Here is a 57,671-nt window from a genome sequence, read left to right as displayed (position 1 = left end):
ATTAATTGGTTAAATAATTTAATAGAGTGAAGCACTAAGTAAGCTTAGGATGCATATTTTGATAATAAATATAGATTAATCTTACACTAATTAGTAATTGAGTTACTTGCTATGAATGTTATATATATAGGTTCAAATGGTTTTCCAAATGGTTTAGCTACTATACAAAGGCAGATTTTGATAGCTAAAGGTTTAATTCAAAATGGGGTAATGTGTAGGGTGATTACCAGATTTGGTATAAGAAATGATAAATCAATTCAAAGAAAAGGTGTTTATGATGGCTTGGTTCCATATATATGTGCAGCACCAATCCCTTACAGGCCAAAAAATGTTTTTAAACGTAATATTAACAAAATTTTAGGAAATGTTAATGAATTGATTTTAATTCGGAAATACAAAAAGAAAAATCAAGTTAATGTCTTACTTGGAATTCGTTCTTCAATAATCAGAACATTTTATTATCGAATGATTTCTATATTGTTTGGCTTTAAGTATATAATTGATGTAAATGAATTGCTAGGGATAGAAGGAGATGATCAGGGTAATATGAATCATTTATTGTTTAATAAATACAGTTCGAAACTTTGTGATGGTATGATATTAATTAGTGACTATCTTATTAGACACTATAAAAAGAAAAAAAATAACTTAAAGTATGTTAAAATACCAATAATTTGTGATGTGAAAGGTATTACTTCAATTAATCCTATTGTAAAAGACGATAACTTCTTGTTATATTGTAGTTCTATTTCATATAAGGAGTCTATAATGTTTGTGATTAATTCTTTTTTGAAAGTTGAAGGTTGTGTTAAATTAAAATTAATTATATCAGGATCTGAACATGAGATTCAGAAAGTTGAGCAATATATTAGTTTATGTTCTAAATCACATTTAGTTTCTATTGAGAGCGATATTCCATATAATAAATTGATTAGTTATTATAAGAAGGCCAAAGGATTACTTATACCGTTACCAGAAACTATTCAACATAAAGCAAGATTTCCTCATAAAATAGGAGAATACACGTCAAGTAAAAGTCCTATTATTTCAAATAAATGGGGAGAGTTGTCTAATTATTTCGATAATACAAGTGCCTATTTAGCAGAGAAGTATGATGAGGTGGAATTTGCAAGATTAATGGAAGAATGTACGAATTCTGATAATGCAGATATTATTAAAAATGCATATAAAATAGCATTAGATAATTTTGATTATAATATAGTATCTAAAGATATAGTACATTTAATAGAAGAGGTGTGATGAGATTAAATAAACAAATTAAAAAGCTTTATATGAGGTTTTTAAAATCTTCTAATGAAGTTAAGTGGGCTAGGAAATTAGGTGTTTCAGTAGGGGAGAATTGTAGATTATTAAATGTTTCCTTTAGTACAGAACCTTATTTAATAAAATTAGGAGATCATGTGTCGGCTACTCAGACTCGTTTTGAAACTCATGATGGTGGAATGTGGATTTTTAGGCATAAGCATCCTGAGTGGGATAAAATTAGTGGAATTACCGTTGGAGATAATGTATATATAGGATATGATTGTATAATAATGCCCGGAGTTGCGATAGGGAATAATGTGATAATTGGAGCAAGATCTGTGGTAACTAAAGATTTACCGGATAATGTTGTCGCTGTAGGTGTGCCGGCAAAAGTTATAAAATCAACGAATGAATATTACAAGAAAATTAAGAAGGAGGTAATTTATACCAAAGAAATGTCCCCTAAGGATAAAAAGGAATATCTTGTAAACTATTATAAAAAATAAATTAATTGATATTTCCAATAGAATTATTGTATTTATGAAAATACTTTTTTTATCAGATAATTTAGTAGGCGGTGGAAAGGAACGACGAATGATAGAACTTATAAAAGGCTTAGATGCTATAGAAAGCTACGAGTTATATTTAGTTTCTCTTGAAGAAGAAGTTTATTATAAAGAAATTTATAATACTAAATGTACTTTTAAAATAATTAAAAGGAATAGAGGGAAGGGATATGAATTCAATGTTCAAAAAGGATTATGGGATTATATTAAAAAAATAAAGCCCAACATAATTCACTTTTGGGGAGAGGTTAGTATGATTTATTTATTACCAATTTCTTTTTTTATAAAAACGCCAATTATTAGTAGCATAATTGCAGATACATTTCCAAAACAAGGATTCTTCAAAAATATTATTAGAAGATTGGGTTATCAAATAACCACTACAATTTTATCTAATACATATTTGGGTGTAGAAAGATACAATGCACCTAAAGCAAAAAGTAAAGTGATTTATAATGGTTTTGATTTTTCTCGAATCTCCAATTTAAAGGAAGAGCAGGAAATTAGGAGTAGATATAATATTGTTACAGAATTTGTTGTGATGATGGTTGGTTCCTATTCTATTAGAAAAGATTATTACACTTTTATTACTGCGTGTGAACAAATTTTAAAAAATAGGAAAGATGTTACCTTTGTTTCTATTGGAGGCGGGAATAATCAAAGTTTAAAAGAATTAATCAATCCTGAAAATTCTGAATATTATAGATTTTTACCTTTTCAAATTGATGTTGAATCAATAATGAAAATTACTACAATAGGAGTGCTATGTTCTAATAGCGACATACATGGAGAGGGAATTTCCAATGCCTTATTAGAATTTATGGCACTTAAAAAGCCCGTAATAGGTAATAACCATGATGGAAGTATGGAGTTGATCGAAGACGGAGTTTCAGGTTTTTTGATTCCACCAAAAAATTCAAAGTTTTTAGTAGCTAAAATAATTAAGCTGTTGGATGATAATAGCCTAAGGAATTTTATGGGAGAGGAATCATTTAATATTGTCAAAACTAAATTTTCTATTTCAAAAATGATTTACAACTTCTCTTGTTTATATCAAAAAATTGTAAAATGAAATTATTTGATTTAAATGATTTTCTTGAATTAAAAGATAAATTTGCAATATTGATTTCTCAAAAAGCCGACCTATGAAAGTTTTAACTATTACTAACATGTATCCTATACATGAACATAAGTATTATGGGATTTTTGTAAAAGAACAGGTGAATTCCTTAAAGCAGTATTATCCTGAGATTACTTCAAACTTAATTTTTATTAATGGTTTTAAAACTAAATTAAACTATTTAAAAAGTATATTCTCAATTAATTTTCATTTATTATTTAATAAATATGATATAATACACATACATTTTGGTTTATCGGGTTTATTCACTTTGTTTAATCCATTTATTAAAGCACCGATCGTAACGATGCTTCATAGTGCTGATATAGATATAAGAAAATCTAATATGTTGATAATTTTTATTACTAAGCTTGTAGTAAAAAGATCAAGCTTTATATTATACTTAAATGAAGATATGAAAAGAACAATAAGCAACTACAATTCTAATATATTGTATTTGCCTTGTGGAGTTGATTCTAATTTTTTTATTGATAAAAATTTTCATAAATCGGTCGATTCCTTTACAATTGGCTTTCCAGGTAATCCAAAGCGTCCTGAGAAAAATTTCAAATTATTTGAAGAAATTATGGAAGTCTTAAGAAAGGAAAAATTTAATTGTAAAGTTGTAATTTTTCATGGAATGACCAGAAGTGAGGTTGTTGATTCATTAAATAGTTGCGATGTGTTAGTGATGACATCAATTTCAGAAGGTTCACCTCAAATAATTAAAGAGGCATTGAGTTGTAATATTCCTATTGTTTCAAGTGAAGTTGGAGATGTTGAAGTGTTATTGAATAATGTAAAAAATTCATTTGTGATAAGCTCATTTGACCCGAATAATTTCGTCAAAAAGATCAAAATAATTCTTTCTGAGGATCCGGTTAGAAGAAAATCTACGGGTAGAAAAAAAATTAATGAGCTTAAGTTAGATCACAGGGATATATCTAAAAAGATCTACAATGTTTATATGAAATTGTTGAATAAATGATCTTACGTAAGATAACATATCTGTTTTATATTAGTGTATTTAGGTTTACCTCCGAAATATATAGGCCATATGCTATATTGACTCCAAAAATAAGGAGATTGTTAGTGAATATTTTTGTTGATAAATGTGGAGAGAAGTTAAGGGTAAAAAGAAATGCTGACATATCTATGTTTATTGAAATTGGTGATTACTCTGAGTTGGGGACAAACTGCATTATACAATCTAACACGTTTATTGGTAATTATGTAATTATGGGGCCAGGAGTAAAAATTTATACTAAAAATCATGGTTTTTCTAATTTAAATGTACCAATTGCATTGCAGCCTATAAAAAAAAAAGAAGTTTATATAGGGAATGATGTATGGCTTGGGGCAAATGTTATTATAACTCCAGGAGTTAAGATCGGTAATCATGTGGTAATCGCTGCTGGTTCTGTAGTAACAAAGGATGTTCCAGACTACTCTATATACGGTGGTGTTCCTGCAAGACTTATTAAGAATAGGAGGACTTAAATAATTTTTACAGATTAAAGATTGTTATAAGAAAATTTATTTCACTTGTTGTGATAGTATGATTTTAATTCAGTCTATGTTTTTGCGTCTGTAAGATTAAATATGTGGTTAATAATAGCTAAAATTTAAAGACGTGAAACGTATTTTAAGATTTATTATATTGAAATTGCAAAGTAGTAAATGGTTGCACTCCAAGAAAATGAGACCGCAATTATTGAGGTTGGCAGGAGTGAAAATAGGGAATTCCCATGTTGGAGAAGGTGTAATTTTTGATAGTTTATTTCCTAATAATATTGAGATTGGTGATAAAAGTACAATTGCTATGAGATGTATTGTTCTTACACATTTTGTTGTACCTCGTAAAGGGGGTAGAAGATATTTTATTGAAGGAAAGGTTAAAATAGGGGATCGTGTATTTATAGGCGCTAATTCAGTAATATGTAAGCCTTTAACTATAGGCGATTGTTCTATTGTTGCAGCAGGTTCTATTTTGACAAAGGATATCCCTCCTTATGAAATATGGGGAGGTGTTCCAGCAAAAATGATAAAAAAAATAGAAAGAGAAGAAGAATAATTGTGAAATATAGCTTTACGTTAATATGAATATTCATTAAATTCCATGATTTAGTACACGCCAAAAGCAATGAGTTTTTTGCCTAAATTTAGGTGAAAACTCATTGGTTATTAAAGCAGTTGACTAGGAGTAGGTTATTTCCATGAGATGCGGGGAGAGATCTGCATTAAGATATCAATGTTGGTATTGTTAGAAGAGCAGTAAAAGAGTTTATGAAACTAGGTATTTTATTGTTTTTGCAAGTTCTTTGACAGAGTTACTATATTAGTTTAAGGAAAAGTGGATACATAGGTCTATGGAATGTGATGTGGTCTATTGGAAGCCGGTTTTTAACATTCTGTAGTAAGATTTTGCAATCCTGCTCGTCAATGCCGAGCATGTAAAGAGCTTCCGGTTCATAATATGGGTAGGAAAGATACTGCCTAGCTGAATATACTCTTGCTTGGTTGCCTTTTAAAAACTAATTTGATTACTCCACGGGAGATTTGAACTTCGATACCTGATGGATAAGTTATAATAAGTAGGAAGTGCGGTTTATGGATTCTGAAACAACTGGCTTATAAAGTTGTTCAAGGATTTCAATATTAAACTTAATTTTTTGGTCAGTGTTATAAAAAGACTAGTATTCCTAAAATCATTAATAACATTATCGATATAAGGGTACTATTTCATCAATGATTACTCATCTCCATGCCGTGGAAGGATTCCATAGACAAGTACGTAAGGTAACCAAGACTAAAGGAGCCTTTAGCAATGATATGGCACTGCTCAAATTAGTTTACCTGGCTACTCAGAACATCCAAAAGAAATGGACCACTCCACTTCATAATTGGAGCTTGACAATACAGCAATTATATATTAGATTTGAAGACCGTATTAGGCTCGATTTGGCAACCACTCCTTCGGGGGTACCTCCGAAGGAGTGAAACAGAGGACAGAGTTTAAATTACACTCCCTAAAGAAGGAATTAGTAGTATCTTCTTTGAAAATTTTGGTTTCAGTAAGATATTTGTTTGTCAATACTGATGCAGGTTTTGGTTCAGAGAAACTCAAAATCTGTAACTAATTACGGGAATTATTGTTAACATAATCAATTTATTGGTAATATAATGAAACATTAATTTGATAAGAAATTCAGGAAAGAACCTTATACTTTTGAAAGAACACTTTATATGTCTTACTTAATAATAGGTCTGAAACTATTACAAACGCTTGAAGTTAATAACGTATTATTTACTACTGTTATCACACAAAAAAATAATAAAAAAGTTTAGATACCTTGTTTATAATATCCACTGAAACAAAAAATGACAAAACGATTTTTATTAAAACCAGCAAAAATGAAAAGATTAAAGCTTCAGGTATTTTTTATATTATTATATTGTTTCAATTGTGTGCACAGTATGGTTTTACCAATGTTTCTTAAAAGAATATTATATATGATAGTAAACTATCATGTTGGTGCTAATACGTCAATTCAAAATATTAAGTTTTTCCATTTTGGAAAGCTTAGAATTGGAAAAAATAGTATTGTGAATTCTGGGGTTTATTTAGATAATCGTCGGGGCATTACGATTGGAGATCATGTTGTGATAGCGCACAATAGTAAGATTTACACTTTAGGACATGATATTAATGATGATGTTTTTGTTACAAAAGGTAAACCTGTAGTATTAGAAGACTATGTAATTGTTTTCGCGAATGCTCTTATCATGCCAGGTGTAATACTTAAGAAAGGAGCTGTGGTTTTGCCTGGCGCCGTAGTTTCTAAGGATGTAGAAGAAATGTCTGTTGTAGGTGGTAACCCTGCTAAAGAAGTTAAGAAGCGTCAATATTTACATGTAAACAAACAAACAAAACATTACTGGTTTTCCTTGTAAAATCATTTGAATAAAAAAAAAACATAACGATGGATATAAGTATTTTCGGATTAGGTTACGTTGGCTGTGTAAGTATTGGTTGTTTAGCACAAAATGGGCACAATATAATAGGTGTTGATGTCAATCAAAATAAGATTGATTTAATCAATAGTGGGAAACCCACTATTATTGAAGCAGATATTGATACCATTATTGAGAAGCAACATGAACTAGGTAGAATTTCAGCTACTACAGATGCTAAAAAGGCGGTAATAGATTCAGAGGTGAGTATTATAGCTGTGGGGACACCCAGTTCAGAAAAGGGTCATTTAAATCTCCAGTACATTTTTGCAGTAGCCCAAAATATAGGTGAGGCGATTCGGGAAAAAGACACTTTTCATATTATTGCATTACGATCTACTGTAATGCCGGGAACCTGTGATAAAATTGCGGATATCATACAAAAAAGCTCAGGAAAACAAAGAAATAAAGCTTTTGCGGTAGTCGATAACCCTGAATTTCTAAGAGAGGGAACGGCTGTAAGAGATTATTATAATCCACCCCTAACCTTAATTGGTTCTGATAATAAAGAAGCCGCAGAAAAGCTCTCTTTGTTGTACAAAGATCTTCCTGGAGAGATAATTATTTCAGATTTAAAGGTAGCTGAAATCATGAAGTATGTTAATAATACGTATCATGCTTTAAAAATATCTTTTGCAAATGAGGTCGGGAATATATGTAGTGAATTAGATATAGATTCCCATGAGGTAATGGATATTTTTTGTAAGGATAAGCAGTTAAATATTTCACCATATTACTTTAAGCCAGGATTTGCATATGGAGGCTCGTGTTTGCCTAAGGATTTAAAGGGTCTTCAAACTTTGGCGCACGACTTATATGTAGAGTCCCCTGTAATAGATAGTATCGATAAAACTAATGAGAACCAAATTGCAAGGGCTACCAAATTGATTTATAAATACTGGAACAAGAAGTTGGGCTTTTTAGGCTTAAGTTTTAAAGAGGGAACAGACGATTTAAGGAATAGCCCCGCTGTGAGGGTTATTGAAGCTTTATTAGGAAAAGGAGCAGATGTTACTATTTATGATAAGAATGTAAATACAACTTTACTTACCGGTACAAATAAAGATTATGTGGATGCTAGAATTCCGCATTTATCTAAATTGTTAACTTCAGATTTGGAGCAGCTACTTCAAGATTCAGATGTGTTGATCGTTAATACTAAAGAAAAAGAATTTATTGAAAAATTAGAGAATATTGAGGGAAAGATTATTATCGATTTTGTACGACTCGGAGATCAATTCTTAGGTAAGAAAAACTATACCGGTATAAACTGGGCTATAAATTTAGAAACTGGAAAATACATATCAGCAGAAGATACTGTGATTTAAGGAAAAATACATGAGTCTACACGGAAAGCATATATTAATTATTGTTGAAAATTTGCCCGTTCCCTTCGATAGAAGGGTTTGGCAAGAAGCGACCACTCTTAAAGCTAATGGTGCTGATGTTTCTATAATTTGCCCGAGAATGAAGGGGTATACGGAAGCTTATGAAGTAATAGATGGCATAGAAGTTTATAGGCATCCATTGCCTTTAGAGGCCAGAGGGGCAATAGGCTATTTAATAGAATATGGAGGGGCGATTTATTGGGAAATGAAACTAGCCAGGGAAATTTATAAGAAAAAACCATTCCATGTGATTCACGGGTGTAATCCACCGGACTTAATTTATCTTACAGCGAAAAGTTTTAAGAGGAAAGGCGTTAAGTATGTTTTCGATCACCATGATATTAATCCTGAACTTTATATTGCTAAATACGATAAAAAAGACTTTTTTTATAAATTGATGTTATATTTTGAAAAGAAGACTTTTAAACATGCTGATGCGAGTATCGCAACAAATGAATCCTATAAAGAAATAGCTATTCGAAGAGGGGGCATGAGAGAAGATAAAGTACAGGTGGTAAGAAGCGGGCCTAAACTGGATAGACTTAAATTACAGCCGCCAAAACTAGAATTTAAGAAAGGTAGAAAATATCTTATCGGATATTTAGGGGTTATAGGTGAGCAAGAAGGGATTGATTTGTTGTTGGAAAGTGTTAAACAAATTGTAGGCAAAAGAAATGATGTACAAGTTGCTATTGTAGGTGGAGGGTCCGATCTTGATATCCTTAAAAATTTGGCTGTAGATATGGGGCTTAAGGATTATGTGGATTTTTACGGACGGGTATCCGATCAACTTTTAGTGGATATATTGAATACAGCAGATGTATGTGTGAATCCTGATAAGCCAACAGAGATGAATAACCTCTCTACCATGAATAAGATTATGGAATATATGGCTCTGAAAAAACCGATTGTTCAATTTAATTTAAAAGAAGGTCAATTTTCAGCTCAGGAGGCATCGTTATATGCTAAGGATGTTACAGATTTTGCAAACAAAATAGAATATTTACTTGATAATAAAGAAGTAAGAAACTATATGGGGGATTTCGGCTACAATAGGGTGGTTAAGGAATTATCCTGGGACTATGAGTCGGATAAATTGATTTCTTTCTATCAAAGGTTGCTTAATTGACCATTAAAAATGAAACGATCTGTTTTAATCATACCGGTTTCTATTCTGATTCATTTGGTCATTATTAATTTTACGTTATTTACGTTAAGTTTCGGTACATATAATGATTTTGTGGCAATTTTGTATTATAATCTTAGTTGGTTACTGATTACTTTTGCTATAGATTTTTATCCTACAAAAAGAAATGAACGTTTTTTTACTAATTTTCATAAAGTATTAGTTGTATTCTTGGTTTTTTCTTTGGCGTATTTTACCAACTTTAGTTTTCGTAATCTTTCCATATCTCCGGTATATCAGCTAAAAGTGTTGTTGGTTATTTTTTCCACCATCATGATCTATCGCTATATCTTTTATTATTTAAGGGATATTTATCGCGTAGAGGGAGGTAATTTTGTAAGTGTTGTAGTGATTGGCAGGGATAGAAAACTTAAAAAGATCCGCCAAATTTTTGATCTGCCGGAATTGGGGTACCGATATAGGGGGTATTTTGATAATCATCCCTCTAAAAGCATTACCTATTTAGGCAATATAGACCAGGTGTTTGATTTTATTAGGAATAATACAGTAGATGAAGTTTATTGTATGGTTTCGCGTTTGTCTTCAGATCAAATCAATGAGCTTATTACTTTTTGTGATAATAATCTGATAAAAATTAAAATGGTGCCGGATAATAAAGAGATTTATACAAGGGCAATGAATGTCGAATTGTTCGGGAACGTACCAATTCTTAATTTAAGGAAATTACCGTTGGATACTGATGTTGCTCGCTATACAAAGCGTAGTTTCGATATTGTTTTTTCGTCCTTGATTATTTTATTTATACTATCATGGCTAGTGCCTATTATTGGAATTTTAATAAAATTGGAGTCCCGTGGGCCTGTTTTTTTTAAGCAAAAGCGGCATGGGGTAAATAAACAATCCTTTTTTTGTTATAAGTTCCGATCGATGACGGTAAATAAAGAAGCAGATACAAAAATGATGACCAGGAATGATGTCCGTCTTACTAAAATCGGAAAATTTATCCGCAAAACCAGTATTGATGAACTACCTCAATTTATTAATGTATTATTAGGTGACATGAGCGTGGTTGGCCCTAGACCACATATGGAAGCCCATACCAGGGAATATGAGAATTCTGTTGATAAATATCTGGTTAGGCACTATGCGAAACCCGGGATTACCGGTCTGGCACAAATAAAAGGCTATCGTGGGGAGGTAGTTGTGAAATCTGATATTATTAACCGTACCCGTTTGGATATATTTTACGTAGAAAAGTGGTCTCTATTACTTGATGTTAAAATTATCATCAAAACCGTATTAAACGCAATTGGGGGAGAAGAAAAAGCCTATTGATACTATTTAAATTTTAAAATTTATTTTTTAGATATTTATAAAAAATTATTTTAGCCTAAAATCTATTTTGATGTTCAAATTCAAATTTATTCTTTGCCTGTTTTTTTTGGCTTTTTTATCGTCTTGTGTATCTCGGGAAGAGATGGTGTATTTTCAAAACCTAGATCAACTTAAGGTAGAAGATGGTTCTTCTTCTATCTATGAAAATTTAGAGATTAAACCTAATGACCAGCTCAGTATCACCGTATCCGCTGAAGAAATAGAAGCTGCAATGCCATTTAATTTACCTTACATCGGTAATGTAATGGGAAGTCAGATGGGGGAGGTTCGTATAAGCGGTACTCCGGCACTGCAAAGTTATCTGGTAAATGCAGATGGTGAAATTCAATTTCCGATTTTAGGAAGTGTTAAAGTAGCAGGGCTAAACAGGAAAGAACTTTCTCTTAAATTACAGAAAGAAATATCTGAATATATTCAAAACCCTATTGTGATTGTTCGCATTTCTAATTTTCAGGTTACAGTGCTTGGGGAAGTCAGGCAGCCGGGAACCTTTCCGGTTACCGATGAATACCTAAGTTTACCTAAAGCTCTGGGCCTGGCTGGCGATATGACTATTTATGGAAAAAGAAAAAATGTTCTTGTGGTTAGGGAAACTGAAAACGGGGACAAGAAACATGCCTATTTGGACTTGACCGATGCGGATATAGTAAACTCACCATTTTATTATTTACAGCAAAATGATGTGGTATATGTGGAGCCTAACGGTCCTCAGTTGCAATCTGCAAGTTACAATCGTAATGCATCTGTGTATATTTCCATAGCATCTGTATTGGTTTCTTTAGCTGTATTAATAACCCGATAATCTAATTATGAATAGCGAATATCAAAATTTCCAGGAAGAAGAGATAAACTTAAGGGAGGAAATACAGAAATATTTAAAGTACTGGCCCTGGTTTATAGTATCGGTATTTGTTGCGGTTGTTTTGGCTTTTATATATTTAAAATTATCTAAACCGGTCTATTTAACAAATGCCACGATTATCATTAAGGATGAGGATACCAAATCCCCCGCAACCTCGGGAATGTCCTCTTTTACGGATTTGGGAATATTGGAAGGGCTTAAAACAAGTAGTATAGAAAATGAGATTGGCTTGCTAAAGTCTAAGCGGATGATGACCAAAACGATCAGTTCTTTAGACCTTAATATTCAATATTTAACATACGATTTATTTGTTACACGTGAGGTATACAATAATGCTCCATTTAAATTAGACATATTAAAATTGGACTCTGACCAGTTGTCTCAATATGCTAAAGCTACTGAGAATGAGTTTGAAATTTCGTGGGAAGGAGAGGTCATCACTTTAATAAATAAGGAAACTGGAAGTAAGAAAAAGTCAAGATTTGGAGAACCTCTTAATATAGAATTTGCCGAAGTTGTAATAAGAAAGGTTGAAGGCTTTGAGCCTGATGAGGATTCCGAGTCTTTAGAATATGGCTTTAGGATTGTACCGGTCGAAGCTGTGGTTTCGTATTATCAAAATGGGCTGATAGCTGAATTGGTAGACGAAAATTCAACATTGATTCAACTTGGTTTAGAAGGTTCGGTACCTGAGAAGTCACAGGATGTATTGGATCAGTTAATAGTAGAATATAATAAAGAAGCAATTATAGATAAAAACCTGGTAGCTTCAAATACTGCAGAATTTATAAACGAACGTTTGAAAATTATAAATTTTGAGTTAGACTCCGTGGAAATTGATAAAGAGGCGTTTAAAGAGAGTCGGGAGCTTACGGATATTCAGGCGGAATCTGAAATTTTTCTAGAGAATGCCAGTGATTATAAAAAGAAACGCCAGGAAGTGACAACTCAGGTGCAATTGGCGTCTGCAATGTTGGATTATTTGGAAGAAGGAAATAATTCTGATCTTCTGCCGGCAAATTTAGGATTAGAAGGGGAAGGAGTAAATCAACAGGTTGCAGATTACAATCAATTGGTTTTAGAGCGTAATCGTATACTTGAAGCTTCTACGGTGAAGAACCCTGTGATCGTAAGCTTGGATCAGCAAATAGACCAAATGCGTTCTGTGGTTAAAAAGAGTTTACAGCGTTTAAGTGCGAATCTTGATATTTCCATAAAAGAACTGAATAATGAAGCGAAACTGATTCAGTCCAGAATTTCGTCGGTACCTTCCATAGAACGTCAATATCGTGGTATTGACCGTCAGCAACAGATCAAAGAGTCATTATATTTATTTTTATTGCAAAAAAGGGAAGAAAATTCTCTTTCTTTAGCGGTTACCGCGCCCAAAGCAAAAATTGTGGATAATGCCTATACTAATGTTGATCCCGTAGCCCCAAAATCTAAAGTGATTATGTTGGGAGGCTTTTTGCTTGGTTTAGTTATCCCATTTGGGATTATTTATGGAAAAAATATTCTAAATAATAAAGTAAAGAATAGGGGGGATTTGGAAAGAAAAGCCAAGCAAATCCCAATTGTTGCTGAAATCCCAAGAATTGATAAAAAGGAGAGTCATTTAATCACTGAAGCCGATCGTTCGGTCTTAGCCGAGTCGTTTAGGATTGCAATTACCAATATGCAGTATTTATTGATCAATAAAACTGATAAGCAAAAAGGAATTAAAATGCTGGTGACTTCCACGGTTAAGGGAGAGGGGAAAACCTTTACTTCGATAAACCTGGCTTTAACCCTGGCGAACATGGGTAAAAAAGTAATTGTAGTGGGAGCAGATTTGCGTAATCCGCAGTTACAGCGTTATGATGTTGGGTCTAGAAAGCATATAGGGGTTAGTGATTATCTAATCAATGAAGATTTAAAACTGAATAATCTTATTGAGCAAACGAAATTTAATAGGAATTTGGACTTTTTGACTTCAGGGAGTATTCCGCCAAACCCATCAGAGTTATTAAGACATAGGCGCCTTGGTGAGATGTTGGGCCTGTTGGAAGAACGCTATGATTATATAATCCTCGATACGGCACCATGTATGCTGGTAGCCGATACCTTCCTGATCAGTCAATATGCCGATCTTACTTTATATGTTGTGAGATCTTCATATACCGAAAAACAACTTTTACAATTTCCAATGGACTCAATGAAAAGCGGGAAGCTACACGATGTAAGTTTTGTATTGAATGATGTGGATTCTGCGAATTTTGGGTATTATGGTAATAAATATGGATATTCGTATGGGGCTGATAAGAAAAGTTTTTGGGAGAAATTTAAAGAACGCTTTTAAAATGCCTTAGTTAAGGTTTTTAATTGAAGTATTACTTTGTGTATTATGATTATAGATATTTAAATATGGGGAAGGGTTTAAAAATTTATAGAAAGTTTTTAATTGGGTGTTTTTACTTGATTCCCGTTATGGTATATTCCCAATCTGGATTTCAATTAAATGTAGAATCTGCTGCGTTTGTCAATGGCGATGATGCTCTGCCATTTTGGTTACGAAGTAACAATTACGGAAGAGTTGGTAGGCAAACAAATGCTTATGCGGTGGTTTCACCCTCTTACGATTTGTATCTTAATGAAAATTCAAAATTCACGTTTAAATCAGCATTTGCTTACCGCAATGAATTTAATGAAGTAGGTGAAGCCAAAGATATTTTTATTGACGAATTATATGCTGAATATAAATCAGGTCATATTGCAGCTTCATTTGGTGTGAAACACGCTGAGTTAAAGTATAATGGTTTAGCTTCCACAAATCAAAGTATTCTTTGGTCTTCTAATGCACGTTCCTTACCTGGTTTGGAAATTAAAACAATTAAACCAATCTATTTTTTGTTTAATAAACGGCTTGGATTCGAAGCTTTGTTTAGTGAATACCTTTTAAATGACGATAGGGCAACACAAGATGCTCATGTGCATCATAAGTATTTTGCCCTGGTTTATAATTTGAATAATTTTTCAACTTTAAAATTGGGTATAAGACATGTAGCACAATATGGGGGAAACCCTTCTGATCCTAGGTTTGAGAAACAAGACATTGGATTTGGGGATTATGTTCGGATGTTTTTTGGTCGTGCGGGAGGGGATAATGCTATAAAAGGTGATCAGATTAATGCAGTTGGCAATCATATTGGGAGTTATGAATTATCTTATAACAAAAAATATGATGATGCCGAATTTGAATTATTTTATAACAGTATTTTTGAAGATGGATCAGGGAGTGCAATGAAAAATTTCCCCGATGGTAGGTATGGGGTGTTTTATGATTCGGGGAATAGAGAAAACTTTATAAATTCCTTTGTGTATGAATTCATTTATACTAAAAACCAAAGCCAAACTGCTCCACATTTATGGGATAATTATTTTAATAATGGAGTTTATAGTAGTGGTTGGACCTATCAACAAAATGTAATTGGAGTTCCTTTTATTACCAGTACGTACTTGTCAGATTATGGTAGCGACTATATTACTGTTGGTAATAATAGGTTGATTGCGCATCATTTGGGTATTCAAGGTAAATTATATTTTCCATATGAGTTTAAATTGAGCTATAGGAGAAACTATGGGATTAATCGTAACAGAGGCACCGAAAATTACATTCATTATGATTCCGATGACCAGCGTTCTTTATTCAAGGTGCAGCCTGAAGTGGTGTCGACCTACCTGAAAATAGGTTTACTAAGAGGTGTTATGAACTTGGATGTAATGGGGGCTGTAGATATTTCAGATGAAAATTCAAATTTCGCCGCCGGCCTTTCCGTATCCAAATCCTTTTTCTAAACCTCTACTACGCTTACCCCATTTATCAACCTGTTTTTGCTATCCATTACGGCTGAGTTTACAAATAATGTAGGTGCTATGCTTTTCTTTCCGAAATCATCGTGAACATGGCCAAAAAGATGTAAGTCGGGTTTTATATCCACTATTTTTTTCAATAATTCTTCACAGCCAATATTTTTATAGGTTTTGCTTTCATCCAAAATCCCATACGGTGGCGTGTGCGTAATTAATATATCGGTGTTTTTCGGAATTAAACTCCATTTTTTTCTTATCGATCTTCCCCTTTCCCTGTTAAATGCCCAATTTCCATTTCCGGGGGTATAAGGGCTGCCCCAAATTTTGTAATTTTCTATTGTAATTCCGTTATCTTTTAGGTAGTGAATACTACTAGGGAAAATATCTTCTATCTTTGTTGAATATTTCTCTAAATAAAAATCATGATTTCCTGCAACCAAGATTTTATGTTTGTGGGGTTGTTTAGAAAACCATTGTACGAAATTTTCAATTTCTAGTTTTGTGCCTCCTTCAGTGAAGTCTCCACAATGAATAAGAATATCTCCATCAGGAATCTGTAAATCTTTGTGCTTGTTATGTGTGTCTGAAATTGAAATTAAGCGCATAGATTAGTTATTCCTCATCCATAACACCGTCCTCCTGCTCCCGGGAAATATAATCTTTATCTACCGGTAAGAATTTGTTGGTGATTTTGGTAAGCGCAAACGCAATTATTACAGCAGTAAAGGCAAAGAAAATAAACTTTACCAATAAGCTATCGCTCATGGCAAAACTGTAAAATGCCAGGAAAATCTCGGCAATAACAAACAGTATTTTTATAGACAGCTTAAGGATCATTTGGTTATTTGCTTATTGGCATAGCCAAAGAATTTAAGTCCCCGGCCTTGCTTGGAAAGGGATGCTAGGCTTCATAGCTTATGCTGCTCCCTACTTAGTATTCTTGATTTTTCACAAATATATATTCTAATTCCGGTTTTTTGATAACCGGCCATCAGCTTTGACGTAAATTTAACGCACCCATTTCACCTGGCTTAAACTTTTTAGTTAAATATTCTTAATCCCGATAGGTGCTTTGGTTAAAGGTTGTACATTTCAAAATAAACCCGTCTATTTTGAATAGAAAATCCAAAGTCCTTATCTCGATATTGGTTGTTTTAGCCTTACTTTTTGGTATTGGGATGTTCCTGAATCCTTTTGTAGAGAAGAAAGCAATAAGTTTACTTAATGAACAGCTGCCGGAACTGAAATTTGAGGACTTGGAGGTTCAGGTTTTTAAAAATACTGCAGAATTATCCAATATCCGCTTAAAGCGGGGGGAAGTAGCGATTCATTCAGAGAAACTGGAAGTAAGCGGACTTAATTACTGGAAGTTTATTTTTGATAAGAATATTGATCTGAATACCATCAGAATTAGTGATCCTGAAATCATCTATCAGACTGCAGCAAATAAGTCGAATGAGAAAGATGCTTCGGCAACAAAGAGCAATGCAAAGAAAAAAGGGCTGCAGAAGCAGATCGCAGTTGATAGGCTTGTCCTTAATCGGGGTAAATTCGCTTTATTGGATAGTGTTTCTGAAGATAAAATCAAGGTGAAAAAATTTGACTTTGAGTTGAATGAATTGCAGATCGATAGTAATAGCATCAAAAATAAAATTCCTTTTGAGTTTGGAGCGTTTCGCCTGCATGCAGATTCCATATTTTTAAAAGTGGATGAAAGACATCAAATGAAGGTGGCTAGTATTGGGATCGAGGAAAATAAAAGTAGGTTGCAAGGACTTTTGCTGACATCGGTATATTCCAAACAGGAATTTCAGAAACATACGCCTATAGAAAAAGATCGGTATCAGTTAAGTGCAGATAGTATTGCTATCGACCATCAGGATTTTGGCTTTAAAAATGACAGTCTGAAGTATGTGGCTTCACGCTTTTCTATTTATAATGCGGATTTTGAAATTTACAGGGACAAAACGCAACCTGATGATAATACTGTGAAGCCGATGTATAGCGAGATGCTTAGGAAATTACCATTTTTGCTTAAAATCGATACTTTAAATGTTGACAATGCCAGGATCGTTTATGAAGAGCGAATGAAGGCAGGGCGAGCGCCAGGTAAAGTAGTCTTTGCAAAAGTACAGGGGGAAATATCCAACCTTACTAATTTTAGCGATTCAACGGAGTTTCCTACCACCAGGATTATCGCCAAGGCCGATTTTATGAATCAGGCGGCTTTGCAGTTGAACTGGGCTTTTAAAGTAAATAATCCCAGCGATTGGTTTTCTGTTTCCGGTAATATGGGGACGCTTTCCGCGCAAAATATGAATACTTTTTTAACACCCGGAATGAATGTAAAGGCAGAAGGGGATATAACAAATATGAATTTTAATTTCTCCGGGAATAGAAATGTAGCTACCGGTGGTTTAAATATTGTTTATAAGGATTTTAAAATTGAAGTCTTAAAAAAGGACGGTACGCAAAAAAGTGGATTCTTAACCACTATCGCCAATATTTTTGTAAAACACAATGGCGAAAGTGGTGAAAATGTAAATGAGGGGCTTGAGATAGAGCGGGATAAAACCAAATCTTTTTGGAATTATCTTTGGTCCTGTATTAAAAAAGGTGCCCTTAAAACCTTTACTCGATAATCGAGATTTAAATGCTCCGATCCCGTCCCGATGGCTCCTATCGGGATCGGGATGCCCCCAAATAAAAAAATAACTTTCTAAAAAATACATTAAGGTCCTGGCCAGAGGTAGACTGTTAAATTTTAAAAGTAACCACCGGCCGTTTGGCGTGGTTAACCAGGTCTTCACTAATGCTCCCGTTAAAGAAATGAGCTAAACCTTTGCGGCCGTGAGTACTGATGCCAATCAGGTCTGCGTTGATTTTTTCGGCAAAATTCAAAATTCCCTTTTCGACACTGACATCATTATAAATATGTTTTTGTATATTTTTTAGATTCATTTCCTTAAGGAATTCATCTAAATCGGCATAAGCTTGTTTTGTTGTAGTGAAATTATTGGGCGTATTCACAAAAAGTAGGTGTAATTCGGCTTCAAAAAGATTGGAAAATTCCACAGCCTTTAAAAGCGTTTTTCTATTGTCAATTTCGGTATCGGTAGCCAAAATGAACTTTTCAATTTTAAAATCTTTCGCTTCCTCTTTGATGACCAAAACAGGGATTTCAGATTGGCGAACCACTTTTTCGGTATTCGATCCTGCAAACATTTCCTGGAAACCACTGCTGCCGTGAGACCCCATAATGATAAGATCGCAATTATTATTTTTAGCGAATTCAGTGATCCCTTTAAAAGCATGATTAAATTGAACAGCTTCTGTAACTGAGAGGTCTTTTAGGTAATCACTTTCTTTTATTTTGCTGAAATGCATATGTGCGAGCTTCATAAAATATAATGCTTCCGGTACATTCTGACTGTTTCCCTGTACGGGGTCAATAAGGTTTAAAGGCAGGTCTAGCATATGAAGTAAGTAAATTTCTGCATCGAATTTTTTAGCAATTATAGCGGCTGTTTTCAAAGCATTTTCGGCTTCTTTTGAAAAATCTGTTGGGACAAGAATCTTTTGCATTTCGGGAAAAATTAGTATTTTTTGTTTCTATATTAAATTTACGAATATTTTCCCTAAGGGCTTGCCCCGAGGTAGTTGATTTGATTTGATTACAGCCAAAAATGATGATTTTTGTTCCATATAAAGGCTTTTTTGAGCCGCACATCCATAGCTATGGGGTGATAAAAAGACAAATGTGGGTTAAAAGGGGCGTTTTTAGCCAATTGGAATTAGTTTAAGCAAGCTATAAATGCCTGGTTTTCTTTCTCGGGAATTATTATTATATTTGCAGCGTTGAAACTAAAAAAGTACAGCGAGGGGACATAAAGTCCCCTCTTTTTATAACCGGTATGAAGTTGAAGGAGAACGTAGAAAAGTTGCTACAACAAGCATTTGAAGAAAATAATTCCTTATTTTTGATTGATCTTATGGTAACATCAGATAATCAGATAAGAGTGGTTATCGATGGCGATAAAGGAGTTTCTGTCGAAGATTGTATGTATGTAAGCCGTAAGGTAGAGCATAATTTAGACAGGGAAGAAGAGGATTTTTCTTTAGAAGTGACATCGGCCGGAGTATCTGAGCCGCTACAAATTCCCAGACAGTATAAAAAAAATATTGGAAGAAAGTTGCAGGTTAAAACTGAAAATGAAAAATTTGAAGGAAATTTAATCGATGCTACCGAGTCTGATATTAAACTTCAGTGGAAAGCACGTGAACCTAAACCTGTAGGAAAAGGAAAGGTGACGGTAGAGAAAGAAGCTGTATTAGCATATTCAGCAATTGTTGAAGCAAAAGTTATGATAACATTTTAATTGTTTTAGTATGGAAAATCTCGCCTTAATAGATTCATTTTCAGAGTTTAAGGATGATAAGTTGATAGATCGTGTTACCTTGATGGCGATCTTGGAAGATGTGTTTAGAAATGCTTTAAAAAAGAAGTATGGTGAGGATGATAACTTTGATATCATTGTAAACCCTGATAAGGGAGATTTGGAGATCTGGAGAAACCGTGTGGTAGTGGCCGATGGTGAAGTTGAGGATCCAAATCAGGAAATTTCACTTGCAGAAGCACGTAAAATTGAACCGGATTTTGAAGTTGGTGAAGATGTTTCTGAGGAAGTTAAATTAAAGGATCTTGGGCGTAGAGCGATTTTAGCATTAAGGCAAAATCTTATTTCTAAGATTCATGAACATGATAACACAAATATCTACAAGCAGTTTAAAGATCTTGAAGGAGAGATTTATACAGCTGAAGTTCATCATATAAGACATCGTGCAATTATTCTTTTAGATGATGAAGGAAATGAAATCGTATTGCCAAAAGACCGGCAGATCCCTTCGGATTTCTTTAGAAAAGGAGAAAATGTACGTGGGGTTATTGAAAGTGTTGAATTAAAAGGGAATAAGCCTAGTATTATTTTATCCAGAACAGCACCAGGGTTTCTGGAGAAATTATTTGAGCAGGAAATTCCTGAAGTTTTTGATGGTTTAATTACCATCAAAAAAGTAGTTCGTGTCCCTGGCGAAAAAGCAAAAGTGGCAGTAGATTCGTATGATGATAGAATTGATCCTGTTGGCGCTTGTGTGGGTATGAAAGGATCTAGAATCCATAGTATTGTACGCGAACTTGGTAATGAGAATATCGATGTGATTAATTATACTAATAACGATCAGTTATTTATAACAAGGGCTTTGAGTCCGGCGAAAATTACATCGATAAAAATAGATGAAGAAAACAAAAGGGCTGAGGTAATGCTTAAGCCTGAGGAGGTTTCGAAAGCAATTGGTCGTGGAGGGCATAATATTAGACTTGCCGGCCAGCTAACGGGTTATGAAATAGATGTATTTAGAGAAGGAGTGGAAGAAGATGTGGAACTATCTGAATTCTCTGATGAAATCGAAGATTGGGTAATTAAGGAATTTGCAAAAATTGGTTTGGATACGGCAAAAAGTATTTTAGAGCAGGATGTAAATGACCTTATAAAGCGTACCGACCTGGAGGAAGAAACCGTTCGTGAAGTGCTGAAGGTACTTCGCGAAGAATTCGAAGAATAAGTTATTGTAGTAATAAACAAAAGAGGTTAATTTAGAGGGCAATTTATGGCTGAAGCAAAAACAATGCGATTAAACAAAGTATTACGTGAATTCAATATTTCGCTAGATCGGGCTGTAGAGTTTTTAAATTCTAAGGGGCATGATATTGAAGCACGTCCTACTGCTAAAATCTCTCAGGAGACGTATCAGGTTCTTTTTAATGAGTTCCAGACAGATAAAAGCAAAAAAGTAGCTTCTAAAGAAGTAGGGGAAGAGAGAAAGAAGGAGAAGGAAGAGCTGCGTTTAGCCCGCGAACGCGAGCAGGAAGAAAAAAGAAAAGAGCAGGAGAAAAAGGAACAGGAAAAGCTTAGAGAAGAGCAGGAGCGTAAAAAGCAGGAGCAGGAAACGCTAAGTGCCCGTACTAAACTTTCTGGTCCTAAGACTGTTGGTAAGATAGACTTGGATAAACCTCAGGTTGAGAAGAAAAAAGAGGAGCCTAAGAAAGAAGAAAAACCAGAGGAAGCCAAACAGGAAAAGCCAGCCCCAAAACCTGTGGAAGAAAAGCCTAAGCCAAAACCTGATGTTATTAAAGGTCAGGATAATGCCCCTAAAAAAGAACAACCTAAGGAAGAGCCCAAGAAAGATAAAGAGGAAACTCAGGGGAAACCTGAGGCTTCTGAGCAAGGTGAGGAGTCTAACCGTATAAAAACCAATTATACAAAATTAGACGGTCCTAACTTTACGGGAGAAAAAATCGATCTTTCCAAATTTAAAAAGCCTGTTAAAAAGAAAGACGATAAAAAAACTGCGGCATCCAATGATGATAAGAAAGGAAATCGCAAGAAACGTCGTAGAAGAATTAGTAAGGATGTAAAAGGCGGCCCTAATCAGGGTGGTGGAAATAACAATAATAACAACCGTAAAGGTCGTAATAATAAGCAACGTAGTAGGCCTATCACGAAAGAAGAGCCTAGCGAAGAAGAAGTACAAAAGCAGGTTAGGGAAACTCTTGAAAAACTTCAGGGGAAATCCAGTAAAGGTAAAGGTGCCAAATATCGAAGAGATAAGAGGGATCAACACCGCCAGCGATCAGAAGAAGATCTTGCAAAGCAAGAATCAGATTCTAAAGTGCTTAAAGTTACAGAGTTTGTTACCGTAAGTGAAGTTGCGACCATGATGGATGTTCCGGTAACCAAAGTGATTTCAGCCTGTATGTCTCTTGGTATGATGGTGACCATGAACCAGAGACTGGATGCCGAAACGCTTTCTATTGTTGCAGATGAGTTTGGTTATGAAGTGGATTTTGTAACAGCAGATGTAGAGGAAACAGTAGAAGTACAGGAGGATGCTCCCGAAGATTTACAGGAAAGAGCGCCAATCGTTACTGTTATGGGGCACGTAGATCATGGTAAAACATCACTTCTGGATTACATTCGTAAAGAGAATGTGATTGCAGGAGAAAGTGGTGGTATTACACAGCATATTGGTGCCTATGGAGTAGAATTAGATGGTGGTCAAAAAATTGCCTTCCTGGATACTCCGGGTCACGAAGCTTTTACCGCAATGCGTGCTCGTGGTGCACAGGTAACAGATATCGCTATTATTGTAATTGCTGCCGATGATGATGTGATGCCGCAAACTAAAGAAGCGATTTCACATGCTCAGGCCGCAGGAGTACCAATAATATTTGCGATTAATAAATCAGATTTACCTACTGCCAATCCAGAAAAGATCAAAGAGAAGTTAGCTTCTATGAATTTACTGGTTGAAGATTGGGGGGGTAAAGTGCAATCACATGATATTTCTGCTAAAACAGGGATGGGTGTGAAAGAATTGTTAGAGAAAGTACTTCTTGAAGCTGAGATCCTTGAATTAAAAGCGAATCCTAATAAAATTGCCAATGGTACGGTAGTAGAAGCCTTCCTTGACCGTGGTCGTGGATATGTAGCAACAATACTGGTACAGGCGGGTACGCTTAAAATTGGTGATTATGTACTGGCAGGTCGTCATAGTGGTAAGATTAAAGCTATGCACGATGAACGAGGTCACGAAATTAAGGAAGCCGGGCCATCAACTCCGGTTTCTATCTTAGGTCTTGATGGTGCGCCACAGGCCGGTGATAAGTTTAAAGTGATGCTAGATGAGCGTGAAGCTAAAGATATAGCTGCCAAGCGTACACAGTTACAACGAGAACAAAATGTTAGAACGCAGCGTCATATTACCTTGGATGAGATTGGACGCCGTATCGCATTAGGCGAATTTAAAGAGCTTAATATTATCCTGAAAGGGGACGTTGATGGTTCTGTAGAAGCATTAACAGATAGTTTCCAGAAACTTTCTACTGAGGAAATTCAGGTGAATATCATCCATAAGGGGGTTGGAGCTATTACTGAAAGTGATGTGCTCTTGGCTTCGGCATCAGATGCGATTATAATCGGCTTTAATGTTCGTCCTGCCGGTAATGCAAGACAGGTTGCTGATAAGGAAGAGATCGATATCAGAACCTACTCTATTATTTATGATGCGATAAATGATCTTAAAGATGCCATGGAGGGAATGCTTTCTCCAGAGGTTAAAGAAGAGATTACTGGTACTGCTGAAATCAGGGAAACGTTCAAAATCTCTAAGATCGGTACCATTGCCGGTTGTATGGTAACTTCTGGTAAGATTTACAGGACTGCTGGAGTGCGCTTAATTAGAGATGGTGTTGTGATCTACACAGGTGAATTAGCTTCGTTAAAACGCTTTAAAGATGATGTTAAAGAGGTATCCAAAGGTTATGACTGTGGTATGCAGGTTAAAAACTATAATGATATCAGGGAAGGAGATGTTATCGAAGCATTTAGAGAAGTAGAAGTGAAGAAAACACTTAAATAGATAGTGGTATAGCTATAGAAATGATAATACCAAAAAAGGCTGCAATTTGCAGCCTTTTTTTATGAACTTATTTTAAAAATCCCATCTAAAAATCAGCTGGGCATTGTATGTATTTGTTCCTTTTTTACCTTATCGTCGCAAGTCTTACTATGTAAGGGAACGGATAGTTTAGATTACTTTCTTTCTGGTTTTGGAATAAAGGCAGATGGGTAGGTCTCTTTGATAACCAAAAGCGCTCTGTCGGCTTCTAATCGATTTCTGAAATTGCCTATCCAAACTTTGTAATTTGGCGCTTCGTATTTAATTCGTGCCGGATATTCATATAGTGCCTCATAATCCTTTATTTTATTGCTGGCATCCCCATTAGGCCCGCTAAATAGTTGTATTACATAGCGATCCCCTATATTATGTGACTTTTGTAATTTTGTTTTGGTTAAGGATAATTCATTAATCATATCGCTCTGGGAAATGTTAATTTTTTGGGTCTCCTCTTGACCAAAAGCAACACAGGATAAGCAAAGAGAGGTGCCGAATAATAGGTTTTTAAAGCTTAAAATATTCATAGTTATGATTTTATAGACAAAAGTAAAATTAAATAACTCATATTCTATAGAAATTATTATTTAGAACTAATATAAATTACCCATTAACGCTTCTCTAACATAAACAAAATCCAACTTAAGTATTACTTTTGTGCCTGAATTTAATGGTGCGTTTCTAAAGTTTTTACGTACAGATTTTAATCTTAAAAAACCGTACCAAAGTTTAGACGTTAATTCAACTTATAATATGAAAAAGGTGAAATACCGCCACTCAACTTCGCGACTGCTCTTAATTGTAGCACTTTTTCTTTCGTTTACTGTAACGGGTTTTGCTCAGGATTCTACTGCTGTGGAAGCTGGGACTCCAGAGACCGCAGCTGATAAAGCAGATGCTTCGGCCTCTGCGGAATTAGGTGATCCCGCTGCCGGTAAAAGTTTGTTTAATTCCTTATGTGCGGCTTGTCATAAGCCGTATTCAGCTAGTATTGGTCCGGCTTTAAACGGGGTAACTTTAAGGCATGATAAAGAATGGCTTTATTCATGGATTAAAAACAATGCTGAGCTAAGAGCTTCAGGGGATGCAGATGCAGAAGCAATTTATCAGGAATATAATGGTACTGCGATGCCAGCTTTTCCTCAATTGTCTAATGAAGATATCGATAATATCCTTGCTTATGTAGAGCAACCTAAACCTGAGCCCACTGCCGCTGCAACAGCAGGAGCTGGTACAGATGGTCAAGGTGCATCTGGAGGGGGTGTATCTGTTAATATCATTCTTGGGATTCTTATTTTCGTGTTAGTAATGTTGCTGGTTGTTTTGTTTTTAGTAAACAAAACACTTAAAAACTTTGCAACGGCTAGTGGAGTAAAATTACCTGAGAAGCCTTCAAGAAAACCAATCTGGCAGGCGTTCGTTGAAAACCAGTTTTTAGTATTGGTGTTTTCTATAGTGGTGCTGCTTGGCGTAGGGTATTTTGCATATGGATTTTTGATGCAAGTAGGAGTAGACCAGGGATATCAGCCTATACAGCCAATTCATTACTCTCACAGAATTCATGCTGGGGATAATGGAATTGAGTGTAAGTACTGTCACTCTTCTGCAAGGGTATCTAAGACCTCTGGAATTCCATCTTTGAATGTATGTATGAACTGTCATAAAGCTATTTCAGAAGTAGCTCCGGAGACTGCGACTGCAGACCATTCAAAAGAATTTTACGATGGCGAGATTGCTAAACTATACGATGCGGTTGGTTGGGATCCTTCAACCAGAACCTATTCAGGAGATCAGAAGCCAGTAAAATGGGTTAGAATTCATAATCTTCCAGACTTTGTTTACTTTAATCACTCACAACACGTTTCTGTAGCAGGAGTTCAGTGTCAACATTGTCATGGTCCTATTCAGGAAATGGAAGTTGTGCATCAGGAAGCTCCGCTTACTATGGGATGGTGTATTAACTGTCACCGGGAAACTGGTGTTCAGATGGAAGGTAATGAGTATTACGAAAAGATTCACGAAGAACTTTCTAAGAAATACGGTGTAGAAGAACTTACCATTGCAGAAATGGGAGGTCTTGAATGTGGAAAATGCCACTATTAATATAATAACTGCGATTGCAGATATAAATTAAGAAGTTAATATCTAGATATATATGTCATCAAACAAAAAATACTGGACAAGTGTTGAAGAGCTAAAAGGTAGTTCTATTGTTGAGACGCTAAAACAAAAAGAGTTTGCTGAAGAAATTCCTGTGGATGAATTTCTTGGGGATAAAGAGTCCTTAAGTAATTCAAAAACGTCTAGAAGGGATTTTCTGAAGTATGTTGGATTTAGTACAGCGGCAGCTTCTTTAGCTGCTTGTGAGGGACCGGTTGTAAAATCTATACCTTATGTAGTACAGCCAGATAGAATCATTCCTGGTGTGGCTAACTATTACGCTTCTACTATTGCCAATGGTTTTGATTTTCAAAGTGTATTGGTTAAAACTCGTGAAGGGAGACCTATAAAGATTGAAAATAATGATCTTGCGAAGGTAAAAGCTGGTGGGGGTGCCCGTGTTCATGCTTCAGTGCTTTCTTTGTATGATAAAAAGAGGGTGAAGCGCCCGATGATCGATGGGAAAAATGTTTCCTGGGAAGAATTTGACCGTCAGGTGGGTTCAGCACTTAATGGTGTTTCGGGAGATATTGTGTTGTTAACACAAACATTTGCCAGCCCTAGTACGACTAAATTAATTCAGGATTTTAGCGCTAAATATCCAAATGTAAAGCATGTGGCTTATGATGCGGTTTCTGAAGATGCAGCGCTTTCAGCTTTTGAATCTAGATATGGAAGAAGAGCATTGCCAAATTATGATTTTACCGAAGCTGAAACTATAGTTTCTATAGGGGCAGATTTTCTTGGTGACTGGCAAGGCGGAGGATATGATATTAGTTATGCGCAAAGCCGTATCCCAAAAAATGGAAAAATGTCAAGGCACGTGCAGTTCGAATCAAACCTGTCTTTGGCAGGTGCGAAGGCCGATAAGCGCGTTCCTGTAAAACCATCTCAGCAAAAGGCAATTCTTGCTTCTTTGTATGGGTATATTGTAGGAGGAGGTTCTACAAGCGAACTTCCCTCTAAAATTGATGATGCTGTAGTGAAAGCAGCAAGTCAGTTAAGAAAAGCTGGCAGTAAAGGAGTTGTGGTTTCTGGTATTCCAGATGCAGATGCTCAATCACTGGTTCTGGCTATAAATGAAGCATTAGGTAGTTCAATTATGGATACCGATAATGCACGAATGACGCGCCAGGGTAATAGTGCTCAGGTAGCCGAGTTAGTTAAAGACATGAACGATGGTAGTGTAGGTGCACTTATGGTGGTTGGAGTGAATCCGGCTTATAGTTTGCCTAATGCATCGGAGTTTATTGAAGGATTGAAAAATGTAGAAGTGTCAGTTTCATTTACAATGAAAGAGGATGAAACTGCTAAACTTTGTAAATATATTGCGGCTACTCCTCATTATTTGGAAAGCTGGGGAGATGTTCAGTTTACTGATAACCAGTTTAGCCTAATGCAACCAACAATTAGACCATTATTTGATACTCGCCAATTTCAGGACTGTTTATTAAAGTGGTCAGGAAATAGCCAGTCTTATCATGATTATATCAAAGAAACATGGTCTGGTAATTTAACAGGTGGATGGAATCAGGCACTTCATGATGGAGTATTTGAGGGTACTAGTCCTGTAGGGACAACAGTGCTTGAAGGTTTTGCTTCCTCAGCGAATGATGCTTCTTCTTTAAGAAAGATGAATGCTTCTGCTCAGGAAGAAAGTGAGTTTGAACTTACACTTTATACCAAAGTTTCAATGGGTGATGGGAATCAGGCTAATAACCCTTGGTTACAAGAACTTCCAGACCCTATTACCAGAACAACTTGGGATAATTATCTAATGATTTCGCAAGCAGATGCTGATAAGCTGGAGCTTGAAAACGAAATTGTTTCCAATGGAGCTTTAAATGGTAGTTATGTGAATATTAGTGTTGGTGATACTACTTTAAAAAATGTTCCTGTTATTGTTCAGCCAGGTCAGGCTAAAGGTTCTGTAGCCTTAGCTTTGGGGTATGGTAAGAAAGAAGGAATGCAGAAGGAAATGCAAGTAGGTGTAAATGCTTACCCTTTGTATAAGAACTTTAGTGCATTTCAAAATGTTAGTATAGAAAAAGCTGCAGGTGTACATGAATTTGCAAGTGTGCAAATGCAAAGTACCTTAGCGGGACGTGATGATATTCTTAAAGAGACGACTCTTTCTGTTTTAACATCAAATAGCAAGCATGAATGGAACGCTGTTCCTGAGGTAGACTATAATCATCAGGAAATTCCTGTTAGTGATCAAAAAGCTGATATCTGGAGATCTTTTGACCGTAGTATTGGGCATCACTTTAATCTGTCTATCGATCTTAATGCGTGTACAGGTTGTGGAGCATGTGTTATTGCTTGTCATTCTGAAAATAACGTTCCAGTTGTTGGAAAGGATGAAGTTAGAAAGTTCAGGGATATGCACTGGTTACGAATCGACAGATATTATTCGGCCGGGGATACTTTTGTAGAAGAGCAGGAGAAACTGAATAATCTAGGAGCATTCGAGACTTATGATGTTATCGAAAATCCTTCGTATGATAATCCTCAGGTTGCTTTTCAGCCAGTAATGTGTCAACACTGTAACCACGCTCCTTGTGAAACAGTTTGTCCGGTTGCGGCAACGTCTCATGGTCGCCAGGGTCAAAATCAAATGATTTACAACAGATGTGTTGGTACAAGATATTGTGCAAATAACTGTCCTTATAAAGTAAGAAGGTTTAATTGGTTTAATTACGCTCAAAACGAAGAATTTGACTATCACATGAATAACGACTTAGGTCGTATGGTGTTAAACCCTGATGTTGTAGTTCGTTCACGTGGAGTTATGGAAAAATGTTCTATGTGTATTCAAATGACACAAAAAACGATTCTTGATGCCAAGCGTGAAGGTAGACCAGTGAAAGATGGAGAATTCCGTACAGCTTGTTCAGCGGCTTGTGATACCGGAGCAATTGTGTTTGGAGACATTAATGACGAAGAGTCTAAAGTTTCTAAATTACAAGAGGATGATAGAACTTACCGTATGATGGAAAGTTTAGGTACAAGGCCAAACGTAATGTATCAGGCTAAAATTACCAATACTGCTGAAGCATAATAATTAAGTAATAAGAATCAATTTTAAAGAAATATGTCGTCACATTACGAAGCACCTATAAGAGAACCTCTTGTTACCGGAGAGAAAACTTATCATGATATAAGTGTTGAAGTAGGAGCGCCTGTACTTGGGAGAGCAAATAAATCCTGGTACATTGTATTTACTATTGCCTTAATTGCATTTTTGTGGGGATTAGGTTGTATCATTTACACCGTTTCTACAGGAATCGGAGTTTGGGGATTGAACAAAACCATTGGATGGGCATGGGATATTACCAACTTCGTTTGGTGGGTAGGTATTGGTCACGCCGGAACATTGATATCTGCAGTATTATTGTTATTCCGCCAGAAATGGAGAATGGCAGTAAACCGTTCTGCAGAAGCCATGACAATTTTCGCTGTAGTTCAGGCTGGTTTGTTCCCTATTATTCACATGGGACGTCCCTGGTTAGCATATTGGGTTTTACCTATTCCTAACCAGTTTGGTTCTTTATGGGTAAACTTTAACTCACCGTTGTTATGGGACGTTTTTGCAATTTCAACGTATTTATCGGTGTCACTTGTTTTCTGGTGGACTGGTTTACTTCCTGATTTTGCAATGCTTCGTGATAGAACAACAAATGAATTTCAAAAGAAAATATACGGTATACTTAGTTTTGGATGGAGTGGACGTGTAAAAGACTGGCAACGTTTTGAAGAAGTATCTTTAGTGCTTGCTGGTTTAGCAACACCTTTGGTACTTTCGGTACACACGATTGTATCTTTTGACTTTGCTACATCAGTAGTTCCTGGTTGGCACAGTACGATTTTCCCTCCTTATTTCGTTGCCGGTGCGATTTTCTCAGGATTTGCAATGGTGCAAACCTTGCTTATTATTATGAGAAAAGTGGTTAATCTTCAGGATTATATTACGCTACTGCATATCGAATATATGAACAAGGTAATATTGTTGACCGGAGGAATCGTATCCGTAGCTTATATTACTGAATTCTTTATAGGATGGTATTCCGGTACCAGTTATGAGAATTATACTTATCTTTCTTTTGGAGCTGCAACAGGACCTTATGCATGGGCATTTTGGGCCTTAATAGTATGTAACTTTGTAGTGCCGTTAACATTGTGGGTTAAGAAATTGAGAAGAAATATTCTTTGGACTTTTATAGTGGCCCTTGTAATAAATATTGGGATGTGGTTTGAGCGTTTTGATATTATTGTGATCGACCTGAGTAAAGGCAGAACTCCTTCTTCTTGGGCAATGTTCTCTCCTACGTTTGTTGATATTGGTGTTTTTATCGGTACGATAGGTTTCTTTTTTGTATTGTTTCTTCTTTATGCAAGAACTTTCCCTGTGATCGCACAAGCCGAAGTAAAGACAATATTGAAATCTTCAGGTGAATATTATAAGAATTTAAGAGCTAAGCATGGTGATGATGTAGCGCACCATGTAGATAACGATCCAACAGCAAAAGAACCTTCTGCCAATATTGATGATAAAAAGGACTTTTTTGGTGATACGTCAACAGAAAAAGAACCTGGTTCAGGTCATGAATCTACTGTTAATGCGGATGCTCTGGGAGTTACTGAAGCTCAGAAAGATCGATTGGATGCTATGCTAGCCAGAATAGGTACATATAATCCTAAAGTAGAAAGTGCAGATGAGCTACAAAAGCTAAACGGTGTAGGTCCGCTTTTAGAGCAGCATTTACATCAGATAGGTATTTATAAATACGACCAGGTAGCTAATTTAACCAAGGATGATTACAAATTGCTTGATGAAGTTATTGAAAACTTCCCTATTATCGAGAACAGAGGTGATTGGAATGCTCAGGCAACTGAATTAAAAAATAAATAATCAAGATGGCATCAAAAACAATACACGCTATTTATAACGATGATGATCTGCTTTTACATGCGGTAAAGCAGGTGCGTGAAGCGCGCTATCATATTGGTGAGGTTTATACGCCTTTTCCCGTACACGGCCTTGATAAAGCAGTAGGAGAAGCACCAACACGATTAGCTATAACTTCATTTTTGTACGGTATAACTGGATTATCAGTTGCTGTTTTGATGATGAATTTTATGATGGTTCAGGATTGGCCTCAGGATATTGGTGGAAAGCCAAGTTTTTCATTCTTAACGAATATGCCTTCTTTTATTCCGATCATGTTTGAGCTTACCGTGTTTTTTGCAGCTCACTTAATGGTTATTACTTTTTATATGAGAAGTAGACTGGCGCCTTTTAAAAAAGCTGAAAATCCAGATCCTAGAACTACAGATGATATGTTCTTAATGGAGATAGACGCAACGAATCATAATGTAGAAGACCTGACGAAATTTTTATACGATACAGGTGCTGCAGAAATTAAATTAATTGACAATAAATAGACCAGATGAGAAGTTTATTTCATAAATCTTTAGTCTTTGTTATAATCGCAGGTTTCTTAAATTCTTGTGCGGGTGACAGGGATCGTAATTATCAATATTTCCCAGATATGTACCGTCCGGTACCTTACGAACCTTACGGCGCTTATGATATTTTTGCCAATCAACAGGAAGCTAAATTACCTGTTGATGGAACAATACCAAGAGGATGGATGCCTTATGATTATGAAGATACTCCTGAGGGAAGAGCTGATGCCAAAGCAAACCTTAAAAATCCACTTCCTTACACCGAAGAGAACTTAACAAAAGGTAAAGCTTTGTATACCGTTTATTGTGCGGTTTGTCATGGAGATAAAGGTGATGGCCAGGGTACTTTAGTAGAAAGAGAGAAAATTCTTGGTGTGCCTTCTTATGATGATCCAGGACGTAGTATTACAGAGGGTAGTGTTTATCATGCCATGTATTATGGTCTTAATAATATGGGGTCTTATGCGGTACAAACAAGTATTAAAGAACGTTGGCAGATCGATCATTATGTAATGAGTTTAAAAGATAAACTGGAAGGTAATCCCGAAAGATCTTTTCAAACAAATACTGTAACTCAGGAGAATTCAGATAATCTTAATCCTGCAGAACCTGCTGAAGATCTTAGTGAAAAAGACCAAACGCAATCTGAAGAATAATTAAATAGGAATATAGCTTTTAGATCTAGTAATATGTATACGCTTTCTAGTAAATTAAAATTAACTGCAATTATTCTAGTAATTGTTGGTGCCATAGGTTTGGTTTATGGATTTATTTCTACACCATCGAACGAAGAAGAATTGAAGGAATTATTGGCGGCAGATGCTCACGGAGAACATGGTGCTGAACACGATGAGGCTTCAGTAGCAACAGAGGAACATGGTATGGCCATGGATGAAGGTCATGCAAAAGCCTCTGAAGGACATGGGGAAAGTGCTCATGCAGAAGGAGAGCATGGTGACTCTCATATGGAGCACTTGTTACACCAGTTTCAAACAAAACCTTGGTCGGCAATGTTTGTTTCAGCTTTCTTTTTCTTTATGATTGCATTAGGAGCTCTAGTGTTTTACGCCATTCAGTACGTTGCCCAGGCAGGTTGGTCTCCGGTATTATTTCGAGTGATAGAAGGTGTTACAAATTACTTGTTGCCAGGATCTATTATCGTGGTATTAATCGTTATTTTTGCAGGAACTCATTTTTATCCCTGGCAGAATCACGAATTGGTTGAAGAAGATGTTATTCTTCAAGGAAAATCGGGATATCTTAATTTTCCATTCTTCGTGATAAGAGCGATTATATACTTAATCGGTTGGAATTTATATCGATTTGTAGCCAGAAGAAACTCTTTGGCGCAGGCTACTGCAACTACACTTACTCCTTATAAAAAGAATTTTAAAGCTTCAGTATTTTTCTTGTTGTTCTTTGTAATAACTGAAACTACAATGGCATGGGACTGGTTTATGAGTATGACGCCTCACTGGTACAGTACGCTTTTTGCTTGGTATGTTTTTGCAAGTATGTTTGTATCAGCAATTACTGTTATAGCTTTAGTTACCATGTTCCTTAAGAAAATTGGTCATCTTAAATTTGTAAATGATAGTCATTTACATGATTTGGCTAAATTTATGTTTGCCTTTAGTGTATTCTGGACGTACCTTTGGTTTGGTCAGTTCCTGCTGATATGGTATGCAAACATTCCGGAAGAAGTAACTTATTTTATTATCAGAATAGAAGAATACAATCTGCTTTTCTTTGGAATGTTGGTGCTGAACTTCATATTCCCAATCCTGATGTTAATCAACAGTGATTACAAACGTATTCCTTGGTTTGTGATTATGGCAGGAGTGGTAATTCTTGTGGGGCATTATATCGATATTTTCTTATTGATCATGCCTTCTACTGTTGGTCCTCATTGGTCTTTCGGTATCACTGAAATTGCTGGAATATTATTTTTCCTTGGATTGTTTATATTCTGTGTTGGGACAGGCCTGGCGAAAGAATCCTTATATCCAAAAGGTAATCCTTTCCTTAAGGAAAGTGAAAATTACCATTACTAATTAAAGATTGATTGTTTAAAGAAGACTTTATAAAATGACCGTATTTTTAGTAATCATAGTATTAGCACTTCTTGCTGTAACGGGATGGCAGATTTCAAAAATATTTGAATTGTCAAAATCGCCTGATGCAGATACCTCTCAGGTAGCTAACAACAAGGATAACGAGAACCAGGGTAAATTAATGATGGGGTTTGCCGTTTTCCTATATCTTTTAATGTTTTACTGTTTTTGGACTTTTACGAATGTAACTCTTCCGGATGCAGCTTCAGAGCATGGAGGCAAATATGACAATCTAATGTTGATCTCAATGTTATTGATCATGTTTGTTCAGATTGTTACTCAGGCTTTATTGCATTATTTTGCTTATAAGTATAGAGGCGCTAAAGGTAAAAGAGCATTGTTCTATGCAGATAATGATAAGTTGGAATTTATCTGGACCATTATTCCTGTAATTGTTTTAGCAGGTTTAATTATCTATGGTTTATTTACATGGAATGATATAATGAGTGTTAATGAAGATGAGGACCCATTGGTTATCGAGCTTTATGCACAGCAGTTTAGCTGGACGGCAAGATATGCCGGAGAGGATAATACATTGGGTAAAGCAAATGTTAGATTCATTGAAGGAATAAATGCTTTGGGTGTGGATAAAGAAGATTCTTATGCACAGGATGATAAGATTGTGAGAGAGTTACACTTACCGGTAAATAGACCAGTGTTGTTTAAATTAAGATCACAGGACGTTTTACACTCCGCTTATTTTCCACATTTTAGAGCGCAAATGAATGTGGTTCCTGGGATGATTACTCAGTTTGGATTTACACCAACGGTAACTACAGAAGAAATGAGGAATAGTGATGATATGGTTGATAAGGTAGAACGTATCAATGATATCAGAAAGGATAACGGAGATGATTCTTACGAGTTTGATTATTTCTTGCTATGTAACAAAATTTGTGGACAGGCGCACTACAATATGCAGATGAAGGTAATAGTAGAGTCTGAAGCCGATTATGAAGCATGGTTAGCCGAACAATCTACTTTTGGGGAATCAATGTCTGAGGAATAAAAATATTAAAGAATTTAAAGTATTATAATAAAGATATGTCAGCAGTAGTAAACGCACCAGCTCACGATCACCACGAGGATCACGGACATCATCATAAGCAAACGTTTATATCAAAGTATATTTTTAGCTTTGATCATAAAATGGTTGCTAAGCAGTTCCTTATTACAGGTTTATTGATGGGAATTGTAGGAATTGGAATGTCTATCTTGTTTAGAATTCAATTAGCTTGGCCAGAGCAGTCTTTCGCTATATTTGAAGCTTTACTGGGTAAATGGGCGCCAGACGGTGTGATGACACCCAATATTTATCTAGCATTGGTAACTATTCATGGTACCATCATGGTATTCTTTGTGCTTACTGCAGGATTAAGTGGTACGTTTAGTAACCTCCTTATTCCACTGCAAATCGGTGCGCGCGATATGGCTTCAGGATTTATGAACATGTTATCCTACTGGTTGTTTTTCATAGCTTGTGTGATAATGCTTTGTTCACTATTTGTAGAAGCAGGACCGGCCTCTTCAGGTTGGACTATTTATCCACCATTAAGTGCCCTTCCACAAGCCATTGGAGGTTCTGGAATGGGGATGACGCTTTGGCTAGTTTCTATGGCACTGTTTATCGCTTCTCAGTTACTGGGTGGTATTAATTATATAGTTACTGTTATTAACCTTAGGACTAAAGGAATGTCTATGACCAGACTGCCATTAACTATTTGGGCGTTCTTTGTAACTGCTATCTTAGGTTTGGTTTCGTTCCCTGTATTATTATCTGCGGCCTTATTACTTATTATGGATAGAAGTTTTGGTACTTCGTTCTTTTTAAGTGATATTTTCTTAGATGGGGAAGTGCTTAGTCACCACGGTGGTTCACCAGTTCTTTTTGAGCATTTATTCTGGTTCCTGGGTCACCCAGAGGTATACATTGTAATCCTTCCAGCACTTGGTATTACTTCAGAGGTTGTGGCTACCAACTCTCGTAAACCAATCTTTGGATACCGTGCAATGATCGCTTCGATATTGGCGATTGGTTTCCTTTCAACCATTGTATGGGGACACCATATGTTCGTGTCTGGTATGAACCCATTCTTAGGATCAGTATTTACATTTACTACATTATTGATTGCCATCCCTTCTGCGGTAAAAGCTTTCAACTATATCACAACGTTATGGAAGGGTAACCTCCAAATGAACCCTGGTATGCTATTCTCTATAGGATTAGTATCAACATTTATTACTGGTGGTTTAACCGGTATTATTCTTGGGGATTCAACATTAGATATTAACGTTCATGATACGTACTTTGTGGTGGCTCACTTCCACTTGGTAATGGGTATATCTGCATTGTATGGTCTTTTTGCCGGTGTTTATCACTGGTTCCCAAAGATGTTTGGTCGTATGATGAATAAAAATCTTGGGTATATCCACTTTTGGGTGACAGCGGTAGGAGCTTACGGAGTTTTCTTCCCTATGCATTTCCTTGGTATGGCCGGTCTTCCAAGACGTTATTATACAAATACCTATTTCCCATATTTTGATGATCTTGCAGATATCAACGTGATCGTAACAGTATGTGCTATCGTAACTGCACTGGTGCAAATAGTGTTTATTTATAATTTCTTTAGTTCCATGTTCTACGGTAAGAAAGCTACAATGAACCCTTGGAAATCGAATACACTGGAATGGACAACTCCGGTAGAGCATATCCATGGTAACTGGCCAGGAGAACTTCCTGTGGTTTATCGTTGGGCTTACGATTACAGTAAGACGAATGCGGATGGAGAGTACGTGATAAAAGGGCAGGATTACGTGCCACAAACGGTGCCGATGCAGGAAAATGAAGAAGATTTACATCATTAATAAAAAGAATATTAAAATACACCAAAGCCTTTTCTTAATTGAAGAGGCTTTTTTATTTTATCTTTGTTTTGCCTATACTTAGGCGAAAATTAATTGATCTGTTATGAATGAAAACCTGGATGCCACTGGTGAAAATTTTAGAAATCATACTTGTTTTGAGTATGAAGAAATTTCATTCAATAATTATTTTAGATTTTAATTTGTCAAAAATGAAACTTAAAAATAATTTTTTTGAAACTGTAATTCTGCAATTACCAATTATTTCTCCATTAAAATTAATCTTTTTATTTTTGCTAGTAATTAGTTTAGAACCCAAATCAATGATCATTTCATAAGATCCATCTTGGTTTTGCGAATTTGATATGTACTTTACCTTTCTATATATTTTTCCATATTCATCAGTTGGAAATTTATCCAAATGAATTTTAGCTTCCATTCCTTTTTTTGGCATAATTTTGTTGTAATATTTAATGTGCTATAATTTTTTTTGGTTTTTAAAAATCAATTAGAGTAAATCATTTTTACTTATTAATTGATTTTTTTTCAATAATTTAACGTATGATATTTGTCCTGAAATTTTTGATTTGTGAGTAAATTTATTTTTCCCTTCATTTATATTTATCTCAAAACCAGTGGTATGAACCTATTCACTTTTACGTCGCATTTTGATAGCGAGGAAGCCTGTCGGATTCATTTTAAAGAAGAAAGGGATAAGATTGGGGTGGTATGCAAACGATGCGGTCACACTGAACATTTTTGGATCCAGAGCCGCTGGAGCTATGAGTGCAAGGAGTGCCGAAGCCGGACTTCTTTGCGTAGCGTTACCATTATGCAGGGATCAAACCTTCCCTTTTAGGTATGATATAAAACAATATTCCTTATGAATGCTACCAAAAAAGGCTTTTCCAGTAAAGAAATACAAAAACAATTGTGGATGAAACGCTATGAGTCTGTGTGGTCAATGGTGCATAAGTTACGCCGTGCAATGGGCAGGCGTGATGCAGGCTATACTTTGTAGGGGGTGATAGAAATGGATCAGGGCTATTTTACCGTGGAAGGTTGTGAAGTAGAAAAATCAAAAGGGAAGCGTCGCCGGGGTGCTGCAGGCAAATCCAACGTTGCGGTAATGGCAAAGTCGGAACAGCTGGAAGATCTTGAAAGCGGAAAAAAGTCAAGTCAGTGCCGCTACTTCAAGGCAAAAGTGCTGGACCACCATAAAGCCGAAGGGATCAATCAGACTGTTAAAGAAAGTTTTGACGAAAAAAGCATTGTCTTAAGTGATGATAATACCTCCTACGTCGATGTAGTAGACTATGTGAAGTTACATATCTCTGAAAAATCCAGCCAGTGACTTACCAAAGAAACCTTGCGATGGGTACATATTACCCTCAGTAATTCTAAGAAGAACTTCGTTGGGAATTATAACAAAATAAAGGGCAAATACCTACAGTTCTACCTCAATGAATTTATCTACAAACTTAACAGGAGATATTTCGGAGAAAGGCTCGTCGATGGGTTCGTAATAGCAGGAATCACAGGGTATGACTAATTACGGATAATCAATTAAATAATTTTATTTCCTGCATACCATTAATTATTCTAATAATTTTGCTTTGCTCCTGACCACGATATTTAAAGGTGTAACTATCAATAATTTTCCTTTTTTTCATAAAAAGGAAGATCCAAACGAAGTAAATTATGTTCCCTAAAAGAAAAACAAACGGTATCTTTAAATTATAAATTCCTAATACTACTGAAAACGTAATAAATGTAAATAATGAAAAAATGAACTCTAATGACGACGTGGTTAAAATTTGTTCAATTCTTTTATGATCACTTGTTCTTTGCATTAGAGCTCCTGTCATTCTAGTGTCGAAATATTCGATTGGAAGATTCATTAATTTTAAAAAGAAATCAGAGAGTATTGAGATGTTTACTCTCGTGCTAAGATGTAGACGGATAAAGCTTCTTAAAACCTCAACTGAATTTTTGCTAAATATCAATGTTATTTGTGCTATTAAAAATAGATAGATAAATTCAATATCATTATTTTTTATGCCTACATCTATAACGCTTTGGTTCATAAATGGTATCGCTAATTGTAAGATACTAGTTAAAAGTAAACCTAAAATTAATTGTTATATAAGGTTTTTTATATCTTAAAAGATAATTTGACAGGTGTTTAAAGTTGAAGCTATCAGAGGTTTCTTCAAGAACTATTTCCGTGTCTTTAAAGTTGTTGCTTGGTTTCAATAGGAGGGCGATGCCTTTTGGAGACTCATCGTTTTCTACTCTTCCAATCCAATGTTTTGAAAATATTTTAGCCGTAGTTTTGTAATTCTATTGCGGGATCCGAAATGTAAAACTGATTTTTCTTTATTTTATATAAGACAACAAAATGATTTTGATCCCAAAGAATTATGGATGGTAATGGAGCTTGCTTTAGTTCTTCTATTGATACTTTTACGCTCAAGGTCCTTATTCCGATTTTTTCAGCAGTGGTGGCTAGTGATAATATAGAGCTGCCAATTCGAGATGTATTGGCTAATAACCAAAGATAACGAATGTTAATTTCCTTTCTATAGTATTTTGCAATAATTCGAAGGCATGTTGGGCCACAATCTTTCTTATCTAATTGACGGTAGTTAGGAAAATTAGGTTTTTCATTTTATTTCTGTTAAAAAAGGCAATATTTTTGTGTGTGGAATATAATTTTTTAAATTTAAATAAATAAAACTTTTTAATTATGGATTTTAATCAATTTAAAGAATTAGGAGCTGTGCTATCAAGAGATGAACAGAAAGTAATTTATGGTGGAGCTTTAGAAAAAAAATGTCCCGAGCCTGCCGGAGCTCATTGTGAAACTGCAGCAGATTGTTGTCCTGGTTATGGATGTCAGGCAAACCCTGGTTGTCACGACTGTGCTGGTAACTGTTACAGGTTGTAATACTAATTAAAAATATAAATTTTTTCCTCTAATTTTAGAGGATTTTTTTATTGTATGAGAAAAGAAATAAAGAAATATCTTATCCTCAACGGTTATTTTGGGATTGTGAATGATTATTTTGATCATCTTAGAACACACCCGAATGCATCTTCATTTAATGCCATAACTGACACATTAAATTATTTCGGGATATCGAATTTGGCTCTGAAAATTGATCCCGAAAAATTAAAAGAATTACCTAAAAACTTTTTGACTGTAATCAGGTACGATAATGAAGATGTTATTGCATTAGTAGAAAGAAAAAAAAGTCAATTTTAAAGGTTCATTTGTCCGGACGTAAAATTAATATGAGTTCTCCGAATTTCATGGATATTTGGAAACCTAAAGTGATTTTAATTGAACCAACGAAAGACGAAAAATTAATTTTAGGAGAAATTTTCGAGGGGGTAGTAAAAAATTGTTTGTATTTTGCGTCATTTTTTCATTAGTAGCTTTCTCTATCTTAAACAAATTTCAAACGTTAGAAATAATTTATTTAGTAGTAGTGATATTTGGAATTTTAATCTCTACTTACATTATAAATCAAGAGAATGGTTATAAATCTAAAAACATTGATAAGTTATGTTCAAAAATTTCTGAGAGTGGTTGTGACGCAGCCTTAAATTATAAATTACCCTTTTTAATATCATTTAAATTTTCTGATCTTAGTACAATTTTTTTGCTATTAACTTATTTTATATATTCACTTGGGGATTTGATAATATTCTTTTGATAGTATTATTGTCCGTACTACCTATTTCAATTATAAGTCTTGCGATTCAAAAATTTTATATAAAGGGATTTTGCGTTTTATGTATAATTATTTTAGGATGGAGTTATACTTTACTTTTTTTAGGTTTTTATCTTTTTGAATTGCAAATCAGAATTTCTGAGATTTCTCAGTTGCTTGTTTCAATAATTATGGCAGTTATCACACATTTTACTTTCAAAAAACTTTTTAAAGAAAATGTGGAATTAAAGAAAGCAAATTTACAATTAGTTCGGTTTAAGAAAGATTCGAATATATTTCATTTTTTATATAAAGAGAGTAGTAGTATTTCTTCTGATATACTTGACAATGATATTATATTAAAGAAAGGGAATGGAGATATGATTATTACAACGGTTACAAATCCATACTGTGGATTCTGTGAAAATGCTTTTGTTAATTATATTAAGGTATATAATTCTTTGGATAATATTAAGATAATTATACGTTTTAATACAATACTAAATCCCAAAGATGATGCTCAGAATAAAGTAGCCTTAAAACTTTTTGAAGTTTATAAAACTTATGGAGCTAAAGAGTTTATAGAGGTTTATTTGTAGTGGTTTGAGCATAAGAATATAAATAAATTAGTTTCTGATTATGGCGATTTTAAATTTAATGATTTCGTAGCTTTAGAAGAGCACAGGAATTGGACTGACAGAAATAATATAAGGTATACGCCTGCTACCTTTATGAACTCAAATGAATACCCAAGTAAATATGACTATGATGATCTTTTATTTTTAATTATTGCAAATTTTTGAATCTTAACTTCTTTAAAAATACACCAAAGCCTTTTCTTAATTGAAGAGGCTTTTTTATTTTATCTTTGTTTTGCCTATACTTAGGTGAAAATTAATTGATCTGTTATGAATGAAAACCTGGATGCCACTGGTGAAAATTTTTCTCCGGAAGAATTTGATATAGAAAGAGCGCTAAGACCCCTTAGTTTTGATGATTTTGCCGGTCAGGAACAGGTTTTGGATAATCTGAAGGTTTTTGTGGCAGCGGCGAATTTAAGAAGTGAGGCTTTAGATCACACCCTTTTGCATGGCCCACCCGGCCTGGGGAAGACAACACTGGCGCATATTTTAGCTAATGAGCTTGGTGTGGGGTTAAAAATTACCTCCGGTCCCGTTTTGGATAAGCCCGGAGATTTAGCAGGGCTGTTAACGAATCTGGATGAACGGGACATTCTTTTTATAGATGAGATCCACAGATTAAGTCCGATTGTAGAGGAGTACCTGTATTCAGCGATGGAAGATTATCGTATCGATATTATGATTGAATCTGGTCCAAATGCACGTAGTGTACAGCTTAATCTGAGTCCGTTTACCCTGATAGGCGCTACCACCAGGTCAGGATTGCTTACAGCACCAATGCGTGCTCGATTTGGTATTTCCAGCCGATTGCAATATTATTCTACTGAATTGCTTTCTGATATTGTACAGCGTAGTGCGCAGATTTTAAAGGTCCCTATCACTATGGAAGCAGCCATAGAGATTGCTGGGCGTAGTCGCGGTACCCCACGTATTGCCAATGCGCTTTTAAGAAGGGTGCGCGATTTTGCACAAATCAAAGGTGATGGAAAAATAGATATCGGTATTGCCAAATATGGTCTTAAGGCGTTAAATGTTGATGCCCATGGTTTGGACGAAATGGATAATAGGATCTTAGAAACAATTATCGATAAATTTAAAGGTGGTCCTGTAGGGATCACTACGCTGGCTACGGCGGTTAGTGAGAGTGCAGAGACTATCGAGGAAGTTTATGAGCCTTTTTTAATACAGCAGGGCTTTATTTATCGAACACCAAGAGGGAGAGAGGTAACCGAAGCTGCTTATAAACATTTAGGGAAATCTCGTGGTGCTAGTCAGGGAGGTTTGTTTTAAGTGAGGAAGAAATGCGGTTTTAATTTTGACGATTTTGAATATGAGGAGAGAAATTCCAGAGGTTTCCACATTAACATTTTTAAAAAATGCAGCCAGGATTGTAAAAAATCCGCTACCCTTTCATCATGAGAATTTCCAAAAACATGGTGATATTTTTAGGTTAAATATCGGCCGTAAAAAATCTGTTATTTTTTGTAGGGATGCTGAATTTGCGCAATATGTGCTCCAGAAAAATCAAAAGAACTACATCAAATCTGAAATTCAAACCAAAGATCTGGTAAAATATGTTGGGAATGGCCTTTTGACCTCTAACGGGGAACACTGGCAGAAACAGCGAAAACTTATTCAACCTGCATTTCATAAAAAGCATATTGCAAATTTACTTGATACGGTTTTAGAGGCTATTCGGGTAGAATATGTGAAGATTCGGCCGGGGAAAACAATGGATATCTTTCCAGTTTTTAATGATCTGGCCTTTCAAACTGTGGTGAAGTCCCTCTTTAGTAGCGCTGCAAGTCAGGAAGAAATCAATCGACTTCAGTATGTGACCGAAGAGAATCAGAAAATGCTGGTGAAAGAATTGCGGCAGCCCTATAAACGTCTATGGTTTAGTTTAAGTGGAAAACTAAAATACCATCTTAAGCTTAGTGAGGAATCCAGACTAATTTTAAGGAATATTGTCCATAAAAGAAAGCAAAATCCTAAGCGTTATGATGATCTTTTGGATATGCTACTGGATGCAAGATATGAAGATGGACAGCCTATGCGTGAAGAGCAGTTAATCGACGAAATTCTTATACTTTTTGTAGCAGGGCATGAAACGACTTCAAATTCACTGAGTTTTACCACACAACTTCTGGCTCAAAATCCACAAATTCAGGATAAAATTTACAGTGAAGTAAAGGTCGCTTCAGAAGCTACAACTAGTTTAATGGAGTTTGTTCAAAGCTGCCCCTACACGCAAAATGTAATTTTAGAGAGTATGCGCTTGTATCCGCCAGCTTATTTTATGGATAGGGTGAATTTGGAAGAAGATGAGTTTAATGGAATAAAACTCGATAAAGGTTCAGATCTTTTATTTTCATTTTATGAGATTCATCGCAGTGAGAAACACTGGGAGCAGCCCTTAGAATTTAATCCAGATCGTTTTACTTCAGAAAAGAACCCAATGGCCTATTTTCCTTTTGGAGCAGGCCCAAGAAAATGTATTGGTAGCAATTTTGCGATGTACGAGATGATTTTGGCGGTTTCAGAATTAATTTTAAACTTTAAAATTTTATCGGTAAAAGAAGATATCGAAATCTTGCCTCTAATCACCCTGAAACCCAAAAATGCTTACGTAGAATTTGAGAAAAGAGCTTGATGATCGTAGGAAATAAAGCAAAATATACAAATCTTATTAAAGAGGAAGCAATACGACTGGGGTTTATGTCCTGTGGAATTAGTAAGGCTGGTTTTTTAGAAGAAGAAGCGCCAAGACTTGAAGAGTGGCTGAATAAAAATCGAAATGGAAAAATGTCCTATATGGAAAACCATTTTGATAAACGACTTGATCCTACAAAGCTGGTAGATGGTTCTAAAAGTGTCATCTCCTTATTGTTGAATTATTATCCAGATAAAGTTCAGAATCCCGAATCCTATAAAATCAGTAAATACGCCTATGGTAAAGATTATCATTTTGTCATTAAGGATAAGCTGAAATCTTTGCTTCAATTTATACAAAGTGAAATAGGGGAAGTAGCAGGACGTGCTTTTGTAGATTCGGCACCGGTTTTAGATAAAGCCTGGGCGGCAAAAAGTGGTTTAGGATGGATTGGTAAAAACTCGAATTTATTATCTAAAAAAGCAGGATCCTTTTTCTTTATAGCCGAGTTAATTGTTGATTTAGAATTAAAGGAGGATACTCCGGTTACCGATCATTGCGGTACCTGTACTGCGTGTATAGATGCCTGTCCTACCAATGCGATTGTAGAACCGTATAAAGTAGATGGTAGTAAGTGCATTTCCTATTTTACGATAGAGTTAAAGGACGAGTTGCCCAACAGTTTTAAAAACACTTTCGAAGACTGGATGTTTGGTTGCGATATTTGCCAGGATGTGTGTCCCTGGAATCGATTTTCAAAACCGCATAATGAGCCACTTTTTGATCCTCATCCGGATTTGTTGAAATTCGATAAAAAAGACTGGCAGGAAATTACCAGGGAAACTTTCAATGAAATCTTTCGAAAATCTGCAGTTAAAAGAACTAAATTCGAAGGTTTAAAGCGTAATATTAAGTTTTTGGATTCCTAAGTGATTCGAATTTTAATTTATGCTCTAAAAAATCGTAACCTTAAACGTCATATTTGACTAAAACAGGTTAAAATCTTACCATTATTTTAAAATTTTTAAGTAGTTAATGTCATCTACCTTGCTAACTTTGTAATAGCTAAAACCAAAAGTTATGAGCAACAACTCAAGAAAAAGACGGGAAGCCTTGGTGTACCATGCGAAGCCGAAGCCCGGTAAAATCCAGATCGTTCCAACAAAAAAATATGCTTCACAACGAGATCTTTCTTTAGCGTACTCTCCTGGTGTAGCAGAACCTTGTTTAGAAATCGAAAAAGATAAAGAAAACGCTTATAAATATACAACGAAAGGAAATTTAGTGGCCGTAATTAGTAATGGTACGGCTGTTCTGGGACTTGGTGATATAGGTCCTGAAGCTTCTAAACCGGTAATGGAAGGTAAAGGTCTTCTTTTTAAAATTTTTGCAGATATAGATGTTTTTGATATCGAAGTAGATACCAAAAATGTAGATGCATTTGTGGAAACTGTAAAAAATATCGCTCCTACTTTTGGTGGGATTAATCTGGAAGATATCAAAGCTCCGGAAGCTTTTGAAATTGAACGAAGGTTAAAAGAAGAATTGGATATCCCGGTAATGCACGATGATCAGCACGGGACTGCTATTATTTCTGCTGCAGCACTTTTAAACGCTGTGGAGCTGGCAAAAAAGAAAATGAGTAAGGTTAAGATTGTAGTGAGTGGTGCCGGTGCGGCAGCTGTTTCCTGTACTAAACTTTACAAAGCTTTTGGTGCAAAGGCTGAAAATATTGTGATGTTGGATAGTAAAGGGGTGATACGAAAAGATCGTCCTAATCTTTCAGAGGAAAAACTGGAATTTGCAACCGATAGGGATTTAAATACCCTGGATGATGCTATGAAAGATGCTGATGTTTTTATCGGTCTTTCCATAGCAGATATCGTTTCTCCAGCGATGCTTAAGAGTATGGCAAAGCGACCTATTGTTTTTGCTATGGCCAATCCTAATCCAGAGATCGATTACCAATTGGCGATGGATACCCGTAAAGATGTTATTATGGCTACAGGGCGTAGCGATCATCCTAATCAGGTAAATAATGTACTTGGATTTCCTTTTATCTTTCGTGGGGCCTTAGACGTTAGGGCAACCAAGATTAATGAGGATATGAAAATGGCCGCTGTAAAGGCGCTGGCTGAACTGGCTAAAGAACCTGTGCCAGAACAGGTGAATATTGCTTACGGAGAAACAAGACTTAATTTTGGCTCAGATTATATAATCCCTAAGCCATTCGATCCAAGGCTTATTGCTAAAGTCCCACCTGCGGTTGCCAAAGCGGCAATGGAAAGTGGTGTGGCCAGAACCGAAATTACCGACTGGCAGAAGTATGAAGATGAGCTTTTAGAACGAATGGGCAGTGACAATAAAATTACCCGTTTGCTAATGCAACGCGCTAAAAACAATCCAAAGCGTGTGATCTTTGCTGAAGCAGATCATCTGGATGTACTAAAAGCAGCACAGATTGTTTACGATGAAGGTATTGGTACTCCTATTCTTTTGGGGCGCAGAGAAGTGATTAAAGAACTGATGGGGGAAATCGATTTTGATGCCGATGTAGAAATTATCGATCCGAAATCTGATGAAGAGCGGGGTAAACTTCAAAAATACGCTGAAGCTTACTTTGATTCTCGTAATAGAAAAGGGGTAACCCTGTACGATGCAGAACGTTTAATGCGTGAGCGTAATTATTTTGCAGCCATGATGGTAAATGAAGGGGACGCCGATGCTTTACTTTCAGGTTATTCCCGTGCCTATCCTACTGTTGTTAAACCAATGCTACAGCTTATAGGTATGGCAAAAGGGATTTCGAGAGTGGCGGCAACTAATGTTATGAATACCAGTCGGGGGCCAATTTTTATTAGTGATACCTCTATAAATATAGATCCTTCTGCAAAAGATTTGGCAAAAATAGCGCAGTTAACTGCTGGTGTGGTGAGGCTTTTTGGTTTAGAACCGGTAATGGCTATGTTATCGTACGCCAATTTTGGATCTTCTGATCATCCGCAGGCTAGAAAAGTTAAAGATGCCGTTTCTTATTTACATCGTTACCATCCCAATTTATTAGTGGATGGAGAACTTCAGTCTGATTTTGCTTTAAATAAAGAAATGCTTCAGAAGAAGTTTCCTTTTTCAAAATTAGCAGGAAAAAAAGTAAATACTTTAATTTATCCAAATCTGGATTCAGCAAACAGTGCGTATAAACTTATAAAAGAGCTTAATGATACCGATTCTATTGGCCCAATTATGATGGGGATGAACAAGCCTGTTCATATTCTTCAGTTAGGAGCAAGTGTTGAAGAAATGGTAAATATGGCAGCCGTAGCAGTTGTAGATGCGCAAGAAAAGGAAAAAGCTAAAAAGGCTAAAAAATAAATTTAACGCTTACTTGATTTTAAGGGGGAGAACTAGTGTTTTTCCCCTTATTTTATTTTAGTACATTTGAGCCTTAACTTTTGGTTAACGTATGATTCATCACTTAAAGGGCAAACTGGTAGAGAAGAATCCTACCTATGTTGTTGTAGATTGTAATGGCGTGGGTTATTTTGTCCATATTTCGCTTAATACTTTTTCAAAGATAAAGGACGAAGAGCAGATTGCTATATTCACCCATTTGCAGGTAAAGGAAGATTCTCATACCCTTTTTGGATTTCAGGAAAAATCTGAAAGGGAAATCTTTAGACTTCTTATTTCCGTAAGTGGTATAGGGGCCAGTACCGCCAGAACAATGCTTTCGTCTTTAGATCCTGCTCAAATTAGGGACGCTATTGCATCTGGAGACGTGGCAACGATACAAAGCATAAAAGGGATAGGAGCAAAAACGGCACAGCGTGTTATTTTAGACTTAAAAGATAAGATTGTTAAAATCTTTGGTATAGACGAGGTTTTTGTAGAACAGAGCAATACAATTAAAGAAGAAGCGTTATCTGCATTAGAGACGTTGGGCTACGCCCGTAAACAGGCAGATAAAGTTCTAAATAAGCTAATAAAAGAGATAGAAGATCCTACTGTAGAGACTCTCATTAAATTGGCGCTAAAAAATTTGTAGTTACATTGAGAAACAATTACCTGAGGTTGTTAACATCGATGCGTTTTCCTTCATCATTAGTGCTGTTGCTGTTAATTTCTTTTAATTTATCTGCACAGGAGGAAGAGGAAGAAGAAACGCAGCAGGAGCAGGATACGACCCAAACCTTTTCGTTTGGTAGGATTTCTATGCCCGATCCTGGTTCCATACAGTCTAAATATGAATATGATCCTGTCTTAGATTTATATTTCTATAAAAAGAGTCTGGGTGAGACCAATATTGGTCTTCCTTTAGTTCTTTCTCCAAAAGAGTATGAGGAGCTGGTTGTTAAAGAAGAAATGCAGCGCTATTTCTTATTAAAAAATCAGGCGCTTGCCGGTAGATCCGATGATGCAGATGCTCTGCAACAGGATTTGCTCCCGGATTTTTATGTGAATTCAGATTTCTTTCAAAGTATTTTTGGCGGAACCAATATCGATATTGCTCCGCAAGGTTCAGTAGCTATGGATCTTGGTATTTTATATACCAAGCAGGATAACCCGGCTTATTCCCCAAGAAACCGTTCTAATTTCACTTTTGATTTTGATCAGAGAATTCAGTTGTCTTTATTGGGACAGGTAGGAACACGTCTGGGAATTACCGCCAATTATGATACCGAATCTACTTTTGATTTTCAAAATCAGTTAAAATTAGAATATACCCCCAGCGAAGACGACATTATACAGAAAATAGAAGTGGGTAATGTAAATATGCCGCTGAATAATACTTTAATTCAGGGAGCACAAAGCCTATTTGGATTTAAAACACAGCTTCAGTTTGGTAAAACAAGAATTACAGGAGTTTTCTCAGAACAAAATTCAGAGCGTAGAACTGTAAATGTAGAAGGAGGTGCTGCGGTAGAAGATTATGAAAAATTTGCACTGGATTATGATCAGGATCGTCACTTTTTCTTAGCTCATTATTTTAGGGATAATTATAACGAATTTATAGCCGATTACCCTTTTGTAAGAAGCGGTATACAGATTAAACGTATACAGGTTTGGATTACTAACAGGACCAATAATGTTCAAAATCTAACCGATACCAGAAATATTGTCGCTATTCAGGATATTGGGGAAAGTCCGGTAGAAGGAAATATTGGGTTGGATAATGTGCCACCTGGATTTTTTAATCAGCCTGCAGGAGCTTACCCAGATAACGAAAATAATGATTTTAACCCGGTAGGGATAACAGGAAATGAACAATCTATTTTAACTCCCGCTATTCGAGATATCTCAACTGTAGAAAGTGGATTTGGGAATGTGCGCGTTTCAGAGGGTATTGATTATGTAAAGCTGGAAAATGCACGCCAGCTTAGTCCAAATGAGTACAGACTCAACCAGGATCTGGGATATATTACTCTTAACCAACGGTTGAGCAATGATGAGGTACTTGCCGTAGCATTTCAGTACACGGTAAATGGGCAGGTGTATCAGGTTGGTGAATTTGCAAACGATGGTGTTAATGCTACCGGAGATGAATTTCAGCAGCAACAGGGACAGACTGATGCAAGGATAAGTCAGAATCTGGTGGTTAAAATGCTTAAAAGTACTGTTACTAATGTAAATGAGCCGGTGTGGGATTTAATGATGAAAAATATCTATAGTTTAGGAGCTTACGATTTAGACCCTAATGATTTTAGATTGAACATTCTTTATACAGATCCCCAACCGCTTAATTATATTCGTCCCGCTGAAAATTCTTCCTTACCCCTACCCGCTGATGTTGCGGAAACTCCGCTTTTGCGTGTTTTTAACCTGGATAACCTGAATAATAATAATGATCCTATTAATGGAGGCGACGGATTCTTTGATTTTGTACCTGGTTTTACAATCGATGTACAAAACGGACTGGTTATCTTTACTTCAGTTGAGCCTTTTGGAGAATATTTGTTTGAAAAATTAGATAATACACCTAATAACAATCAGGAGATTTATTCTGAACCTTCAACCTGGAATGACAACCAGGAGAAATATGTGTTTCGATCCTTATATCGAACCACTAAAACTCAGGCAGAGCAAGAAGATGCTGATAAAAATAAGTTTCAACTAAAAGGACGCTACAAATCATCCAATTTTGAAGGGATTCCTATCGGTTTTAATGTTCCGCAGGGATCGGTTACAGTAACGGCCGGAGGAAGAACACTTCAGGAAGGGGTAGATTATGTGGTGAATTATGATTTAGGTAGGGTGCAGATCCTGGATGAAGCTCTTTTAGCTTCTGATACCCCTATTCAGGTGAATACGGAAAGTAATGCATTATTTGGGCAGCAATCTAAACGTTTTACAGGGATTAATGTAGAGCATCAGTTTAATGAAGATCTAATTGTAGCAGGTACTTTTCTAAATCTAAGAGAGCGCCCTCTTACCCAAAAAGCAAATTATAGTTATGAACCTATAAATAATACCATTTTAGGTTTTAATTTTAATTACACAAAAGAGGTGCCTTTTTTAACCAGACTGGTTAATAAATTGCCTAATGTGGATACCGATGTAAAATCAAATGTTTCGGTAAGGGGGGAATTTGCGTATTTGATTCCCGGGGCACCCGCAGTAAATGATTTTGATGGAAAGGCAACTTCTTATATCGATGATTTTGAATCTGCGCAAACTTCGATAGATATTAGTACTCCGCTTAGTTGGGAGCTTTCCAGTGTGCCTATTGGCTTTGGAGGAGAACTGGCAAACGGCGATTTAAGCGTTGGGGATAGAAGGGCTAAGCTGGCCTGGTATACTATCGACCCTGTTTTTTACAGTAATAGCCGTCCCGATGGGATAACAGATTCAGATCTTAGCAGTTATGCCGCAAGAAGAGTGACTGTAGACGAAATTTTTCCAAATGTAGATGTGATCCAGGGGCAGGCGCAGGTAATTTACACCATGGATGTAGCTTATTACCCTGGGGAGCGAGGGCCTTATAATTACAATTCTGCCGCAGCTGGCGGTAATACTTTACCTAATCCTGCCGGTAATTTTGGAGGGATGATGCGTGGAATAAATACGACAAATTTTGAACAGTCTAATGTAGAGTATATTCAGTTTTGGGTGATGGATCCGTTTATTTATCAGGATGATCCTAATAATGTGAATAATGATGGAAAGATTGTTTTTAACTTAGGGAATATTAGCGAAGATGTACTCAAAGATGGTAGAAAGCAATATGAAAACGGACTCCCGGAGGATGGATCTGATCTTAATACTACCGAGACTGCTTTTGGTAAAGTACCCACAGACCAATCATTGGTGTATGCTTTTAGTTCAGAAGGGCAGGCCAGGCTTAATCAAGATGTGGGTTACGATGGGCTAAACGATGCTGAGGAGGCGCAGAAATTTCCGCAATTTGGGAATTTACCTGATCCTTCTGCAGATAATTATGAGTATTTTCTAAATGCCGAGGGGGGGATTAAAGAGCGTTATAGAAATTATAACGGAGTAGAGGGGAACTCCCCGGATAATTCGGGAAACAATAACCGTGGAAACACAACCCTGCCTACCACAGAGGATGTGAACCGGGATAATACCATGAATACGATTAATAGCTATTTTCAGTATGAAGTTCCGTTTTTTGAAGGGATGAATAGCGAAAATAACGAGTACGTTTCAGATACAAAAGAGTTAAATGTAACCCTTAAAAATGGGCAAACACAGCGGGTGCGTTGGGTGCAGTTTAAAGTGCCTATTTTTGAACCTACCGATGCTATTGGTGGAATTGCGGATTATCGTTCGATTCGTTTTATGAGGATGTTTTTAACCGACTTCCAGAATCCTACCTTGTTGAGGTTTGGAACGATGGAATTGGTTAGGGGAGATTATCGTCGCTATAATGGTAATTTGGATGAAGAAAGTAATTTGCCGGAAAGCTCTGATGTACTCTTTGAAGTTACTGCGGTAAATATCGAAGAAAACGAAAACAGGGAGCCTATTCCTTACGTACTTCCGCCGGGAGTGATTAGGGAAGAATTATATCAAAACAACACCAATATCAGGCAAAACGAGCAATCTCTGGCGATGCGTGTTTGCGGCTTAGAGCCGCAGGATGCACGTGCAGTGTATAAAAATTTTCAGGTAGATATGCGGCAGTATAAAAATCTAGAAATGTTTCTGCATGCTGAAGGGTTTCAGGGACAGGCCGATCCTGATGATGGCGATATGGTTGCCTTTATAAGAATAGGGACCGATTTTACTGATAACTTTTATCAGATTGAAATTCCGCTTTCTATCACCGCTGCCGGTAGTGTGAATCCCACAGATATCTGGCCAGAGCTTAACCGTTTAAATTTGCCACTAGAGTTGCTTCAGCGGGTGAAAACAACGGTTTTAGGAGATCCGTCCTATAATACAACTCGTTTAAATTTCTTTGACGAAAATTTGGAGCCGCGTAACCCTCAAGATGCCTATGAGCCTGGAAGATTAAGGATTGGTGTAAAGGGGAATCCAAGTTTTGGAAATGTTAGACTGATTATGCTAGGGGTTAAAAACGGAATGCCCAGGGCTGGTTTGCAGGAAGTTTGTGGGGAAGTTTGGTTTAATGAGCTTCGACTTTCAGATCTTGATAACGAGGGAGGATGGGCAGGCGTCCTAAACATAGATACCAATTTAGCCGATTTCGCAACTTTTTCTGCAACAGGAAGAAAAAGTACTGTAGGATTCGGTACTTTGGATCAGGGACCAAATCAACGTAGCAGGGAGGATGCAGAACAGTATGATTTTGTAACCAATATTAATATGGGGCAACTGCTTCCACAAAAATGGGGGCTTAAAATTCCTGTGAATTATAGTCGTGGCGAAGAAGTAATTACCCCAAAATACGATCAGGAATTTTTAGATATCGAATTAGATACGCGTTTAGCCGGTATTACCGATCCACAAGAGAGAGACCGGGTTAAAAAGCAATCACAAACCTATACGAAACGAGAAAGTATAAATCTTATAGGGTTAAGGAAGGAAAGAACTGGCGAAGCAAAACCACAGCCTTATGATATTGAAAACTTTGCTTTTTCAGGTTCTTATAATCAGGTGGATTATCGTGATTTTGAAATCGAGGAATCCTTAGATCAAAATGTAAGAACAGGAGCAACGTATGAATTTAATTTCGCGCCTAAAAAATTAGAGCCGTTTAAAAATACAGCTGCTCTGGATAGTAGTCAGTATTTCTCAATTATTAAAGATTTCAACCTTAATTTATTGCCTTCCAATATCAATGCCAGTGCAAATTATTTCAGGCAGTTTACTCAGCAACAATTCAGGTCCTTAGAATTGAGCGATAATGATATAGGAATTCCTACTTTGTATCAAAGAAATTTCCTTTTTGATTGGGAGTATGGAATAAACTATAATCTTACCAGTGCTTTGAATTTTAGTTTTAATGCTTCAAATAATCGAATTGTAAGAAATTATATCGATGAAGATGGAAACGCGAATAATGCTATTGGCGTTTTTGATGACTATTTTAATGTAGGCGAGCCCAATAATCATTATCAAAGTATCCAGGTAAATTATGAATTGCCATTAAATAAGTTGCCGGTTTTTGAATTTTTAAAAGCTTCTTATTCATATACCGGGGATTTCCAGTGGCAACGAGGTTCAAGAATTTATCAAAATCTTGAAGGTATCCCAAATATTGGAAATTCTGTTCAGAATTCGAATACCCATCAAATTACAGCCAATATGGATTTGCAAAAGCTGTATACTTATGTAGGAATTAGAAAAAAAGATAATCAGAGAGCAACTTCGATAGCAGAGCGTAGTATGGGAGTGCCAACACTACAGCCCTCAGGAGAAGAAACACAGGCTAAGCCAGTACGTAATAGAAATACCGCTTCCGGCAATAAAGCGGTAAATACACTTATTGATGTGGTGACCGCTGTAAAAAGGCTTCAGGTAAACTATAGAAATACCCAGGGAACCTTTTTACCAGGTTATACTCGTAGTATAGGCTTTATGGGAACCTTAAAACCTTCTGCAGGATTTACTTTTGGAATGCAGGATGAAATTAGATATGAGGCTGCAAGGAGAGGATGGTTAACTTTATATCAAAATTTTAATCAGCAATTTACCACCAATAAAAATGAAGAATTAAATGCTCAGGCTTCTGTAGATTTGCTTCCTGATCTGACGATTGATATTATTGGAAGGAAATTATATTCTGAAACTTATTCTGAAAACTTTAAGGTAGATCCTCAAAACCTGCAATATCAAGCTTTAACACCTTATACTTTTGGGAATTATAATATTTCTACGGTGCTGCTTAAAACCGCTTTTAGTCAAAGTAACGAGCAGTCTTCGGCAACCTTTGAACAGTTTCGGGCAAATCGAATTGAAATAGCGAGAAGGTTAGCAGTAGAACGTGGTTTAGATCCGGATAATGTAGATGAAAGCGGATATCCTGTAGGATTGGGCAGAACCAATCAGGCAGTATTATTGCCGGCTTTCCTTGCTGCATACACGGGAACTTCTGTAGATAATGTTAAGTTAGGAGCATTTAGAAGTATTCCTTTGCCAAACTGGAATATAAAATATACCGGATTGATGAGATTGGCGTTTTTTAAACGTAATTTTAGGAGGGTTTCACTGTCTCATGGTTATCAGTCTAATTATACGATTAACCAATTTCAAACCAATTTGGATTATGATGCAGAAAAACCTTTTGAAACCAACCAGGCTGGAGATTACAAAAATCCAACATTATTCTCGAATATCGTGTTGTCAGAGTTGTTTACACCCTTGCTGCAGGTAGATTTAGAGACCACAAATAATATTCAGTTTTTAGGCAGATTGGAGAAAGACAGGCAGCTTTCCCTTAGTTTCGATAATAATATCCTTACTGAAATTAGTGGAAATCAATACACCTTAGGGATGGGCTATCGTTTAAAAGATATGAAGATTATTACCGCTTTAGGTGGGCGTCGCAGGGTATTAAGTAGTGATCTTAACTTTAAAGCTGATGTTTCTTACCGTAAAAATAAAACCATCGTAAGGTATCTGGATTTATCAAATAATCAGGTTATTGCCGGTCAGGATATCTGGTCGATTAATTTTGTGACCGATTATGCCATTACTAAGAACCTAACTGCATTGTTCTATTATGAGCATACCTTCTCTGAATATGCGGTTTCCACAGCGTTTCCACAAACCACAATAAGGTCGGGAATTACTTTGAGATATAATTTTGGAAATTAATGCCGCCCTATTTGAACAATTAACCGAAAAAATTAACTTTGTCGCTATATAAAACATAACTATGAATATTCCAGAGGATTTAAAGTACACCAGAGACCACGAATGGGTTAAAATCGATGGCGACATTGCAACTGTAGGAATTACAGATTTTGCACAGGGTGAGTTAGGAGATATTGTTTACGTAGAGGTAGAGTCTGTAGATGAGTCCCTAAACCGAGAAGATGTTTTTGGTACGGTAGAAGCCGTTAAAACAGTTTCAGACCTTTATTTGCCATTAACTGGCGAGATTGTTGAGTTTAACGATAGTCTAGAGGATGAGCCGGAAAAAGTAAATAATGCACCTTATACTGATGGGTGGATGATTAAGATTAAATATGCTGAAATTGCCGAGTTAGAGGATCTGCTTACCGCGCAAGAATATAAAGAAATCATCGGTGGTTAAACTTGCCTTCTTTCTGGCAGGTCTATATACGGCTACGCTCATTTTTTTCTCCCTATATAAAATAACCCCTGAAATTACAATGGGCGATTTGAGTGTAGGAGATAAACTTTTGCATGCTTCAGCTTATTTTGTTTTATTTTTAGTTTGGAAATTTTCTTTTTTTCTTAAGGCTAAGAATAACTATACGTATAAAGCTACAATTTTAAAAATAAGTGTTTTATGTATTGCTTTTGGTATGTTAATTGAGGTTTTACAGGGTACACTTACCAGTTACAGACAGCCCGATTGGTTAGATGTGATTGCGAATTCAACAGGTGTTTTAATAGCATCAATTCTTTTTTTAACTTTGGAAAGGCCACTTAAAAAGGTTAAAAACTGATATTTATTTAATTTTTTGGAAAAAATATTTATTTTAGCAAACCTTATTAATCATTAACCATTATGGAACCTAAGAAAAATCCTAAAGCTGATTTATCGAAAAGAAGCGTATTGTTTCTTCAATTAGGTCTTATATTGGTTCTTTTTGTTACCTGGCAGGCTATTGAATGGAAGACTTATGAGAAGTCTGATATTGATACTGGAATGGTGCAGATGGATCAATTAGAAGACGAAGAAATTCCAATTACAGAAATGCAAAACACGCCACCACCACCTCCGCCACCACCACCGGCACCAGAGGTTATCGAAGTTGTGGAGGATGAGGAAGAAGTAGAAGAAGATGAAATCGAATCTACTGAAACCAGTCTTGAAGACATCGTTGAAGTGGAAGAAGTGGTAGAAGCACCAGAAGAAGAAGAGGTAGCTGATGTTCCTTTTGCAGTTATCGAGGACGTGCCAATTTTCCCAGGATGTGAAAATCTTAAAGACAATGAAGAGCGTAAAGCTTGTATGAGTGAAAAAGTGATGAAATTTGTACAAAAGGAATTTGATACAGATTTAGGATCTGAACTTGGATTATCAGGTATTACTCGTGTAATTGTACAGTTTAAGATCGATAAACAAGGAAAGATTACAGATGTCAGAGCTCGTGCTCCACACCCAAGGTTAGAGCAGGAAGCTGCCAGAGTAGTAAATAAATTACCTAAAATGCAACCAGGTAAGCAAAGAGGTAAGCCGGTAGGTGTTGTTTATTCGTTACCGATTACTTTCCAAATTCAAGATTAAGGAAAAATATTACTTATATTATTTATTGAAATCCCGGTTTTTACCGGGATTTCTTTATTTTAGGATATATTTTAAAAATGTATCTTTTTAGCCGAATATCTATAATTCTAATATGAAGTTTTTTTTACTTCCCGTTATTTTATTAGCTTCTTTTCTAGTACAGGCACAAAATGCAGAGGTTTATCCTGTTTTTCCTGATTGTGAATCTGTAAAATACAATTCTTTAGAAAATTGTTTTAAGAATGCCCTGGTTACGTTTATCATAGATCATTTTGAAACCCCTCCAAAGGTAATTGGTAATAATTACACGGGAGAAATCACCGTTGTTTTTGAAGTGAGTAAAGAAGGTGTTTTTAGACTGATGTATATTAATGCGGCTTATGATGAGTTAAAGGATGAAATTTCCAGAATATTCAGTTTGCTTCCCGTAATAGAACCAGCAAAATATAATACGCAGCCTACTTCTATGCAATTTAGGTTGCCTATAAAAATTCCTTTAAAAAGAAACGAGATTCAGGAGTTGGAGTCTTTACCTGCAGATATAGATGAAGCTCCTAAGGAAAAGAAATCTAATAATTTGCAGGCCAACGAGTTGGTTAGAGCGAATAATGAATATGATGCTGTTCGCTCTGATCTTTTTACCAATCCTCGTTATGAAAGCAATATAAATATACCTTTGTCACATGAATATTATTCCAGGTTTGATGCCGCGTTAAATCAAATAGGAACTAATAACCATACAGCTTCAAAACCATTTCTTTTTAAAGATGTTTCGAAATATTACGACCTAAAATCTGATGTTGAAAAGCTTTATCAGGATCGAAAAACTCTGGTTGGACGAAAAATCTGGAATGAGCATATGCTTAGATTTCAAAATGAGGATTATTGGTTTACTTTCGATTTTGCCTTGGATCTTCAACTGGGAAAAGACTTTAATGATAATTCCGCAGATTACACTTATAATAATACCAGAGCAGCAATATTTCAGGGCGGATTAGGTAAACACCTTAATTTTTATACCGTGGTCTATGAGAACCAGGGAAGATTTGCTGGATATTTCAATAATTGGGCAGCATCTATAAGGC

Annotated in this window: 46 protein-coding genes and 2 pseudogenes (2 of these 48 cut by a window edge); 41 read left to right on the top strand and 7 right to left on the bottom strand. The window is 35.9% G+C overall.

Annotation, left to right across the window (positions count from 1 at the left end; all coding sequences use genetic code 11):
- From AC13DP_RS14610 to AC13DP_RS14540, 15 genes and pseudogenes are all read left to right on the top strand, one after another.
- Positions 1-30 carry the 3' portion of a sulfotransferase gene (locus tag AC13DP_RS14610; protein ID WP_347407330.1) on the top strand. 909 nt of this gene lie to the left of the window's left edge, so 30 of the gene's 939 nt are visible here — the last part of the coding sequence; its start codon lies beyond the left edge, outside the window; it ends in the stop codon at positions 28-30.
- Positions 31-111: 81 nt separating this feature from the next.
- Positions 112-1,260 carry a glycosyltransferase gene (locus AC13DP_RS14605; protein WP_347407331.1) on the top strand — a complete coding sequence of 383 codons (1,149 nt, stop codon included), beginning with the start codon at positions 112-114 and terminating at the stop codon, positions 1,258-1,260.
- A 32-nt stretch (positions 1,261-1,292) separates the two neighbouring features.
- The gene (locus tag AC13DP_RS14600) at positions 1,293-1,772 is read left to right on the top strand and encodes an acyltransferase (RefSeq protein WP_347407332.1); all 480 of its coding nucleotides are present in this window, start codon (positions 1,293-1,295) and stop codon (positions 1,770-1,772) included.
- A gap of 34 nt (positions 1,773-1,806) precedes the next feature.
- The gene (locus AC13DP_RS14595) at positions 1,807-2,904 is read left to right on the top strand and encodes a glycosyltransferase family 4 protein (RefSeq protein ID WP_347407333.1); all 1,098 of its coding nucleotides are present in this window, start codon (positions 1,807-1,809) and stop codon (positions 2,902-2,904) included.
- A 73-nt stretch (positions 2,905-2,977) separates the two neighbouring features.
- Positions 2,978-3,940 carry a glycosyltransferase family 4 protein gene (locus AC13DP_RS14590; protein WP_347407334.1) on the top strand — a complete coding sequence of 321 codons (963 nt, stop codon included), beginning with the start codon at positions 2,978-2,980 and terminating at the stop codon, positions 3,938-3,940.
- 104 nt (positions 3,941-4,044) lie between these two features.
- Positions 4,045-4,452: an acyltransferase gene (locus tag AC13DP_RS14585; protein ID WP_483068005.1), complete on the top strand. Its 408-nt coding sequence runs from the start codon at positions 4,045-4,047 to the stop codon at positions 4,450-4,452.
- 133 nt (positions 4,453-4,585) lie between these two features.
- Complete coding sequence (locus AC13DP_RS14580; RefSeq protein WP_347407336.1) at positions 4,586-5,026, top strand: acyltransferase; 441 nt, start codon at positions 4,586-4,588, stop codon at positions 5,024-5,026.
- A 692-nt stretch (positions 5,027-5,718) separates the two neighbouring features.
- Positions 5,719-5,952 (top strand): annotated as a pseudogene (locus tag AC13DP_RS14575) (hypothetical protein); the annotation flags it as partial.
- A gap of 381 nt (positions 5,953-6,333) precedes the next feature.
- A complete protein-coding gene (locus AC13DP_RS14570; protein WP_347407338.1) occupies positions 6,334-6,906 on the top strand; it encodes an acyltransferase in 573 nt (190 codons plus the stop codon).
- A gap of 29 nt (positions 6,907-6,935) precedes the next feature.
- Positions 6,936-8,294: a nucleotide sugar dehydrogenase gene (locus AC13DP_RS14565; protein WP_347407339.1), complete on the top strand. Its 1,359-nt coding sequence runs from the start codon at positions 6,936-6,938 to the stop codon at positions 8,292-8,294.
- Positions 8,295-8,304: 10 nt separating this feature from the next.
- Entirely contained in the window at positions 8,305-9,483 is a 1,179-nt protein-coding gene (locus AC13DP_RS14560; RefSeq protein ID WP_347407340.1) for a glycosyltransferase family 4 protein, read from the top strand.
- Between the two features lie 9 nt (positions 9,484-9,492).
- On the top strand, positions 9,493-10,836 hold the full coding sequence (locus AC13DP_RS14555) for an undecaprenyl-phosphate glucose phosphotransferase (RefSeq protein ID WP_347407341.1): 1,344 nt from the start codon (positions 9,493-9,495) through the stop codon (positions 10,834-10,836).
- Between the two features lie 70 nt (positions 10,837-10,906).
- Positions 10,907-11,698 carry a polysaccharide biosynthesis/export family protein gene (locus tag AC13DP_RS14550; protein WP_347407342.1) on the top strand — a complete coding sequence of 264 codons (792 nt, stop codon included), beginning with the start codon at positions 10,907-10,909 and terminating at the stop codon, positions 11,696-11,698.
- A 7-nt stretch (positions 11,699-11,705) separates the two neighbouring features.
- Entirely contained in the window at positions 11,706-14,096 is a 2,391-nt protein-coding gene (locus AC13DP_RS14545) for a GumC family protein (protein WP_483068004.1), read from the top strand.
- Positions 14,097-14,161: 65 nt separating this feature from the next.
- A complete protein-coding gene (locus AC13DP_RS14540; protein WP_483068003.1) occupies positions 14,162-15,592 on the top strand; it encodes a hypothetical protein in 1,431 nt (476 codons plus the stop codon).
- Here the strand turns inward: AC13DP_RS14540 and AC13DP_RS14535 are convergent.
- Together AC13DP_RS14535 and AC13DP_RS14530 are read right to left on the bottom strand one after the other, a co-directional pair.
- Entirely contained in the window at positions 15,589-16,212 is a 624-nt protein-coding gene (locus tag AC13DP_RS14535) for a metallophosphatase domain-containing protein (RefSeq protein ID WP_483068002.1), read from the bottom strand. The two genes, AC13DP_RS14540 and AC13DP_RS14535, sit on opposite strands and share 4 nt — an antisense overlap.
- Positions 16,213-16,219: 7 nt before the next feature.
- Positions 16,220-16,444, bottom strand: a complete 225-nt coding sequence (locus AC13DP_RS14530) for a hypothetical protein (RefSeq protein ID WP_483068001.1) — start codon at positions 16,442-16,444, stop codon at positions 16,220-16,222.
- Positions 16,445-16,719: 275 nt separating this feature from the next.
- Between AC13DP_RS14530 and AC13DP_RS14525 the strand changes: the two genes are divergently transcribed.
- Positions 16,720-18,249 (top strand): AsmA family protein, encoded by a 1,530-nt coding sequence (locus AC13DP_RS14525; RefSeq protein ID WP_483068000.1) that lies wholly within the window; start codon positions 16,720-16,722, stop codon positions 18,247-18,249.
- Positions 18,250-18,364: 115 nt separating this feature from the next.
- Here the strand turns inward: AC13DP_RS14525 and AC13DP_RS14520 are convergent, their stop codons facing one another.
- Positions 18,365-19,192, bottom strand: a complete 828-nt coding sequence (locus AC13DP_RS14520) for a universal stress protein (RefSeq protein WP_483067999.1) — start codon at positions 19,190-19,192, stop codon at positions 18,365-18,367.
- A 329-nt stretch (positions 19,193-19,521) separates the two neighbouring features.
- On the opposite strand from AC13DP_RS14520, the gene rimP reads away from it, so the two are divergent.
- The 3 genes from rimP to infB are packed head-to-tail and all read left to right on the top strand — an operon-like array spanning position 19,522 to position 24,085.
- A complete protein-coding gene (rimP, locus tag AC13DP_RS14515) occupies positions 19,522-19,986 on the top strand; it encodes a ribosome assembly cofactor RimP (protein WP_274971624.1) in 465 nt (154 codons plus the stop codon).
- A 10-nt stretch (positions 19,987-19,996) separates the two neighbouring features.
- Positions 19,997-21,229, top strand: a complete 1,233-nt coding sequence (gene nusA, locus AC13DP_RS14510) for a transcription termination factor NusA (protein ID WP_483067998.1) — start codon at positions 19,997-19,999, stop codon at positions 21,227-21,229.
- A gap of 45 nt (positions 21,230-21,274) precedes the next feature.
- Positions 21,275-24,085 (top strand): translation initiation factor IF-2, encoded by a 2,811-nt coding sequence (gene infB, locus AC13DP_RS14505; RefSeq protein WP_228249608.1) that lies wholly within the window; start codon positions 21,275-21,277, stop codon positions 24,083-24,085.
- A gap of 173 nt (positions 24,086-24,258) precedes the next feature.
- Here infB and AC13DP_RS14500 read toward each other — a convergent pair whose 3' ends face one another.
- Positions 24,259-24,648: an SPOR domain-containing protein gene (locus AC13DP_RS14500; RefSeq protein ID WP_013070086.1), complete on the bottom strand. Its 390-nt coding sequence runs from the start codon at positions 24,646-24,648 to the stop codon at positions 24,259-24,261.
- Positions 24,649-24,874: 226 nt separating this feature from the next.
- Between AC13DP_RS14500 and AC13DP_RS14495 the strand changes: the two genes are divergently transcribed.
- From AC13DP_RS14495 to AC13DP_RS14460, 8 genes are read left to right on the top strand one after another with little or no spacing between them, the layout of a single operon-like run.
- Complete coding sequence (locus tag AC13DP_RS14495; RefSeq protein WP_041578619.1) at positions 24,875-26,224, top strand: c-type cytochrome; 1,350 nt, start codon at positions 24,875-24,877, stop codon at positions 26,222-26,224.
- Positions 26,225-26,276: 52 nt separating this feature from the next.
- Positions 26,277-29,342 carry a TAT-variant-translocated molybdopterin oxidoreductase gene (locus AC13DP_RS14490; protein ID WP_483067997.1) on the top strand — a complete coding sequence of 1,022 codons (3,066 nt, stop codon included), beginning with the start codon at positions 26,277-26,279 and terminating at the stop codon, positions 29,340-29,342.
- Positions 29,343-29,375: 33 nt separating this feature from the next.
- A complete protein-coding gene (gene nrfD / locus AC13DP_RS14485) occupies positions 29,376-31,193 on the top strand; it encodes an NrfD/PsrC family molybdoenzyme membrane anchor subunit (protein ID WP_483067996.1) in 1,818 nt (605 codons plus the stop codon).
- Between the two features lie 5 nt (positions 31,194-31,198).
- On the top strand, positions 31,199-31,726 hold the full coding sequence (locus AC13DP_RS14480; protein WP_013070090.1) for a DUF3341 domain-containing protein: 528 nt from the start codon (positions 31,199-31,201) through the stop codon (positions 31,724-31,726).
- A gap of 5 nt (positions 31,727-31,731) precedes the next feature.
- Entirely contained in the window at positions 31,732-32,406 is a 675-nt protein-coding gene (locus AC13DP_RS14475) for a c-type cytochrome (protein ID WP_013070091.1), read from the top strand.
- Between the two features lie 33 nt (positions 32,407-32,439).
- Positions 32,440-33,804, top strand: a complete 1,365-nt coding sequence (locus AC13DP_RS14470; RefSeq protein ID WP_483067995.1) for a quinol:cytochrome C oxidoreductase — start codon at positions 32,440-32,442, stop codon at positions 33,802-33,804.
- 34 nt (positions 33,805-33,838) lie between these two features.
- Entirely contained in the window at positions 33,839-34,873 is a 1,035-nt protein-coding gene (locus tag AC13DP_RS14465) for a cytochrome c oxidase subunit II (protein ID WP_347407356.1), read from the top strand.
- A 35-nt stretch (positions 34,874-34,908) separates the two neighbouring features.
- The gene (locus AC13DP_RS14460; protein ID WP_013070094.1) at positions 34,909-36,729 is read left to right on the top strand and encodes a cytochrome c oxidase subunit I; all 1,821 of its coding nucleotides are present in this window, start codon (positions 34,909-34,911) and stop codon (positions 36,727-36,729) included.
- Positions 36,730-36,901: 172 nt separating this feature from the next.
- On the opposite strand, the gene AC13DP_RS14455 is transcribed toward AC13DP_RS14460, so the two are convergent.
- Positions 36,902-37,180, bottom strand: a complete 279-nt coding sequence (locus tag AC13DP_RS14455; protein ID WP_347407357.1) for a hypothetical protein — start codon at positions 37,178-37,180, stop codon at positions 36,902-36,904.
- A gap of 186 nt (positions 37,181-37,366) precedes the next feature.
- Between AC13DP_RS14455 and AC13DP_RS14450 the strand changes: the two are divergent.
- A pseudogene (locus AC13DP_RS14450) lies at positions 37,367-38,278 on the top strand (IS1595 family transposase).
- Positions 38,279-38,288: 10 nt separating this feature from the next.
- Here AC13DP_RS14450 and AC13DP_RS14445 read toward each other — a convergent pair.
- Both AC13DP_RS14445 and AC13DP_RS14440 read right to left on the bottom strand, forming a co-directional pair.
- Positions 38,289-38,813 carry an ABC transporter transmembrane domain-containing protein gene (locus AC13DP_RS14445; RefSeq protein WP_483067994.1) on the bottom strand — a complete coding sequence of 175 codons (525 nt, stop codon included), beginning with the start codon at positions 38,811-38,813 and terminating at the stop codon, positions 38,289-38,291.
- Positions 38,814-39,049: 236 nt separating this feature from the next.
- The gene (locus AC13DP_RS14440; protein WP_483068039.1) at positions 39,050-39,325 is read right to left on the bottom strand and encodes a cysteine peptidase family C39 domain-containing protein; all 276 of its coding nucleotides are present in this window, start codon (positions 39,323-39,325) and stop codon (positions 39,050-39,052) included.
- 150 nt (positions 39,326-39,475) lie between these two features.
- Between AC13DP_RS14440 and AC13DP_RS14435 the strand changes: the two genes are divergently transcribed.
- The 13 genes from AC13DP_RS14435 to AC13DP_RS14375 all read left to right on the top strand — a co-directional run.
- Positions 39,476-39,676 carry a hypothetical protein gene (locus tag AC13DP_RS14435; protein ID WP_347407358.1) on the top strand — a complete coding sequence of 67 codons (201 nt, stop codon included), beginning with the start codon at positions 39,476-39,478 and terminating at the stop codon, positions 39,674-39,676.
- A 54-nt stretch (positions 39,677-39,730) separates the two neighbouring features.
- Entirely contained in the window at positions 39,731-39,994 is a 264-nt protein-coding gene (locus AC13DP_RS14430; RefSeq protein WP_347407359.1) for a hypothetical protein, read from the top strand.
- A 450-nt stretch (positions 39,995-40,444) separates the two neighbouring features.
- Positions 40,445-41,044: a hypothetical protein gene (locus AC13DP_RS14425; RefSeq protein WP_347407360.1), complete on the top strand. Its 600-nt coding sequence runs from the start codon at positions 40,445-40,447 to the stop codon at positions 41,042-41,044.
- Positions 41,045-41,353: 309 nt separating this feature from the next.
- Positions 41,354-42,376 (top strand): Holliday junction branch migration DNA helicase RuvB, encoded by a 1,023-nt coding sequence (gene ruvB / locus AC13DP_RS14420; RefSeq protein ID WP_483067993.1) that lies wholly within the window; start codon positions 41,354-41,356, stop codon positions 42,374-42,376.
- A 40-nt stretch (positions 42,377-42,416) separates the two neighbouring features.
- Complete coding sequence (locus AC13DP_RS14415; protein WP_483067992.1) at positions 42,417-43,739, top strand: cytochrome P450; 1,323 nt, start codon at positions 42,417-42,419, stop codon at positions 43,737-43,739.
- Complete coding sequence (gene queG, locus AC13DP_RS14410; protein WP_483067991.1) at positions 43,739-44,668, top strand: tRNA epoxyqueuosine(34) reductase QueG; 930 nt, start codon at positions 43,739-43,741, stop codon at positions 44,666-44,668. Before AC13DP_RS14415 ends, queG begins: the two co-directional genes overlap by 1 nt.
- A 151-nt stretch (positions 44,669-44,819) precedes the next feature.
- Positions 44,820-47,111 (top strand): NADP-dependent malic enzyme, encoded by a 2,292-nt coding sequence (locus tag AC13DP_RS14405; protein ID WP_013070098.1) that lies wholly within the window; start codon positions 44,820-44,822, stop codon positions 47,109-47,111.
- A gap of 91 nt (positions 47,112-47,202) precedes the next feature.
- A complete protein-coding gene (gene ruvA, locus AC13DP_RS14400) occupies positions 47,203-47,784 on the top strand; it encodes a Holliday junction branch migration protein RuvA (protein ID WP_228249598.1) in 582 nt (193 codons plus the stop codon).
- Positions 47,785-47,822: 38 nt separating this feature from the next.
- Positions 47,823-54,980: a T9SS outer membrane translocon Sov/SprA gene (gene sov / locus AC13DP_RS14395; RefSeq protein ID WP_272957029.1), complete on the top strand. Its 7,158-nt coding sequence runs from the start codon at positions 47,823-47,825 to the stop codon at positions 54,978-54,980.
- A gap of 61 nt (positions 54,981-55,041) precedes the next feature.
- Positions 55,042-55,422 carry a glycine cleavage system protein GcvH gene (gcvH, locus tag AC13DP_RS14390; protein ID WP_013070101.1) on the top strand — a complete coding sequence of 127 codons (381 nt, stop codon included), beginning with the start codon at positions 55,042-55,044 and terminating at the stop codon, positions 55,420-55,422.
- Positions 55,415-55,801, top strand: coding sequence for a VanZ family protein (locus tag AC13DP_RS14385; protein WP_272957007.1), 387 nt, complete (start codon positions 55,415-55,417; stop codon positions 55,799-55,801). Before gcvH ends, AC13DP_RS14385 begins: the two co-directional genes overlap by 8 nt.
- Before the next feature lie 62 nt (positions 55,802-55,863).
- A complete protein-coding gene (locus AC13DP_RS14380; protein ID WP_228249595.1) occupies positions 55,864-56,586 on the top strand; it encodes an energy transducer TonB in 723 nt (240 codons plus the stop codon).
- A gap of 112 nt (positions 56,587-56,698) precedes the next feature.
- Positions 56,699-57,671, top strand: the 5' portion of a protein-coding gene (locus AC13DP_RS14375; RefSeq protein WP_273300180.1) for a gliding motility protein RemB. 1,145 nt of this gene lie beyond the right edge of the window; only the first 973 of its 2,118 coding nucleotides appear in the window; it begins with the start codon at positions 56,699-56,701; its stop codon lies beyond the right edge, outside the window.

It is taken from the genome of Zunongwangia sp. L-65 (assembly GCF_056859415.1).
The sequence above is the reverse complement of the archived record's forward strand: the minus strand, read 5'-3'. Positions and strand labels throughout refer to the sequence as shown.

Bases quoted from the DNA above. Each gene is read 5' to 3' on its own strand.
- AC13DP_RS14530 (WP_483068001.1), bottom strand. From the start codon at position 16,444: ATGATCCTTAAGCTGTCTATAAAAATACTGTTTGTTATTGCCGAGATT.
- AC13DP_RS14475 (WP_013070091.1), top strand. From the start codon at position 31,732: ATGAGAAGTTTATTTCATAAATCTTTAGTCTTTGTTATAATCGCAGGT.
- AC13DP_RS14415 (WP_483067992.1), top strand. From the start codon at position 42,417: ATGAGGAGAGAAATTCCAGAGGTTTCCACATTAACATTTTTAAAAAAT.
- AC13DP_RS14555 (WP_347407341.1), top strand. From the start codon at position 9,493: ATGAAACGATCTGTTTTAATCATACCGGTTTCTATTCTGATTCATTTG.
- AC13DP_RS14600 (WP_347407332.1), top strand. From the start codon at position 1,293: ATGAGGTTTTTAAAATCTTCTAATGAAGTTAAGTGGGCTAGGAAATTA.
- AC13DP_RS14435 (WP_347407358.1), top strand. From the start codon at position 39,476: ATGGATTTTAATCAATTTAAAGAATTAGGAGCTGTGCTATCAAGAGAT.
- AC13DP_RS14455 (WP_347407357.1), bottom strand. From the start codon at position 37,180: ATGCCAAAAAAAGGAATGGAAGCTAAAATTCATTTGGATAAATTTCCA.
- AC13DP_RS14550 (WP_347407342.1), top strand. From the start codon at position 10,907: ATGTTCAAATTCAAATTTATTCTTTGCCTGTTTTTTTTGGCTTTTTTA.
- AC13DP_RS14565 (WP_347407339.1), top strand. From the start codon at position 6,936: ATGGATATAAGTATTTTCGGATTAGGTTACGTTGGCTGTGTAAGTATT.
- AC13DP_RS14540 (WP_483068003.1), top strand. From the start codon at position 14,162: ATGGGGAAGGGTTTAAAAATTTATAGAAAGTTTTTAATTGGGTGTTTT.
- AC13DP_RS14405 (WP_013070098.1), top strand. From the start codon at position 44,820: ATGAGCAACAACTCAAGAAAAAGACGGGAAGCCTTGGTGTACCATGCG.
- rimP (WP_274971624.1), top strand. From the start codon at position 19,522: ATGAAGTTGAAGGAGAACGTAGAAAAGTTGCTACAACAAGCATTTGAA.
- AC13DP_RS14480 (WP_013070090.1), top strand. From the start codon at position 31,199: ATGGCATCAAAAACAATACACGCTATTTATAACGATGATGATCTGCTT.
- AC13DP_RS14445 (WP_483067994.1), bottom strand. From the start codon at position 38,813: ATGAACCAAAGCGTTATAGATGTAGGCATAAAAAATAATGATATTGAA.
- AC13DP_RS14520 (WP_483067999.1), bottom strand. From the start codon at position 19,192: ATGCAAAAGATTCTTGTCCCAACAGATTTTTCAAAAGAAGCCGAAAAT.
- AC13DP_RS14460 (WP_013070094.1), top strand. From the start codon at position 34,909: ATGTCAGCAGTAGTAAACGCACCAGCTCACGATCACCACGAGGATCAC.
- AC13DP_RS14490 (WP_483067997.1), top strand. From the start codon at position 26,277: ATGTCATCAAACAAAAAATACTGGACAAGTGTTGAAGAGCTAAAAGGT.
- gcvH (WP_013070101.1), top strand. From the start codon at position 55,042: ATGAATATTCCAGAGGATTTAAAGTACACCAGAGACCACGAATGGGTT.
- nrfD (WP_483067996.1), top strand. From the start codon at position 29,376: ATGTCGTCACATTACGAAGCACCTATAAGAGAACCTCTTGTTACCGGA.
- AC13DP_RS14495 (WP_041578619.1), top strand. From the start codon at position 24,875: ATGAAAAAGGTGAAATACCGCCACTCAACTTCGCGACTGCTCTTAATT.
- AC13DP_RS14570 (WP_347407338.1), top strand. From the start codon at position 6,334: ATGACAAAACGATTTTTATTAAAACCAGCAAAAATGAAAAGATTAAAG.
- AC13DP_RS14590 (WP_347407334.1), top strand. From the start codon at position 2,978: ATGAAAGTTTTAACTATTACTAACATGTATCCTATACATGAACATAAG.
- AC13DP_RS14595 (WP_347407333.1), top strand. From the start codon at position 1,807: ATGAAAATACTTTTTTTATCAGATAATTTAGTAGGCGGTGGAAAGGAA.
- AC13DP_RS14500 (WP_013070086.1), bottom strand. From the start codon at position 24,648: ATGAATATTTTAAGCTTTAAAAACCTATTATTCGGCACCTCTCTTTGC.
- AC13DP_RS14430 (WP_347407359.1), top strand. From the start codon at position 39,731: ATGAGAAAAGAAATAAAGAAATATCTTATCCTCAACGGTTATTTTGGG.
- AC13DP_RS14465 (WP_347407356.1), top strand. From the start codon at position 33,839: ATGACCGTATTTTTAGTAATCATAGTATTAGCACTTCTTGCTGTAACG.
- AC13DP_RS14545 (WP_483068004.1), top strand. From the start codon at position 11,706: ATGAATAGCGAATATCAAAATTTCCAGGAAGAAGAGATAAACTTAAGG.
- ruvA (WP_228249598.1), top strand. From the start codon at position 47,203: ATGATTCATCACTTAAAGGGCAAACTGGTAGAGAAGAATCCTACCTAT.
- queG (WP_483067991.1), top strand. From the start codon at position 43,739: ATGATCGTAGGAAATAAAGCAAAATATACAAATCTTATTAAAGAGGAA.
- AC13DP_RS14380 (WP_228249595.1), top strand. From the start codon at position 55,864: ATGGAACCTAAGAAAAATCCTAAAGCTGATTTATCGAAAAGAAGCGTA.
- infB (WP_228249608.1), top strand. From the start codon at position 21,275: ATGGCTGAAGCAAAAACAATGCGATTAAACAAAGTATTACGTGAATTC.
- sov (WP_272957029.1), top strand. From the start codon at position 47,823: ATGCGTTTTCCTTCATCATTAGTGCTGTTGCTGTTAATTTCTTTTAAT.
- AC13DP_RS14535 (WP_483068002.1), bottom strand. From the start codon at position 16,212: ATGCGCTTAATTTCAATTTCAGACACACATAACAAGCACAAAGATTTA.
- AC13DP_RS14605 (WP_347407331.1), top strand. From the start codon at position 112: ATGAATGTTATATATATAGGTTCAAATGGTTTTCCAAATGGTTTAGCT.
- ruvB (WP_483067993.1), top strand. From the start codon at position 41,354: ATGAATGAAAACCTGGATGCCACTGGTGAAAATTTTTCTCCGGAAGAA.
- AC13DP_RS14470 (WP_483067995.1), top strand. From the start codon at position 32,440: ATGTATACGCTTTCTAGTAAATTAAAATTAACTGCAATTATTCTAGTA.
- AC13DP_RS14560 (WP_347407340.1), top strand. From the start codon at position 8,305: ATGAGTCTACACGGAAAGCATATATTAATTATTGTTGAAAATTTGCCC.
- nusA (WP_483067998.1), top strand. From the start codon at position 19,997: ATGGAAAATCTCGCCTTAATAGATTCATTTTCAGAGTTTAAGGATGAT.